This window comes from Arhodomonas sp. SL1, assembly GCF_052060015.1.
Lineage (GTDB): Bacteria > Pseudomonadota > Gammaproteobacteria > Nitrococcales > Nitrococcaceae > Arhodomonas.
The window spans coordinates 1-53,239 of the sequence record NZ_JBPODZ010000014.1 but is presented as its reverse complement, the minus strand read 5'-3'; the positions used below and the strand labels follow the sequence as shown (position 1 = coordinate 53,239).

The following is a 53,239-nucleotide window of genomic DNA, read 5'->3' as shown; positions in this document are numbered from 1 at the left end:
GGGTGAGGCCTCCTCTTGTATGAGCGATATTCAGGTTCTGGTATCAATTCATTCATAAACTTCACGAGTGCCTTGACCTCGCGCCGTTCCCGCTTGAGACTGATTGCGTCAATGAACTCATCCGTTCGGTTTCATTCATACCATTGATCGCTCCCGGCGCGGTGCGCGCTGGAGCCAAGGATACAGGGGGGAAACGCGTGACGCAGCCGAAGAACCCGAATGCCCGGCCCGCGGGGTTGAATCTCGAAGTGGTGCCGCCGGAGCTGCGCAGCGGCGAGCGCGGCGTCGCGGCGGCGCTGGAGAAGGCCGCGGCCATCCACGAGGCTGTGGGGCTCGATGGGATCAATATCCCGGAGATCCGCGAGGAGAGCGGCAAGAGCGACAAGGGCGAGCGGCGCAAGCCCTTCGAACCCCGGGTGGAGCCCCGGGTGCTGGCGCGGCGGATCCGCGACGAGCTCGGCCTGGAGAGCATGATCAACCGCGTGGTGGTGCATCTCGACCGGCAGGCCCAGGCGGATTGGTTCCGCGAGACCTGGGAGGAATACGGCGTGCGCCAGTTCGTGCTGGTGGGCGGCGAGAAGAGTGGGGTGGACTATCCCGGGCCGTCGGTGCCGGAGGCCAACGAGATGATCCGCGGGGCCATCAACGCGCCCGGGCTTCGGGTGGGCAATATCTGCATCCCCACCCGCCGGAACGAGGCGGATCGCATGCGTCGCAAGATGGCGACGGGGGTGGATTTCTTCACCACCCAGATCATCTACCATCCCGAGGAGTTCACCGATCTGGTGGACGCGCTGGTCGATAACGGCCTGCCGGAGGTACCGCCGGAGCTACTGCTCACCCTCTGTCCCGTGAAGGGGCCGCGGAACATCCGCTTCCTGCATTGGCTCGGCGTGAGTATCTCCCCGGATCTGGAGGAGTGGCTGCTCAGCGACGACGAGGGCGTTATGGAGCGTTCCCTGGAGCAGATCGGCTATGCCTGGGACGCCATCAGTGCCCACTGTGCCCGCCGGGCGCCGAAGCTCCCCGTGGGCGTGAGCCTGGCGCCCATCGGCAAGATCCCCCACGAGGCCACCATCCGCCTCGCGCGGAATCTCTCGGGCGCCTCCCTGACCCGCGCGACGGCGTAGGGCCGGGCACCGCACCGCCGGGGGTGGCGGATTGCGGCCTGACGGCCTCCATCCGCCCTACGGGTGCCTGCGCCTTCCGCCCGGGCCCCGGCGCTTTCTCCCGGGCCCTTCCCTCACTTCTCCCGCAATCGGTCCCGGGTGGTCAGCAGAAACAGCCGCCGGAACAGCTCCTCGATGGCCAGTTCCCGGGCCAGGGGGGGTCCGGATCGTTGACGCCGGAGGCCGCCTCCTCCCGCGGATATTCCCAGACCAGGCGCACCCGGTCGGTGTCGGCGTCGCGTAGCTCCAGGCGGGGGTTGTGCCCGTTGAGGTGGGCGTCGATGCGATAGCTCATGGGGCTCTCTCCTCGTTACGTACGTAAATAATAATCGTTCGTGTTAGTGTTTCAAGTCATTGTCCTAAAAAGACTGTGGGACGTGACCCAAGCGGTGCGACGCGTTACATTGAGCATGGTCGTTTCGCACTGCCGCATCGGTGGCAGTCCCTGGAGAGTCAACGAAACCAATCAGGGGTCGGAAACGACCGGGGGACGGGGCGGAGAGCAAGCAGAGGCCGGAGAACCGGCCCGCGAATACCCGCAAGACGCAAGGAGACTGCTATGTCCCAGAGCCATCATGACGAGAGCCGTCGTCGTTTCCTCCGTGCCGGGCTGCTCGGCGTCGCCGCCGCGCCGCTGGGCGCCGCGCTGGTGAGTCGTCAGGCCCAGGCCCAGGACGACATGCCCCAGCTGACCGAGGACGATCCCGCCGCCCAGGCGCTGAGCTACGTGCATGACGCCGCCGAGGCGGGGGGTGCGCGCACGGAAGGTGCCAACTGCGCCAACTGCCAGCTGTTCACCGACCGTGACGGTGCCGAGTGGGGGCCGTGCAGTGCTTTCCCGGGCAAGCTGGTCAACCGCAACGGTTGGTGCTCCGCCTGGGTGGAGGCCTCGTAAGGTCGGCTGCGCCGATGCCGGCATCCGCCCCCGGCGGGTGCCGGCGACTCCCGTGATCCCGCCTTTTTCTCGCCTGCACCTATAGACCGTGAACATGCAGTGTAGGAGCACTGTGCGCGCGAAGGTTCGCCTGCGGGGCAGGCTCCTACACCCCGGCGGTGGTCATGTCCCGTGTAGGAGCGCGCCCTGCGCGCGAAGGTTCGCCTGCAGGGCAGGCTCCTACATCCCCGGTGGTGGCCATCGCCCTCGTAGGAGCGCGCCCTGCGCGCGAATGTTCGCCTAGGGTGTGCGTCGGTGGTCAGTCCCCCGGTGGGACCACCTTCCCGGGATTGAGCCGATCCTCCGGGTCCAGCGCCCGCTTGATCCATCGCATGAGATCCTGCTCCACCGGTGACTTCAGCCGGGCCACCTCCGCCGGCTTGAGCTGGCCGACGCCGTGTTCCGCGGCAAAGGAGCCGTCCAACTCCGCGACGATGTCATGTACCAGGCGGTTGAACTCGTCCCAGCGCCCCAGGAATTCGTCGGCGTCCATACCGGGTGGTTGGCTGAGGTTGAAGTGGATGTTGCCGTCGCCCACATGGCCGAAGGGGCAGGGGCGCACGCCCGGCAGTCGTCGCTCCACCGCGGCGGTGGCGCGCGCCAAGAATTCGGGGATGGCGGGCAGCGGCACGGAGATGTCGTGCTTGATGCTCGCCCCTTCGTGCTTCTGGGCACCGGGGATGGCGTTGCGCAGGGCCCAGAGCCGTTCCCGGTCGGTGGCCTCGGCGGCGACGCGATAATCCCGGGCGATGCCCGCGCTCCGCGCCAGTGCCGCCTCCAGCAGCCCCGGCAGGTCATCGCGCCGGCGGGAGCTGGTAACGTCCAGCAGCACGTACCACGGCCATTGTTGCTCGAAGGGCTCCACGCAGCCGGCGCCGTGGCGCAGGGCGAATTCTACCGGTCTCCGGGCCATGATCTCGAAGGCGGAGAGGGCGTCCCCGGTCTCGGCGCGCAGCAGCGCCAGCAACTCGAGGGTGGTCTCCGGGCCATCGAGCCCCACCAGGGCGGTGGCATGGTGGCGCGGCCGGGGGAAGAGGCGCAGCACGGCGGCGGTGATGATGCCGAGCGTCCCCTCGGCACCGATGAAGAGGTCCTTGAGGTCGTAGCCGCTGTTGTCCTTGCGCAGGGCGCGCAGCCCGTCCCAGATCCGGCCATCGGCGAGCACCACCTCCACCCCGAGCACCAGGTCCCGGGCGTTGCCGTAGCGGAGCACGTTCATGCCGCCGGCGTTGGTGGCCAGATTGCCGCCGATGCGGCACTGCCCCTCCGCGGCGTAGCTCAGGGGGAACAGCCGGTCCGATTCCGCCGCCGCCCGCTGGACATCGGCCAGGATGCAGCCGGCCTCGGCCACCAGGGTGTGGCCCACGGGGTCGACGGCGCGGATGCGGTCCAGCCGTTCCAGTGACAGAATCACCTGACCGCCGCCGGCATCCGGCGCGGCGCCCCCGCAGTGGCCGGTGTTGCCGCCCTGGGGCACGATGCTGATCCCGGCCGCCGCGCACAGTCGCACGCTCTCCGCTACCTCCTCCGTGCTCGCGGGGCGGATGACGGCGCGGCAGCGGCCATGGAACAGGCCGCGCCGCTCCTCGAGGTAGGGCGCCAGCCGTGCCTCGTCGGTGATCACCGCCTCGGGGCCGAGGCGTTGCGCCAGCGCCGGGACCAGCGCGTCCGGTTCCATGGGTTCGTGGCCTCTCGTTGCCGGGGACATCTCGCGTCAATGATCCCATGCCGCCCGGCGCCGGGCCAGCAAACGGTGGACGAGCCAGAGGGTCGAGCCGGCGAGGGCGGCGGTGAGCCCGCCGAGCATCGCCGCCAGCGGGCCGAACAGGTCCGGGGCCTTCATCAGCGTGGTCATCAGCGACTCCTGGTAGTAGAAGAACCACTGGTGGCCGGGGGGAAAGGCCCAGTCATGGAAGCGGGCGAACCAGCCATCGGCGTCGAAGGCCGCGGCGGTGAACGCCAGGGCCAGCGTCGCGATTAGGCCCACGGAGGCCAGCAGGGTCCGGGGGCTGGGCGCCTGGCGCACGCGGGCGAGCCAAGCGATGGCGGCTGCGGCAATCACGGCACCGGCCAGGGCGGCGCGGCGGAGCACGCCCACCCATTCCGCCACCAACCGCAGGTGCTCGATCTCCGGGGTGCGGAGCAGGGGCACCGGTGCGTCGGCGCGGGCGGGGCGGTAGTCCAGCAGGGCGAGGCCGTCGCCACCGCGGTTGATGGCGGCGACGATCTCCGCGAACAGGGCCTGGTGCTCGGTGGCCGAGAGGGTGTGGAAGCCCTCGCGGTAGCGGTTCTGCGGGCCGTACTCGTTGATATGGGCGCCGATGTCGAGCCAGTGGTAGAGCAGCGGATAGGCGAAGTCCATCAGCGAGAGCAGCCCCCAGGCGGTGCCCAGGGCGGCGAGCAGCAGGGCCGGCGGCAGGGCGACGCCGGCGATGGCGGTGGCCGCGCGTTGGGGCGGGGACAGGGCGGATGCCATTGCGCTATCGTACCCGCGCCTTTTGCCGGGAGGGAATCGGACCATGGATGCAGCGTTCTGGTACGCGCGCTGGGAGCGCGGTGAGATCGGCTTCCACCAGCGCGATATCAACCGTTGGTTGCGCCGCTACTGGCCGGGGCTTGGCCTGCCCGACGGCAGTACGGTCTTTGTGCCCTTGTGCGGGGCCAGTCTCGATATGGCCTGGCTGGCGGCCCGCGGCCACCGGGTGGTGGGCATCGAGATCGCCCCCGGGGCCATCCAGCGCTTCTTCGCCGAGCAGGGCTGGCAGGTCCGCCGGCAGCCCGGCCGCATCCCGTTCTGGGAGAGCGGCCCGGTGCGCCTCTACGAGGGGGACTTCTTCGACCTGACCCCGGAGGACCTCCCCGGGGTGGCCGCCATCTACGACCGGGCCGCGCTGATCGCGTTGCCGCCGGAACAGCGCCCGGCCTATGCCCGGCATCTGGCGACCCTGCTGCCTGGCGGCAGCGACGGCCTGCTGATCACCATGGACTATGACCAGGCCGAGATGCGCGGCCCGCCGTTCTCCGTGCCCGAGCCGGAGGTGCGGGCGCTGTTCGCCGATGGTTTCGAGGTGGAACGGCTGATACGGGAGGACACGCTGGAGCGCCATGAGGGCTTCCGCCGTCGCGGGATGACGACGCTTCATGAGCTGGTCTTCCGGCTGCGCCGAAACGGATGACGGCGCCCTGCGCGCGGCCTAGGATGGGCCTATCGTGAACCCTCGCAGTAGGAGACAGGCAATGAACGGCCTCGCCCGCACCCTCACCCTCGCCGGCATCCTGGTGGCCGCCCCCGCCGGTGCCGACTCGCTGGAGCTCAACATCAGCGATGACAGCGCCCGCGCCGGTTTCCGCAGCACCGTGGACAGCGCCAGCGGCCTGGAGGTGGGCGCCGATTGGTTGCACCACCAGGACGACGGTAATGTCTTCGGGGCCGGCATGCTCATGGTCAACGACGCCGCCCCCGGCCGGGGTGCGCTGGACGTCGGCATCGGCGCCAAGCTCTTCCACGCGCGCCTGGACAGCGGCGATGCCGATGGCACCGCGCTGGGGCTGGGTGGGCGCTTTCACTGGACCAGCCCGGACTGGAATCGCCTCGCCTTTGCGGGCCATGGCTATTTTGCCCCGGATGTCACCGCCGGCGGCGACATCGACCGCTACACCGAGCTCGCCGTGCGCACGGAGTACGCCGTGCTGGAGAACGCCCACGCCTATCTCGGCTACCGCAACGTACGCATCGGCAACGAGCGGACGGACGACACCGAGACCTTCGACTCCGCCGTCCACCTCGGGCTGCGCCTGGAGTTCTAGGGCGTGACCGCGGGCCTTACTCGCCGCCGTCGCCCTCCGCCTCCTCGGGCTCCGGATCCGCGAGGCCGCCGCGGGCCCTGTCCTCGGCGGTGACGTTGCCGGCGAGGAGGTCCATGGCCTCGCGGGCTCGGGGGTCGCCGCCGTCCGCGGCGCGGCGGATCCACTGCATCGCCCGGCGGTCATCCTGGCCCACGCCCTGGCCGTAGTAGTACATATAGCCCACGGCGTACTGGGCACGGGCCTGGCCCGATTCCGCGGCCCGTTGCAGGGCGGGGAAGGCCTGCTGGTAGTCGCCCTCGAGCCAGGCGTTGCGCGCCTTGCCGTAGGTGCTGGTGGTCCCGGGTGCTGGGTTGCTGGCGCAGCCGGCCAGGGCAACGGCGAGGGTGGTGGACAGCAGTAGCCGGGTGTGGAGGGTGGCCATCAGCGTTTCCGGGCCAGGGTCAGGCCATCGGCCACCGGGACCAGGCACAGGTCGACGCGCTCGTCGTCGCGCAGCGAGTGGTTGAAGGCGCGTATGGCCTGGGTGGCCTCGTCCTGGGCATCGGGATCGACCACACGGCCGTGCCACAGGGTGTTGTCGACGGCGACTAACCCGCCGGGGCGCAACAGCGCCAGGCCCCGTTCGTAATAGTCGGGGTAGCCCTGTTTATCGGCATCGATGAACATCAGGTCGAAGCCGCCGGCGTCGCCCTCCTCGAGCAGGCCGTCCAGGGTGTCCCGCGCCTCGCCCAGGCGCAGCTCGATGCGCTCGCCAACGCCGGCCGCCTCCCAGTAGCGGCGCGCCATGTCCGTCCATTCGCGGTTGTTGTCGCAGGCAATCAGCCGGCCGTGCTCCGGCAATGCCAGCGCCATGGTCAGGGCGCTGTAGCCGGTGAAGGTGCCGACCTCGATGATCCGGCTCGCCCCAGTTAGCCGCACCAGCATAGCGAGCAGGGCGCCCTCCTCGGGGGCGATCTGCATGCCGGCGTAGGGCATGCCGGCGGTGTCCTCGCGAAGCGTGCGCTGTACCGCGTTCTCGCGCACGCCCTCGCTGATAAGGTAATCCAGCAGCCTGGGATCGATGCCTATGGTGCGATTGCTCATGGGCGGGGCGAATACTCCGGTTCTGTTGCGACGAGGCGAAGATGCCGGCTAACACACCAGAGGCCGGCGGCGGCGTCAAGCCGCTGCGGGTCATCCAGATCAGCGACACGCACCTGCTCGCCGCGGCCGGCGCCGTATTCAACGGCGTGAATACCGAAGAGACGGCCCGGGCGGTGCTCTCGGCGGCAGTGCGGGAGACGCCGGATCCGGACCTTGTTCTGGTCAGTGGGGACCTGGCGGAGGATGGGAGTCCGGCCGCCTATCGCCGGCTTCGTGAGCATCTCCGGGACGCCGGGGTCCCGGTGCTGGTGATCCCGGGCAACCACGATGATCCGGTGGCCATGGCCGCGGTGTTCGATGCCCCCCCGGTGTGCTGGCGGGAGAGCATCCGGGTGGGGGCCTGGCAAGTGGAGTCGCTGAGCTCCCACACGCCGGACGGTCCCCATGGCTGGCTGGGCGAGGACCGGCTGACGGCCCTGGAGTCTCGGCTGGCGGGGGGCACGGGCCCGGTGCTCGTCCAGGTCCATCACCCGCCGGTGGCGGTGGGTTCGCCCTGGCTTGATGCCATGGGGCTGGCCGATGGGGAGCGCCTGCTCCGGTGCCTGCGCGACAGCCAGCGTCGCGTGGTGGTGGTCTGGGGCCATGTGCATCAGGCCTTCGCCAGCTATAGTGGGCGGATAGGCCTGTTCGGTGCGCCCGCCACCTGCGTGCAGTTTATGCCGGGCAGCGAGCGATTCGCGCTGGACGCGCGGCCGCCGGGCTGGCGGTGGCTGACCCTGTACCCCGATGGTCGGCTCGACACCGGGGTCGGGCGACTGGGCGAGGGGGAGCAACGGTCGGGAGGGCATCCGGCCATAGGGGGACAGGGATGACGGAAGAGTCGGGGAACGCCGCGCAGGCCGAGGGGGAGCTGGTCCGTCGCCTGCGCGCGGAGCTCGCCGAGGCCCGGGCCCGGGCCGAGGAAGTGGCGGCCTACTACCGTGGCGAGCTGGAGACCATCCGACAGCGCGCCGAGGAGGACGTCATCCGCCGTCAGGCGGAGGCCGCGGGGCGGCGCAAGCGCGCCGAGGAAGAGGCCGCGCGGCTGGCGGCGGAGCTGGATGCCGTGCGTCGGGAGGCGGAGCAGGCCCAGCGCCGCTACGAGGACCTTCGTACCCAGATCGCCGAGGACCGCGAGGGCGAGGCCCCGGAGGCGACATCCGCCGAGCTGGAGCGCCTGGAGGGGGAGATCGAGGCCCTGCACACCGAGCTGGAGGCCGAGCGGGCGGCCCGTCGGGAGCAGCAACGCACCCATGACCAGGTCCTCGCCGATCAGCGCGCCACCGAGGAGCGCTGGCGTCAGCTGATGGCGCGGCTGCGTCACGGGCTCAAGGCATCGGAGCAGCGTCGTAAGGCCCTGGAGGCGACGGTAAAACGGCAGGCGGCCGCGGCGGAGGCCCGGCGCTGGGACGCCCCGGAGATGGAAGTCGATCCGGGGGCGGGCTGGGGGCAGGTCGCCCTGGGGGTTTCCGACGACCTCGCCGAGGAGTTCGCGGCGGTGGAGGGCGACCGCTCGTTGGATCCGGAGTGGCGCAAGAAGCTGGAGGAACGTTGTCGAGGCGAAGCTGCGGGGACGGACGACGAATCCGTCCCGGACGAGCCGGATTCGGAGACGACGCGCCAGGAGACGGAGGTCCTGCTGGAGGGGCTGCACGTAGACCAGCGCGTTGCCCGGCGCGAGCAAGCCGTCCGGCAAGCGAGTGAGGACGAAGCGGATGCCTCCGTGTTCGAGGCCCGCGAGCCGGGTAGCCCACCCCCGCCACCGGAGAAGATGCGGTCCGTAGCGGGGGATCGTCGCGGCGGGCTGCTCTACCGGCTCGGCTGGGTGGTGCTCGTGCTGCTGGCGGCGGCCCTGGTGGGCCTGGCCTTTCTCTGATTCAGATCTCGATCATCTCGAAGTCCTCTTTGCCCGCCCCGCATTCCGGGCAGGTGAAGTCCTCCGGGATGTCCTCCCAGCGCGTCCCCGCGGGGATGCCCGCGTCCGGCAGGCCCTGCTCCTCTTCGTAGATCCATCCGCAGACGACGCACATGAAGGCTCGGTATTCCATCGCTGTTGCTTCCCCGTGTCGTGGCGCTCCGGTGACGGCCGGTCAGGGTACCGCCTGCGCGGGGGCCGCGGAAGGGATCGCAGTGCGTCGAGTTGGGTTATACACTCGAATGGCTGAATGACAGCCAGGGGAAGCATCATCATGGGGCGTGCACCGGTGATCCGGGGAGTGTATGTGATCACCGACGCCTCGCTGCAGCCGGCGGACCGGCTCGTGGAGTCCGTGGGCGCCGCGCTGCGTGGCGGGGCCAGGGTGGTCCAATATCGGGATAAGGGGGACGACCGTGAGCGGCGCCTCGGCGAGGCGTCGGCCATCGCCCGGGAATGCCGGGATGCCGGCGTGCCGTTCGTGGTCAACGACGACCTCGAGCTGGCTGCCGAGGCCGGCGCCGACGGCGTCCATATCGGTAGGGACGACGGGGGCGTGGCGGAGGCGCGGCGGGTGCTCGGCGCCGGCGCGGTAGTCGGCGTGTCCTGCTACAACGAGTTCGACCGCGCCCTGGAGGCGGAGGCCGCGGGCGCGAGCTATGTGGCCTTCGGGAGCGTATTTCCCTCACGGGTCAAGCCGGACGCCCCGCGGGCGCCGTTGGAGCTCTTCCGCGAGGCGCGCCGCCGGCTCACCATCCCGGTGGTGGGCATCGGCGGCATCAATGCGGACAATGCCGCCGAGGTGATCGCCGCCGGCGCGGACGCCGTGGCGGTGATCAATGCCGTGTTCGACGCGGATGACGTGGCCGCCGCCACACGGCGTATGAGCACCCAAGTGGTTTCTGCCGATACCGTCAATCACAGCATGCATCGGGAATGGGGACTATGAGTCGATCCGCCGAGCTTTTCGCCGAGGCCCGCCAGCACCTGGTAGGCGGGGTCAATTCCGCGGTCCGCGCCTTCCGCTCGGTTGGCGGTGACCCGCCGTTCATGCGCCGCGGCGAGGGGGCGTGGATCGAGGACGAGGACGGCCGCCGCTACGTGGACTACGTCCTCTCCTACGGCCCACTCGCGGTGGGCCATGCCCACCCCGAGGTGGTGGATGCGGTACAGGCCGCCGCTGCCCGCGGGCTGAGCTTCGGTGCCCCCACGGTGGCGGAGACCGAGCTCGCCAAGCGGGTGAAGGCCCTGGTGCCCTCCATTGAGCGCATCCGCCTGGTCAACTCCGGCACCGAGGCGACCATGAGCGCCCTGCGCCTGGCCCGCGGTTATACGGGGCGCGAGAAGATCCTGAAATTCCGGGGCAACTACCACGGCCACGTGGATCCGCTGCTGGTGGAAGCGGGCTCCGGGGTGCTGACCCTGGGCATCCCCGGCTCCCCCGGCGTGCCCGAGGGCGTGGCGGCAGCGACGCTGACCGTGCCCTACAACGACATCGAGGCGGCCCGCGAGGTCTTCGCGCGGTACGGCGAGGACATCGCGGCGGTGATCGTGGAGCCGGTGGCGGGCAACATGAACTGTATCCCCCCGGTGCCGGGCTTCCTCGACGGCCTCCGCGGGCTCTGCGACGACGCCGGGGCGCTGCTCATCTTCGATGAGGTGATGACCGGTTTCCGCGTCGCCCCGGGCGGGGCCCAGGCCCACTACGCCGTGACCCCGGACCTCACCTGCCTGGGCAAGGTCATCGGCGGCGGGCTGCCGGTGGGCGCCGTGGGCGGGCGGGGCGAGGTCATGGCCCATCTCGCCCCCGAGGGCCCTGTCTACCAGGCGGGCACGCTCTCCGGCAATCCGGTGGCCATGGCCGCCGGCATCGCCACCCTGGATGTCCTCACCCGCGACGGTGCCTGGGAGGCGGCGGCGGACTATGCCCGGCGGCTCACCGAGGGGCTCACCGAGCGGGCCCGTGCCGCCGGCGTACCGTTCGCCACCAACCGGGTGGGGACCATGATGGGCCTGTTCTTCACGGACGCCGGCGCGGTGCAGGGCTTCGAGGACGTGGCCGCCTGTGACGCCGATGCCTTCCGGCGCTTCTTCCACGCCATGCTCGATGGCGGGGTGTACCTGGCGCCGTCGGCGTTCGAGGCCGCCTTTGTCTCCACCGCCCATGACGAGGTGGCACTGGCCCATACCCTGGACGTAGCGGAGCGCGCCTTTGCCGCACTCTAGGCCGGCGGGCGGGCACCGGCGGGCCTGATCATGGAGTGGCTGGATCCGCTGCTCGCCTGGCTCGCCGGCCGTGCCCACTGGGCCGGCCCGCTGCTCGGGGCGGTGGCCTTTGCCGAATCCCTGGCCCTGATCGGCTTCTTCGTGCCGGGCGCCGTCGCCATGTTCGTGGCGGGCGCCCTGGTGGGCACCGGCCATTTGGAGTTCTGGTCGCTGTATGCCTGGGCCGTGGCCGGGGCCATCCTCGGTGACACGGCAAGCTTCTGGCTCGGCACCCATTTCGGCGGGGCGTTGCGCCGCCGCTGGCCCTTCCGTCGCCATCCCCAGCTCCTCGAGCGGGGGATGCGCTTCTTCGCCGACCATGGCGGCAAGAGCGTGCTTCTTGGCCGTTTCATCGGACCGTTGCGTGGTATCACCCCGGCGGTGGCGGGGATGCTGGACATGCCGGCCTGGCGGTTTATGGCGGTGAACGTGTGTTCGGCCTTTGCCTGGGCCCCCGCCTATCTCCTCCCGGGTGTGGTCTTCGGCGCCTCGCTGGCAGTGGCCGGCAGCGTCGCCACACGGCTCGCGACCCTGGTGGTGGGGGCGCTGGTAGTGGGTTGGCTGCTGTGGCGCCTGCCCGGCTGGCTCCACCCGCTGATGCGCCGGCGCGTCAGCCGCATGGTGGGGCGCTCCCAACGGGCCCGGCCCTTTCGGGGGCTCCGCCATCCCGCCGGCGCGCTGTGGCTGGCGGCCGCGCTGGCCCTGGTGGCGGTGGTGGCCTCGGTGTGGATCTGGCCGGTGCCGGCGCCCTGGGAGCGCGTGGTGGTGGAGATAGCCGATACCTACCGCACCGACGCGTCCCGCCGGCTGCTCTGGTTGACCACCCAGCTCGGCGGCACGCTGGCCGTCCTACTCGCCGCCGTGGCGGCGGCAGCAGCGCTTGCCACAGGGCGGCGCTGGCGTACCGCCGCCGTCTACCTGGCGGGGATCGCGGGCACCGTGGGTATTGGCTATGCGATGAAGTACGGGTTCGCGGTGCCGCGGCCCAACGCACTCACCGGGGACGGCTTCGGCTATGCCTTCCCCAGTGGCCACAGCTTCGGTATCACCGTGCTGGTGCTCGCCACCGCGGTGCTGGTGGCGCCCCCGGGCTGGCGACCACGTCACTGGCTCTATCTCGGGATGGGCCTTGCCGCCTGGCTGGTCGCCCTGACCCGCATCGGCCTGGGCGTGCATTGGCCGCGGGACGTCCTCGCCGGGGTTGCCCTGGGGGCCGTGGGCGCCGCGATCCCTGCCCTGCTGGGCCCGGGCCGCTGTCCCTTCCCCCTGCGGCGACGCGTCCTGTTGGCCGCGATCCCCGCGCTGCTGCTCGGGGCGGCGTTGAACGCCGTCGCCCGCTTCCCGGAGGCCCTGGCGCGCTATCCGGTGGCCGAGGACCGCCCCGTGGTGGAGGATGCGGCCGTTTGTGCCCGGCCTGTCGGCGTACGTCCGCTGACCCGGGTATGGCAGGGGGATCGCGCCGACCTGCAGGCGGCCCTGCGTGAGAGCGGCTGGCAGGTGGTGCCGGCCTGGCGCCTGCAGTCCACCCTGCGCTGGCTGAGCCCGGATCCGGATCCCGCCCGCTTGCCGGTGCTGCCGCGCATCGGGGCCGGCCGCTGGCCGGTGGGGGCGTGGTTGCGGGTCACCGGCGAGGGCGAGCGGCGACTGGTCTATTTCTGGTGGGACGCCCGCGGTCGCAGCGCGCCCGTCTGGCGGGTCGGGGCCTTCCGCGAGCGCCTGTTGCCGAGCTGGCCGCTGGTGTTCGTAGCGGCCACCCCCGTGCCGCCGCCGGAGGGTCCCCTCCGCGCCGCCGGCCGCCTCTGTCCCCCGCCGCAAGGGTAAGGCGGATGGAGGCCGTCAGGCCGTAATCCGCCGGGATGGCGGGCTTCCCTTCCCGCCACCCACCCCGTCGCCGCTATCGGAATCCGTGTAGGAGCGCGTCGCGCGCGCGAACATTGGCCTGCCGGGCAGGCTCCTACAATCGGTGGTGGTGTCGGTAGGGCGGACGAAGTCCGCCAACCCCGCTCCCCAAGCGTCATTCACTCGATTGACCCCAGCGCGGGCCGAGGTGGTTGTCCACCCCGAGCTGGTCGAGCACGCGTGCGACCACGAAGTCCACCAGGGCGTCGATGTCCGCCGGGCGGTGGTAGAAGCCGGGGTTGGCCGGTAGCACTATCGCGCCCATGCGGCTGAGCCGCAGCATGTTCTCCAGGTGGATTTCGGACAGCGGCGTCTCCCGGGGCACCAGGATCAGCCGGCCGCGTTCCTTCAGGACAACGTCGGCGGCGCGCTCGATGAGCCCATCGCTGGTGCCGACGGCGATGCGTGCCAGGCTGCCCGTGGTGCAGGGGCAGACGACCATGCGGCGGGGGGCGCCGGAGCCGGAGGCCACCGGCGCGGTCCACTGTTTCGCACTGAACACGGTGAGGTGCTCGGCGCTGACGCCCAGGTGGGCCGCGAGCGCGGCGGCGGTCTCGGCGCTGCGGCCGGGCAGAGCCAGGTCTTCCTCCATCTTGAGTACCAGGCGCCCGGCCTCCGAGATGAGGAGGTACACCCGCTCCCCCGCCGCGAGCAGCGCCCGGACCAGGCGTAGCCCGTAGATGCCCCCGGAGGCCCCGGTGATGGCGACGGTGACCGCGTGGTCGATCATGGGCGGGTGTCCTCCAACGCCAGGGCTTGGAGCAGCCGCTCGTGGATGCCGCCGAAGCCGCCGTTGCTCATCACTACCACCGTGTCGCCGGGCAGCGCCGCCGCGGCCACCGCCGCGATCAGCTCGTCGATCGTGCCGGCGCAGTGGGCCCGCTCCCCCAGTGGCGCCAGTGTCCGGGCGACGTCCCAGCCCAGATCCGCAGGCATAAACACGAACGCCTGGTCCGCCGCGGCCAGGCTGTCCGCGAGGGTTTGCCGGTGCACGCCCAGGCGCATGGTGTTCGAGCGCGGCTCGAGCACGGCCAGGAGCCTCCCGGGGTGGTCGTGGCCCAGGGCCGCCAGGGTCGCCGCGATGGCGGTGGGGTGATGGGCGAAGTCGTCGATGACGCGCACCCCGCCGGCCTCGCCTCGAACCTCCAGCCGCCGGCGTACGCCGGTGAAACCGGCCAGGGCCTCCACGCCGAGGGCCAGTGGCACACCGGCGTAGCGGGCGGCGAGCAGGGCGGCGGCGGCGTTGCGGGCGTTGTGGGTGCCCGGTAGCGGGGCGTCGAAGCGGAGCGCTTCATCGCCGTCCAGTCGCCAGCCCTCGCCGTCGGTGGTCAGCTGCCAGTCGTTGCCGGCGCCGGCGCCCAGGCGTTCCGTAGCGCTCCAGCAGCCCATGGCCAGGGTCCCGGCAAGGGCTTCGTCGTCACCGTTGACCAGGATCCGACCGGATCCCGGCACGGTGCGGATCAGATGATGGAACTGGCGCTGGATGGCGGCCAGGTCCGGGAAGATGTCCGCGTGGTCGTACTCCAGGTTATTGAGCACCAGGGTCCGCGGCCGGAAATGGACGAACTTGCTGCGCTTGTCGAAGAAGGCGGTGTCGTATTCGTCGGCCTCGATGACGAAGAACGGGCCCCGGCCGAGGCGGGCGGAACGGCCGAAGTTGCCGGGCACGCCGCCGATGAGGAAGCCCGGTTCCAGGCCCGCGTATTCCAGGATCCAGGCCAGCAGGCTTGCCGTGGTGGTCTTGCCGTGGGTGCCGGCCACTGCCAGGACCCAGCGCCCGCGCAGCACCTGGCGGGCCAGCCACTCCGGCCCCGAGGTGTAGTCGCGGCCGGCATCCAGCACCGCCTCCACCGCCGGGTTGCCACGGGACAGGGCGTTGCCGATCACCACCTCGCCGGCCGCGGGCAGGCCGTCGGGGGCCCAGCCCTCGCGCAGGGCGATGCCGGCGTCGGCGAGCATGGTGCTCATGGGCGGGTATACGCCGGCGTCGGCACCGCTGACGCGAAAGCCGGATTCCCGGGCCAGCAGTGCGATGCCGCCCATGAAGGTGCCGCAGATGCCCAGTATGTCGATATCCGGCTCAGGCATGGAGCCACTCCAGGAGCAGGCCGGAACCGATCATCAGGGCCAGGGCCCAGGCGACCCCCAGGCTCATGCCGGTGTCCAGGGCGTGACGGAAGATGTGGCCGACGATGGCGACGTTCCAGACCACCAGCACCAGCAGCGCCAGCGAGGCGACCGGTGCCTGGCCGGGGACCAGGGTGAGAACCACCAGGGCGATGGCGGAGATCACGACGTCGGTGGCGAACAGCGCGCTAGCGGTCTGCACCAGGCGGTTGCCCAGGCCGTGGGCCTGCAGCAGCCCGTAGGCAAAGGCGAAGGTGACCACCAGGCCGACGATGACGTCCATGCCCGGGGTGCCCGTCGCCTCCGGCAGCGCGCGCATCGTGGGATAGCCGACCAGGGCGCTGGCGGCGATGGCCAGGCCGAGCAGGCTGGTGGAGGCCGGCAGGTCCTGCGGGCCGCGTCGCAGCAAGCAGATGTCGAGGACGATGCGGGCGATGTGTTGCAGCGGCGGCATTCGCTCTCCGTGATCCTGAGGGGCGGAGCCCTGACGCTGGGCATGGTAACCGCTTAGCGTGCCGCATTCATGCCCGCCGCCGGCTTGAGCGGTGCCGGGGCGGCGGGCAGAATCGGCGGCCATCAAGCGATGCGAGAGGGGAGAGAGTCATGGGCATGCTTCGACGCGCTATTTGGGCCACCGTCACCGCCGCGCTCGTCGCCACCCTGGTGGCACCAGCGGCCGCGCAGACACGGGTGACCTACAAGTCCGCCGCCGCCGGCACCGCCTATTACCAGATGGGGGTCGAGCTTTCGGAGGCGATCAAGGCCGGCACCGACGGCGACGTGGTGGTGACCCTGGAGGAGAGCCAGGGCTCGGTCCAGAACGTCATGGCGGTGATGCAGCGCAGCGGCAACTACGTGTTCACCACGCCGCCGGCGCTGGTGAACAAGGCCATGGCGGCGGAGGCACCCTTCGAGGGCCGGCCGACATCGGCCTTCGAGGGGATCCGTGGGCTTTTCCCCATCCCCGCGCTCACCATGCACTGGGTGGTGGCGGGAGATGGCGGCCTGCTTGGCCTGGAGGACCTAGCGGGCAAGCATATCCTTATCGGCCGCGGCAGCTTCGGTGCACGGGAGGCCCGGCGCTATCTGGAGCTGTTCGATCTCATCGATGACGTGCGCATCGCCGACGCCGACATCGGCAGCGGCCCGGATGCGCTGAAGAACGGCCAGATCGACGGGTTCGTTACCGCGAGCACCTTCCCCGCACCCAACGTCATCGAGACGGCGGCGAGCATGGACATCAGCCTCGTATCCCTCAGCGACGAGGAGATCGAGGCCACCGGCGCCGCCCATCAGACCATCCCCGGCGGTACCTATGCGGGCATCGATGCCGACGTGGAGACCACCTCGCTGCCGGTGATCGCCTATACCACCGCCGCCATGGATGAGCAGACCGCCTACACCATCACCCGCAGCTTCTGGGAGCGCCGTGAGGCCATGGCCGAGGAGTCCCCCTGGTGGGCGGGTGTCACCCCGGAGATGGTCGGCAATATCGCCGGCACGCTGCATCCGGGGGCGCTGCGCTACTATGACGAGGCGGGGATAGAGGTGCCGGAGCGGCTTCGCTGAGCGGCTGACGCGGCGCCTTGGATACCCCCGAAGCGCAGCCGCGCGGGTGGATGGCCCTGGGTGCGATCTCCGTGGCCTTCCACCTGGGGTTGATCTTCTACGGGCTGGCCCCGGCGCTCATCGCCCGGCCCATCCACATGGCCCTGGTGCTGCCGTGGATCCTGATCTACGCGGCGGCCGGCCCGTGGCAGCGCTGGAGCGGGTGGGTGCTTACCCTGGCGGGCGTGGCCGCCTGCCTCTATATCGCCGCCAATGAGCCGGCCCTTGCGGACCAGTACGGCTTTATCGAGGGGCCGTTCCAGATGGCGGTGGGGCTGTTCCTGCTGTTACTGGCCCTGGAGACCGCGCGCCGGGCCATCGGCTGGCCGTTGCCCGCGGTGGCCGCGGCGGCGCTGCTCTATGCCGCCTTCGGCGAACACATCCCCGGGGAATACGGTCATCCGGGCCAGCCCCTGGGCAGCGTGGTGGGGTCGTTGACCATCGCCGAGGGCGGGCTCTGGGGCTCGCTCACCGGTGTGAGCGTGGGCATCGTGGCGATCTTCGTGATCTTCGGTGCGGTGATCAACGCCGGCGAGGCGGGACAGGGCTTCATGAACCTGGCGAGTGCCGTCGCCGGGCGGCTGCGCGGCGGTGCGGCGAAGGTCTCGGTGATCTCCTCGGCGCTGCTCGGCTCCATCTCGGGTTCCGCGTCGGCCAACGTGGCCTCCACCGGCTCCATCACCATCCCGTCGATGATCCGGCTGGGCTACCCCCGCTCGCTCGCGGCCGCGGTGGAGGCAGTGGCCTCCTCCGGCGGCCAGATCATGCCGCCGCTGATGGGGGCGGGGGCGTTTGTCATGGTCGAGCTCACCGGCATCCCCTACGCCGAGATCATGGCAGCGGCGGTGCTGCCGGCGCTGCTTTTTTTCGCCACCGTGTGGTTCGGCATCAACGCCTTCGCCAGCCGCCACGACCTCCGGCCCCTGGCCGCCAGCGAACGCCCGGCGGGGCGGACGCTGCTGACCACCGCGCTGTTCTTCGTCCTGCCCTTCGGGGTGTTGCTGGAGCGGATCTTCAACGGCGGGGTCACGCCGCAGTATGCCGCGAGCATCGCCATCTTCACCGCCGCCGCGCTGCTGCTGTTCGACGCGCGCCTGCGTTTCTCGCTGCCGGCGTTCCTGCGCCGTTTCGGCGCGGCGCTGCTCATCGCCGGTCGCCAGGTTGCGGTGATCGGCTCGATCATCCTCTGCGCATCGCTGGTGATCGGCGTGCTGGGAATGACCGGGCTCGGGGTGAAGATCACCTCGGCCATCCTGGCCCTGTCCGGCGATACCCTGTGGCCGGCGCTGCTGCTCACTGCCCTGGCCTGCCTGGCCCTGGGCATGGAGGTGCCCACCACCGCCGCCTATGTGATCTGTGTCTCGGTGGCGGGGCCGGCGCTGACGGAGCTGGGGGTGGCGCCGTTGCTCGCCCACCTGTTCGTGTTCTGGTATGCGCTGCTGTCCACCATCACCCCGCCGGTCTGCGGCGGGGTGTTCATCGCCGCCGGTATGGCCGGGGAGAACTGGCTGCGGGTGGCGGTACGGGCCATGGCTCTGGGCCTGGGGCTGTACGTCATTCCCCTGGCCATGGTGGCCAGCCCCGAGGTGCTGGGCCTGGCCGAGGATCCCCTGGCCGCCGTTGCCGCATTCGCGCGGATCGCGCTCGCCCTGGTCGCGATCAGCCACGGGCTGATCGCCCGACGTGCGGTCGGGCTGCGGGTGCTGTTCGTCGGTGCCGGTCTGGCCCTGATCTTCCTCTGGCCGGCGGTGACGGGCGGCTGATTCCCGGGTCGTGTGGTCGCCGGGGGGCGGCCTTAGTAGAATCCGCCTGTCACGTCCCCGAACGGCGATAACGAGAAACGGAGCGAGTTGTCATGAGCGCCAGGAATGCCTTCTACGCCCAGTCGGGCGGTGTCACCGCGGTAATCAATGCCACCGCCTGTGGGGTGATCCAGACGGCCCGCGCCCATCCGGAGGCCATTGGCACGGTCTACGCCGGCCGTGCCGGCATCCTCGGCGCGTTGCACGAGGAGCTCATCGACACCGGCCGCGAGAGCGCGGAGACCATCGCCGCGCTGCGCCACACTCCGGCCGGCGCCTTCGGTTCCGCGCGCTACAAGCTCAAGGGCCTGGACGAGAGTCGCGCGGAGTACGAGCGGCTCATCGAGATCTTCAAGGCCCATGACATCGGGTATTTCTTCTACAACGGCGGCGGCGATTCCCAGGACACCGCCCATAAGGTCTCCCAGATCGGCGAGCGCCTGGGCCACCCGGTGACCTGCATCGGCATCCCCAAGACCGTGGACAACGACCTCCCCGGCACGGACAGCTGTCCCGGCTTCGGTTCCGTGGCCAAGTACATCGCCGTCTCCACCCGGGAGGCGGGCCTGGACGTGCGCTCCATGGCGGAGACCTCCACCAAGGTGTTCGTGCTCGAAACCATGGGCCGGCACGCCGGCTGGATCGCGGCGGCAGCGGGGCTCGCCCGCGAGCAGGACGGCGACCCGCCCCACGTCATCCTGCTCCCCGAGGTGGCCTTCGACCGCCCCCGTTTCCTCGCCCGGGTGCAGGAGAGCGTGGACCGCTACGGCTATTGCGTGGTGGTGGTCTCGGAGGGCGCGCGCAGCGCCGACGGCACCTTCCTCGCCGACCAGGGCAGCCGCGACGCCTTCGGCCACATCCAGCTCGGCGGTGTCGCCCCGGTGGTGGCGGATATGATCCGCTCCGAGCTCGGCTACAAGTACCACTACGCCGTGGCCGATTACCTCCAGCGTGCCGCCCGCCACATCGCCTCCGCCACCGACGTGGAGCAGGCCTACGCCCTCGGCCGGGCCGCGGTGGAGATGGCGTTGGCTGGGCGTAACGGCGTGATGCCCACCATACGGCGGCTGGCCGATGAGCCCTACCGCTGGGAGGTGGGTGAGGCGCAACTCGCCGAGGTCGCCAATGTGGAGGCCGATATGCCGCGGGAGTACATCAGCGAGGACGGCTTCGACATCACCGAGGCCTGCCGCCGCTACCTGCGCCCGCTGATCGCCGGCGAGGACTATCCCCCCTATCGCAACGGCCTGCCGGAGTATGCACGGCTTCGAGGCGAGCTGGTCGAAAAGAGGCTGCCGCCCTTCGGCGGCTGATCGTTGCGCTTGATCCGCCGGCCGCGGGCGTGGTGGCCTTGTCCCATGCTCGTGTTCCAATGGTTGGGCTACCATCGGGCGGCGCTGCTGCTGGCCTGTCTCACGGCCACCCTCATCGCCACGTCGCCGGCCTTTGCCGGCCCCGGGCCGTTGCAGGAGCGCCTGCGTCACCGCATCGAGGAGGTATCCGCGCCCGACGCGCTGGTGGTTGACGGCTATGCCGTGCCCGCCCGCGACGCGCTGAGCGCCTTCTACCGCGACCGCGCCTACCGGCCCGCCTGGGTGGTTACGCCGGAGGGTCTGGCCGAGGGCCGGCGGCTGCTCCGCGTCCTGACCGGCGCCCGCCGGGAGGGGCTGGTGCTCGCGGATTACCCACTGGCGCGCCTGCGGCGCCTGCTCGGCGAGGCCGAGAGCGGCGACGCCGCGCCGGGCGCCCTGGTGGACCTGGAGCTGCTGCTCACGGGCAGCTACCTCTTGTACGCGACGCACAGCCGTTCCGGCCGCCTTGATAGCGAGACCCTGGCGGTGCGTCGGGGGCCGGGTGCGGACGCCGAATCGGTCATCGCCGCCCTCGGGGAGGCATTGCGACGCGGGCGCGTCGCGGACAGCCTCCTGGGGATGGCGCCCGAGAGCGGCTACTATCGCCGCCTCCTGGGTGCGCTGGCCCGTTATCGGGCAATGCGGGACGCCGGTGGTTTCACGCCTGTGCCTGAGGGGCCGCTGCTCCGTCCCGGTGATGAGTCCCAGCGACTGCGCGCGCTGCGGGAGCGTCTGGCACAGACGGGGGACGGGCCTGTCGGGCCTGCCGGCTCCGAACCGGGGCGCTACGACGCTGCGCTGGTGGCAGCGGTGGAGCGCTTCCAGCGCCGCCATGGCCTGGAGGCGGACGGCATCATCGGGCCACGGACCCTACAGGCGCTGAATACCCCGGCGGACGCCCGGGTGCGGCAAATACGCATCAACCTGGAGCGGATGCGCTGGCTGAGCGGGGATCTCGGCGAGCGCTACGTGTTCGTGAATATCGCCGGCTTCGAGCTCGTCCTCGTGGAGGATGGGGAGGTGCGCAGCCGCCAGCGGGTCATCGTCGGCCGGGACTACCGGCAGACCCCCGTGTTCACCGGGCGTATGACCTATCTGGTCTTCAATCCCTCCTGGCAGGTGCCGCAGAGCCTCTCCGTGCGGGATATCCTGCCCGAGGTCCGCCGGGACCCGGAGTACCTCGAGCGCATGGGTTTTCAGGTGCTGCGGGGCTGGGGGGCGGACGAGGAGGTCATCGATCCGGATACGGTGGACTGGCAGGAAGTGCCGACCCGCGGCTTCCCGTACCGCTTCCGTCAGCGCCCCGGGCCGCAGAATGCCCTGGGACGGGTGAAGTTCATGTTTCCCAATCGTCACGCCGTGTATCTCCATGACACCCCGGCGCGCACGCTCTTCAATCATGCAGAACGCGCCTTCAGCTCCGGGTGCATCCGTGTGGAGCGGCCGCTGGAGTTGACGCGGCTTTTACTGGATGATGAGCGCTGGGACGCGGACGCCATCGAACGCACGCTCGATGAGGGCACTGAGCGTACCGTCCCGCTGGGGCGCGCCGTTCCCGTCCACCTGCAGTACCTGACCGCCTGGGTCGGCAGCGACGGCGTGGTCAATCTCCGGCCGGATATCTACGGCCGTGACGCCCGGCTGGTGGGGGCGCTGTTGGACACCCCCCTGCAGCCGGCGAACGAGGTTCCGAATCTGTGAGTATCCGCTACCTGAGCCGGCGGCCCGTGGCCGGCCACATCCGCCTTTTGCTTTGCCTTTCCCTGATCCTGCTGCCCGTCGTTGCCAGCGCCGCAACCGAGCGCCTGAGCTTCTCGCTGCGTGTCGCCGACGACATCAACCCCTATCCCGTCCTCGGTGTCTACTTGCAGCCAGGCGAGGCCGTCTCCCTCGCCGTGGCTGAGGGGCATGATGGGCGCTTCGCGGTGGAGGGTGACGGCGGCCGGCTGCGCGAGCGCGGCCACAACCGGTGGGCCTGGCAGGCGCCGCGCCAGCCGGGTCTTTACCCGCTGCGAGTCCACCGCCGTGACACCGGCGAGACCATGACGCTGAACGCCTTCGTGAAGATCCCCCGGGAGGCCGGCGAGAACGGCCGGCTGAACGGCTACCGGGTGGGGCGTTACCCCGACGAACCTCTCCGGGGTCTGGACATTTACCGGCCACCGCCGGGCTTCGTCGAGGTCACTGCAGAGAATGAGGACGTGCGGGTGTCCCCCCATTTCCGGCTGGGGCAGTTCGTTTCCAAGCAGGGCGGTGGGGATCCGCGCTACGTGGTCCTGCGACCGCGTCTGCTGCTTCTGCTGGAGGCCATCGTGGAGGAGCTGCACGCGCAAGGGCAGCCGGTGGAGACGCTTACCGTGATGAGCGGGTTCCGCACCCCCTGGTACAACGAGCGCATCGGGAATGTGGAGTACAGCCGCCACGTCTGGGGCGGGGCGGCGGACATCTTCATCGACGAGGTGCCACCCCATGGCCGCATGGACGACCTCAACGGCGACGGCGTCAGCGATGCCGACGATGCCCGCTGGCTGGCCGCGCTGGTGGAGCGCGTCCAGCGCCGCTCCCGGCCGCAGCGCTTCGTCGGCGGCATCGGCATCTACGGCCCGCGCTCGCACCGCGGGGCGTTCGTCCACGTGGATGTACGTGGCTTCGAGGCCCGCTGGGCCGCCGAGTAGGCCCGCGGCTCAGTAACCGCGCCGGATGTATTCCACCGCTGGCTCGAGCATCCGGCGCCAGGCCGCCTCCAGGTGCTCGTCCCACTGGGGATCGCATTCGGCGGCCGCGGCGATCATGCTCTCGATCCAGTATCCGTAGAGCTCCGGCGGGACCGGGTTGCGGCCCTCGCGGCTGTGGGTACGGCGGATGCGCTGGAGGTGGCGCTCGGCGCTGTCGCTGCCGCGGGCGTACTCGAAGGCGAAGCCGAGCCCCTGGCGCAGTAGGTTGTTCTGGATGGTGAAGTCGGTGTCCCGGAACATCGGCCGGATCGAGGGGTGGCTGTCGATGAAGTGCTCGTAGAACCGGTCGATGAAGCCGTCGGCGAGCAGGCAGCGTGCGTAGCTGTTGCGTACCGCGTCCTGGGGCATGGTCGATTTGTTCCTGAGTCTGGCTCGCGAAGCGGCGAAGGATACTCCCAGTACGGCCCGGCGCCAAGGAGACCTGAAGCCGGCGTCGATGTGCTTTATAATCGCCGCCCACTGCGCGGCGAGCGCATGGAGACACTTCACTGATCAGGAGCGAGTCATGTCCTACGAGAATGTGGCCCCCGGCAAGAACGTCCCCGAGGACATTAACGTCATCATCGAGATCCCGGCCCACGCCGATCCGGTGAAATACGAGGTGGACAAGGACAGCGGGGCGATGATCGTCGACCGCTTCATGGGCACGGCCATGCACTACCCGTGCAACTACGGCTACGTGCCGCATACCCTCTGCGGGGACGGCGATCCCGCGGACGTGCTGGTGATCACCCCCTTTCCGTTGATCACGGGCTCGGTGGTCCGGTGCCGCCCGGTGGGGGTGCTGAAGATGACCGACGAGTCCGGCGAGGACGCCAAGCTGCTGGCGGTGCCGATCTCGAAGCTCACCCCCATGTACGACAACGTCAACGAGCCCGGGGATGTCTCTCCGGTGATCCTCGACCAGATCTCCCACTTCTTCGAGCACTACAAGGACCTGGAGCCGGGCAAGTGGGTGCGCATCGACGGCTGGGAGGGCGCCGCCGCCGCCCGCGCGGAGATCAAGGACGCCGTGGCCCGCCACCAGCCCGGGGGCTGACCCCGATCGCACGTCGCCGTGCGTCGCTGCGGGATAGCGCGGAGCAGAACGTTCCCGCAGTGGGGCCCGGTTGTTATCTCCGATCACCAAGGCATTGCATGAGCAGCAACGAAGAGATCCTCAACAAGGTATACAACGCCCGGGACCACGAGGAGCTGATGTCCGCCTACCGGGATTGGGCCGGTGACTATGACCGCGACACGGTGGACAACTTCGGTTACGTCGGCCATTACAATTGTGCCGAGCAGCTACATCGCTTCCTCGGCGACACCTCGGCGCGGATCCTCGATGCCGGCAGCGGGACCGGCTTGGTGGCCGAGGTCCTCGCTGATTACGGCTACGGCCGCATGGACGCGCTGGACTACTCCGCCGAGATGCTCGCCGAGGCCCGGCGTAAGGGGCTCTACGAGCATTACTATCAGCGCGATCTCTCGCGGCCCCTGGATTTCGCCGATGATGCCTATGACGCAGTGGTCTGTGCCGGGACCTTCACCTATGGGCATGTTGGTGCGGACGCCTTCGGGGAACTGATCCGCGTCACCCGGCCGGGCGGGTTGGTAGTGTTCACCATCCGCGAGGGCGCCTACGAGGAGTACGGTTATCGGGCGCGGATGCTGGAGCTGGAGACCGCCGGCCGCTGGGAACTTCTGGAGATGCGGGACACCGACTACTACCGGGACAAGGCCCGGGCAAAGTTCTGCGTCTACCGCGTGACCTGAGCCGGGGGATTGGCCCGGCCGGTTCCAGGGCCTATAATCCGCCGATCGTTTTGCCCCCGCCGCGGCCGTGGGGCGTTGTCGCCGGAGGTGGCGAATGAGCGCAGTGATGACCGTCGAACGCCTCAGTGCCGAGCACCGTCGCTTTCGCGACGGCGGCGGGGTGAGCGCCAATAACCGCGCTGCGGGTTTCGTCCCCGCCTTCCTCGACCGGGCCACGGGGCGGATCCACCGTTCCTGCCTCGCCGACGGGCGCCCCGCTCCCTGCCACTGCCTCGACGGCCTGCCCGCCGATCTGGTCACCGCCCGCGACGACAAGGGTCGCGTACAGGCGGTGCGTGCCGGGGTGATCGCCGGGTTCCTTCGCGATGGCCGCTTCTATACCCGGGAACAGGCCGCCAACGCGGTCACCGAAGACTGACCAACCAACGGTGGGCCTCCATGGCCTGGATCCAAATCTCCTTCGAGGTGGCCCGCGAGCGCTTCGGCCTCGCCGAGGCCGTGCTGGAGGGCCATGGCGCCCTCTCCGTTACCTGCCGTGACCCCGGCGACGAGCCGGTCCTCGAGCCTGGCCCCGGGGAGCAGCCACTGTGGTCGCGGGTCATCGTCACGGGTCTCTTCGAGGCGGACGCGGATGTCAGGGCAGTGCGTGCGGCGGCCCGTGAGGCGCTGGGGGAGGGACCAACGGGCTGGTGTACGGAGGCTTTGGAGGACCGCGCCTGGGAACGGGCCTGGATGGATGATTACCGGCCGATGCGATTCGGGGAGCGGCTCTGGGTGGTGCCCAGCCACCAGGAGTCACCGGATCCGAATGCCCTCGCCCTGCGCCTGGATCCGGGGCTCGCCTTCGGCACGGGGACGCATCCCACGACGGCATTGTGCCTGGAATACCTGGCGGACCATCCCCCTGCCGGTGAGCGGGTCGTGGACTATGGCTGTGGTTCCGGGGTGCTCGCCATCGCGGCGCTGCTCCTCGGCGCCCGGGAAGCGCTGGGGGTGGACAATGACCCGCAGGCCCTGGTCGCCAGCCGCGAGAATGCCCGGCGCAACGGTGTGGCGGAGCGGCTCTCGCTCCAAGACGACGCCGCACCGGCGCCGGCACCGGCGGATCTGGTGGTGGCCAACATCCTCTCCGGTATCCTCATCGGGCTCGCCCCTCGGCTGATCGCCTGCTGCCGGCCGGGCGGACGGCTGGTGCTGGCCGGGGTGCTCGCGGAGCAGTCGCAGGCGGTCGTTGACGCCTTCGCACCGGTGGTGCGACTGGAGGTCTCGGAGCCACGGGACGGTTGGGTACGGTTGGTGGGTGTTCGGGACGTTTGATGGGGGGTGCGCCATCACGGACCCGTTGCCCGGGTTGTGGCACCGTCTTTCGGGTGGAGCCCGCGGCGGTGGACGCCGCCGGCGGTCGGTGCCGTTGCGGTGTCTGTGGCGAGGTCTTCGATGTGCGCGCCCATGCCGTGGAGAGGCAGCCCGCGCCGCCGCCGTGGCCAGCGCCGGCGGAGGGTGCGCGGGGGCGCTGGCCCTGGTGGCTGGCGCTTTGCGCGGTGGCGGTGGCGATGGTCGCGCTGGTCGGCTGGCAGTACCGAATGGTGCTGCTCACCGATGCGCGGGTCCATGGCTGGATGACGCAGGCCTGCGAGGTGCTAGGCTGTGAGATTGGGGTGCTGCGCTATCCGCAGGCGGTGCGGGTCGTGGAACGGGACCTGAGTGCCGTCTCGGGTGGGGCCCTGCGATTGACCGCGACGCTCGCCAACACGGCGGCGGTGCCGGTCCGCTGGCCGGAGATCGGGCTGCGCCTCACCGGCCTCGACGGCCGAATACTGGACGAGCACCGCCTGCCGCCACGGGCCTACCTGGCGGAGGGGGCGCCGGAGGCCATGCTGCCGGGGGGTAGCTGGGAGGTGGCGGTGCGGGTGCCGGACAGCGAGCCGCCGGCCCATGGCTTCGAGATCCGGTTTCGGTGAAAGGAACAGCGAACGAAGGGCAGGATGATGGAAGAAGCCAGTCAGGAAAGGGAAGACGCGACGGAAACCGTGGAATCGCGTCGTCGGGGTGTGGGGCCGATCCGCTCCTGTGTGCGGGAGGCCCTGGAGGGGTACTTTCGGCAGCTCGACGGTTACCCCAGCGCCGGGCTGTACAAGATGGTGCTCACCGAGATGGAGGTCCCCCTGCTCGAGGTGGTGATGCGCGAGTGTGGCGGCAACCAGACCCGGGCCTCTGAGGTCCTCGGCATCAACCGTGGGACCCTGCGCAAGAAACTCCAGTACTACGGCATCGAGGAGTAGCTGGTTCCGCTATACTGTGCGCCCCTTGAGGCAGCCAGCGAAGGAACCAGCCCGATGCCAGCAGCCGCAGCGTTGTCGCCGGTCCGCCGGGCGCTCATCAGCGTCTCCGACAAGACCGGCGTTGCCGAGCTCGCCCGCGCCCTGGCCGACCGGGGTGTGGAGATCCTCTCCACCGGCGGGACCGCCCGTCTGCTCGCCGAGGCCGGCGTGTCGGTGAAAGAGGTCTCCGAGCATACCGGCTTCCCGGAGATCATGGCCGGGCGGGTGAAGACCCTGCACCCGCGCATCCACGGCGGCCTGTTAGGACGGCGGGGCGTGGACGAGGCCGTGATGGCCGAGCAGGGGATCGAGCCCATCGATCTGCTGGTGGTCAACCTCTACCCCTTCGAGGAGACGGTGGCCGCCCCCGGCTGCAGCTTCGAGGCGGCCGTCGAGAATATTGACATCGGCGGGCCGGCCATGGTCCGTGCCGCCGCGAAGAACCACGACGGCGTCGCCGTGGTCACCGACGTCGCCGACTATCCCGCGGTGCTCACGGAGCTGGCGGAATACGACGGCATCACCGCCGAGACGCGCTTCCGCCTGGCGGCGCGGGCCTTTGAGCATACGGCGCGCTACGACGGCGCCGTCGCCGACTATCTCGGCCGGCTCACCGGCGGTGGGGCGGAACCCGCGGTGTTCCCGGACACCCTCAACCGCCAATTCCGCCTGGCGCAGACCATGCGCTACGGGGAGAACCCGCACCAGCGCGCCGCCTTCTATCGCGAGCCCGGGGACACGGATGCCTCACTGGCCAGCGCCGAGCAGCTCCAGGGCAAGGCGCTGTCGTTCAACAACATCGCCGATACCGACGCGGCGCTGGAGTGCGTCCGCGGCTTCCACGGCCCGGCCTGCGTGATCGTCAAGCACGCCAACCCCTGTGGCGTGGCCCTGGCGGAGGACACTCTCACCGCCTACGACCGCGCCTTCGCCACCGACCCGGTCTCCGCCTTCGGCGGCATCATCGCCTTCAATCGTGCATTGGACCGTGCTACCGCCGCGGCCATCGCCGAGCGGCAGTTCGTGGAGGTGGTGATCGCACCGGCGGTGGGCGAGGGCGCCGCTGAGGCCCTGGCCCGGAGGAAGAACGCCCGGTTGCTGGTCACCGGGCCGCTGGAGGAGACCCACGGCGTGACCCGCTGGGACTACCGCCGTGTCCGCGGCGGCCTGCTGGTCCAGGACGCGGACGACCGCCTGCTGCCCGAGGGGGAGGAGCCACGGCTGGTCACGCGGCGGGGTCCCGATCCCGACGAACGGGAGGACCTGCTCTTCGTCTGGGCGGTGGCCCGGCATGTGAAGTCCAACGCCATCGTCTACGGCCGCCACGGTCGTACCCTCGGCATCGGTGCCGGCCAGATGAGCCGGGTGGACAGCGCCCGCATCGGTGCGCGCAAGGCCGCCGAGGCGGGTCTGGACCTGAATGGCGCGGTGCTCGCCTCGGACGCCTTCTTCCCCTTCCGTGACGGCATCGATCAAGCCGCGGAGGCCGGGGTGCGTGCGATCATCCAGCCCGGCGGTTCGGTGCGCGACGAGGAGGTGATAGCCGCCGCCGACGAGCACGGCATCGCGATGCTGTTCACCGGGATGCGACACTTCCGCCACTGACGGCAAACGACCTTCAAGGAGCGCCGCAATGAACGTACTGGTGATCGGCGGGGGCGGCCGTGAGCACGCCCTCGCCTGGAAGCTCGCCCATTCGGAGCGGGTATCGGCGGTTTACGTCGCGCCGGGCAACGCGGGCACCCACGGCGAGCCCCGCGTGCACAATGTCGCCATCGGTGCCGAGGACATCCCCGCCCTGGTGGATTTCGCCCGCAACTATGAGGTTGGCCTGGCCGTGGTCGGCCCCGAGGTGCCCCTGGCCATGGGGGTGGTGGACGCCTTCCGGGCGGCGGGATTGCGCTGCCTGGGTCCGGACCGGGCGGCCGCCGAGCTGGAGGGCTCCAAGGCCTTCGCCAAGGCGTTCCTGGCCCGGCACGATATCCCCACGGCCCGCTACCGCGTCTTCGATGACCTGGACGAGGCCCGGGATTATATCCGTGACCACGGCGCGCCGGTGGTGGTGAAGGCCGATGGCCTCGCCGCAGGCAAGGGGGTGACCGTGGCGATGACGCTGGACGAGGCGCTGCAGGCCGCCGAGTCCATGCTGAGCGGTCAGGCCTTCGGCGGCGCCGGCGACCGTATCGTCGTGGAGGACTACCTCCAGGGGGAGGAGGCCAGCTTCATCGCCCTGGTGGACGGCGAGCACATCCTGCCGCTGGTGTCCAGCCAGGACCACAAGGCCCGCGATGACGGCGACATCGGCCCGAATACCGGCGGCATGGGTGCCTACAGCCCGGCCCCGGTAGTGGACGAGACGGTTCACCGGCGCATCATCGAGGAGATCATGCGGCCGACGGTGCAGGCCCTCGCGGAGGAGGGACGACCCTATCGCGGCTTCCTCTACGCCGGGCTGATGATCGATCCGGACGGGCGGCCACGGGTGCTGGAGTTCAACGTCCGCCTTGGGGACCCGGAGACCCAGCCCATCCTCATGCGCTTGCGCTCGGACCTGCTGGAGCTCTGCGAGGCCGCCCTGGATGGGCGCCTCGACGAGGTTACCGTGGAGTGGGACAGTCGGGCCTGCCTGGGCGTGGTGATGGCGGCCGGCGGTTATCCCGGGGCCTATGGCAAGGGTGACCCCATCCAGGCCCTCCCGGAGCGCGAACAGGAGGACGTCAAGGTCTTCCACGCCGGGACCGCGTTGAATGAGGCCGGCGAGGTGGTGACTATGGGCGGGCGCGTGCTCTGCGTCTGCGCCCTCGGCCGCGATGTGGCCTCTGCCCAGGCCCGGGCCTACGAGCAGGTGGAGCGGATCCATTGGGAAGGGGTCTACTACCGCCGTGACATCGGCCACCGCGCAGTGACCCGGGATGCTGGTAGGGGCTGATCAGCTGGTGGCCGGCGCCGGCTAGCCAATCCATCACTCTGCAACACGCGGGGCGTACACTCGGGGTCATGAAGACCCTGATCGAGTTGCAGCAACGCGAGATCGCCCTCTGCCTGGCCCTGGTCCGGCTACAGCGCATTCACGGCTCCCGGGGGCTGTTTGTGCTGGCCAGCCGGCTCGGCAATGGCGGCCTGTGGTATGGGCTGATGGCGGCGCTGCTGCTGGTCGAAGGCGTGCCGGCGGTGGCGCAGATGGCCGCCACGGGGCTGTTCGGCACGGCAATCTATGCCGTGATCAAGCGGGGCACCCGGCGCCTGCGACCCAGCGAGGCGGACACCCGATTGGTGCCCGCCACCCCGGCGCTGGACCGCTACAGCTTCCCCTCAGGCCACACCCTCCACGCGGTGTGCTTCACCGCCATCGCCTGCGCCCACTACCCGGCGCTGACCCCTTGGTTGCTCCCCGCCGTGGTGCTCATCGCCGCCTCACGGGTGGTGCTCGGCCTGCACTATCCCACCGACGTCATCGCCGGTGCCCTGCTCGGCGCTGTCCTGGCCCGACTTGGCTTGATGTTGCCCGTCGCCGTCCTGGCGGGATCCTGAAGGGCTGGGAAGCCCCTCTCTTACCTTAGCGCGCCACGACCTCGTGTTCGTGTCACCCCAAAACATCTGTGCTATACCGTTTCAGGGATCAGCGGCCGGATGGCCGTGACTTGACCGAAGTCAAGCAGGACACGAAATACTAGTTTTAGCCTGGTCCCACGGAATCTAGGGAGCAGCTTATGGCGGGAAGTTCACCGCCCGCCCGTTACGGGAGGAGAGGGATCCTGGCCCTGGCGCTGCTGGGCCTGGCGCTGACCGTGCTCGCCGGTGACAGCTGGCGCAGTCACGTAGCCGAGCTGCTCGCGGAGGCGGCGCGCACCGGTGAGCTCTCCGGCGAGCCCCCCGCGGCACCGGTATTCGACGCCGACGGCGAACGGCTCGGCTATGCGTTGCTCACCGATCACGTCACGCGCATCCCCGGCTACGGGGGGCGCCCCTTTCGCATCCTCGTGGTCCTCGACCGCACCGGTCACATCGCGGGTGCCCGCATCATCGAGCACACCGAGCCCATCCTGCAGGCGGGAGTGAGCGAGTCCGCCCTTGAGCGCTTCATCGCCCAGTATGAGGGCATTGGCGCCGGCACCGATGTGCGTGTGGGGGGGCGTGCCCCCGACAACGGCCTACGCCTGGACGGGATCAGCGGGGCGACGATCACGGCCATGTCCATGGGGGCGGCGATCACCGAGTCCGCCTATCAGGTGGCGGCCTCGCGCGGTCTGCCGTTGGCGGTGGGCAGGAAACAGGGATCCAATTGATTTCTTTCAACGCCGGCGAGGAGGAGGCGTGGAAGATTGACAACGCAGCAAGCAAAGCATCCAACCAAGGGGGTTGTACTGTCATGAAACCATTACAAACGAGAACCGGTCTCGGGGCGCTGGCCACCGCCGTCGCCTGCCTGGGTCTGGCTGCCGGGGCCGCCGTCGCCCAGGACAACGGTCAGGACAACGGCGAAGAAGGCATGGGCCATCCTGGCACCACCGAAGGGGAGTTCCGGTACATGGGCTCGCCCCATGGGGTCCCGGAAGGCACGGAGTTCGTCAGGCACGAGGACGCGCCGGACATGACCCAGTCCGAGTGGGAGCACGCCGAGCAGCTGTACTTCGAGCGCTGCGCCGGCTGCCACGGCGTATTGCGTAAGGGCGCCACCGGCAAGCCGCTGACCACCGACATCACCCAGGAGCGCGGCACCGCCTACCTGGAGACCTTCATCCGCTTCGGCTCCCCGGCGGGGATGCCGAACTGGGGCACCTCCGGGGAGCTCACCGACGAGGAGATCAACGTCATGGCGCGTTATCTCCAGCACCCGCCGCCGGAGCCGCCGGAGTATTCCATGGCGGACATGAAGGACACCTGGGAGGTGTTCGTGTCGCCGGAGGATCGTCCCACCGAGCAGATGAACGACCTCAACCTGGAGAACCTGTTCTCGGTGACCCTGCGTGACGCCGGTGAGATCGCGCTCATCGACGGCGACAGCCACGAGCTGGTGACCACCATTGAGACCGGTTATGCGGTGCATATCTCACGGATGTCCGCCTCCGGGCGCTACCTCTTCGTCATCGGTCGCGACGCCCTGATCACCCTGATCGACCTCTGGGCGGAGACGCCGCAGAAGGTCGCCGAGCTCAACACCGGCCTGGAGGCGCGCTCGGTGGAGACCTCCAAGTTCGAGGGCTGGGAGGACGAGTACGCCATCGCCGGCACCTACTGGCCGCCGCAGTTCGTGATCATGGACGGGGATACCCTGGAGCCGCGGAAGATCGTCTCCACCCGCGGGATGACGGTGGACACCCAGGAATATCACCCCGAGCCCCGCGTGGCGGCCATCGTGGCCTCCCACGAGCACCCGGAGTTCATCGTCAACGTCAAGGAGACGGGCAAGATCAAGCTGGTCAACTACACCGACCTGGACAACATGGACATCACCACCATCGATGCCGCCCGCTTCCTCCACGACGGCGGCTGGGACCGGAACAAGCGCTACTTCCTGACTGCCGCCAACGAGTCCAACAAGATCGCGGTGGTGGACTCCAGGGAGCGTGAGCTCGAGGCCCTGGTGGATGCCAAGGAGATCCCGCACCCCGGTCGCGGGGCGAATTTCGTGCATCCCGAGCACGGGCCGGTGTGGGCCACCAGCGCCTTGGGCAACGCCGATATCACCCTGATCGGGACCGATCCGGAAAACCACCCGGACAACGCCTGGAAGCCCGTGGACGTACTGGAGGGCCAGGGTGGTGGCTCGCTGTTCGTCAAGACCCATCCGGAGTCCAACCACCTCTACGTGGACACGGCGTTGAACCCTAATGAGCAGATCTCCCAGTCCGTGGCGGTGTTCGACACCAACAACCTGGACGAGGGCTACCAGGTCCTGCCCATCGCCGAGTGGGCGGACATCGACGAGGGCCCGCAGCGGGTGGTCCATCCCGAGTACAACAAGGCCGGCGACGAGGTCTGGTTCTCGGTGTGGAATGGCCAGGACCAGACGTCGGCCATCGTGGTCGTCGACGACAAGACCCTGGAGCTCAAGGAGGTCATCAAGGGGGACTGGCTGGTCACGCCTACCGGCAAGTTCAACGTGTACAACACCATGCATGATGTCTACTGAGTAGCCGGCGGGGCTTCGGCCCCGCCCCCGGAGGGCGTCGCGGCGTCCTCCGGGGGCGGGATCGCCCGCCGCGGACCAGGCAGGCTTCGGGACGGATAATGGATCGCAGGCGGAAGCGGATGGTGGGGAGTGCGGGCCGGCGCCTGTGGCGCTGGGTCCCCGCGACGCTGCTGATAGGGGCCGTGACCGCCATGGCGGGCGGGCCGGCGGACACCAGCACGTTGCATCGCATCGTGGTCCAGGACTGCGGCTCCTGCCACGGCCTGCGCCTGACCGGTGGCCTGGGCCCACCGGTAACCCCGACGGCACTCGCCGACTGGGAGGTGGAAGAACTGGTGGCGGTGATCGAGCGCGGCCGAGAGGGCACCGCCATGCCGCCGTTCGGGCCGTTGTTCACCGACGAGGAGCTGCGCTGGATCGCCGAGGGCCTGAAGAACGGCCGTTTTCTGGACAAGGGGGATTGAATGGGATACCGAGTGATCACCGCCATCGCCGTGGCCCTGCTGCTTGCCGGTGGCGCGGCACAGGCCGAGCTCCGGGGCACCGGCGATCTGGGGGTGGTGGTCCAGCGCGAGGCCGGGCGGCTGTCGCTGGTGGAGACCAGTAATCGCTCCGTGCTCGCCGAGATCGGCGGGCTGGGGGATCTCTCCCATGCCTCGGCGGTGTTCTCCCGGGACGAGCGCTACGCCTATGTCTTCGGCCGCGACGGCGGTCTCACCAAGGTGGACCTGCTCACGCGCGAGGTGGTGGCGCGCCGGCAGCAGGCGGGCAACAGCATCGGTGGGGCCATTTCCCAGGACGGCTCGCTGGTGGCCGTGTCCAACTATGAGCCCGGTGGCGTGCGCGTCTTCGATGCCGAAACCCTGGAGCCGGTGGCGGAGATCCCGGCGCGCTACGGCGACGGTGAGCGCTCCAAGGTGGTGGGCCTGGTGGATGCGCCCGGTAACCGTTTCGTGTTCAGCCTGTTCGAGGCCGGCGAGATCTGGATCGCTGATTTCAGTAACGGCGACGACCCGGAGATTACCCGGCTGCGGGATGTGGGCCGCAAGCCCTACGACGCGCTGATCACCCGTGATGGCCGCTACTATATCGCGGGGCTGTTCGGCGAGGACGGCCTTGCCCTGGTGGATCTCTGGCACCCGGAGGATGGCGCCCGGGAGATCCTGCCGGATTACGGCCGTGGCGAGGAGCGGTTGCCGGTCTACAAGATGCCCCACCTCGAGGGCTGGGCCCTGGCAGGGGACTACGCCTTGCTCCCCGCCGTGGGCCGCCACGAGGTCCTGGTGGTGGACCGAGACAACTGGGAGGAGGTGGGCCGCATCCCGGTATACGGCCAACCGGTGTTCATCATGGCAAGCCCCACCGGCCGAGAGGCCTGGGTGAACTTCGCCATGCCGGACAACGACACCCTCCAGATCCTCGACCTGGAGTCGCTGGCGGTGGCGCAGACCCTCAAGCCGGGCAAGGGGGTGCTGCACATGGAGTTCACGCCCCGCGGGGAGGCGGTATGGGTATCCCTGCGCGACGAGGACGAGGTAGTCGTCTACGACACCGCCACCCGGGAGCGAGTGACCACGCTGAGGGTGGATACACCCAGCGGTATCTTCTTCACCGACCGGGCCGGAAGGATCGGGCTGTGAGCACGAGGCCGGCCGCCGTCAGCGAGGGACTCGCCGCCGCGCAGGACCTCCCCGAGCGGTTGCTGCGGTGTTATCCCCGGGGTCTACCCCTGAATCCGCGTCCCTATCGGGAGATGGGCCGCGCCCTGGAGGTCACCGAGACCGATGTGTGCCAGGCGGCGGGGGCGTTGCTGGACGAGGGGCGGATCAGCCGCATCGGCGCGGTGTTCCGGCCGGGGGCCGTCGGGGCGAGCACCCTGGCCGCGATGGCGGTGCCGGCCCCGCGGCTGGAGACGGTGGCCGCGGCGGTGAATGCGCGGCCGGAGGTGAATCACAACTACCAGCGTGAGCACCGTTTCAATCTCTGGTTCGTGGTCACCGCTGCTGATCGGGAATCGGTGGCCGAGACCCTGGCGGATCTGGCGGCGGAGACAGGCATTACACCACTGTCGCTGCCCCTGGTCACCGAGTACCACATCGACCTATCGGTCCTCCTCGGCGGTGAGCCCGAGGGCGGGCGCCGCGTGGCGCCGCGGCCACCGGCGGAGCCCTTGGCCCTGGACGGGATCGGCCGGCGTATCCTCGACGCCCTGCAGCGGGGCCTGCGACCGGTCCCCCGCCCCTTTGCCGAGCTGGCAGCCTGCGCCGGTGTATCTGAGGCCACGGTGCTCACCCGGCTCAGCCGCTGGCATGAATCCGGGCGGATCGCCCGTCTTGGCCTCATCGCCCGCCACCGCCGGGCGGGCTATCGTCACAACGCCATGGTGGTCTGGGACGTGGCCGACGAGGCGGTGGACGACATCGGCCAGCGCTTCGCGGGCCAGCCGTTCGTTACCCTGTGCTATCGCCGCCCGCGCCGGCCGCCACTTTGGCCCTATAATCTCTTCTGCATGATTCACGGCCGTGACCGCTCCACCGTCCACCGGCAAGCGGCGGCGTTGGCGGAGGAAGCGGGCGGGACGGTGCGGGGTCATGCCCTGCTGTTCAGCAATCGCTGCTTCAAGCAGCGCGGCGCGCGTTACGCTGGGGGGAGCGCATGAGCACCGTGCCATCAACGGCCCACAGCGACGGGTTGGACGCGACGGATCGACGCATCATCAACGGCCTGCAGGGGGGGTTCCCGGTTTGCGAGCGGCCCTATGCCAAGGCCGCCGCTGACTTGGGCCTGACCGAGGACGAGCTGCTCGAGCGACTGCAACAGCTGGTGGCGGCGGGCTATCTCAGCCGCTTCGCGCCACTGTTCGACGTCGAGCGCCTCGGTGGTGCGGTAATGCTCGCCGCCATGGCCGTGCCCCCCCAGCGCCTCGAGACGGTGATCGCCCAGGTCAATGCCCACCCGGAGGTGGCGCATAATTATGAGCGCGACCACGGCTTCAATCTCTGGTTCGTGATTTCGGTGCTGGACGCGGAGCGCATAGAGGCGGTGGCCGCCGCCATCGAGGCGGAGACAGGGCTGACGGTCTATCGTATGCCCAAGGAGCGCGAGTTCTATCTGCGGCTGAGGGTGGAGGCATGAGCGCGACACCGAGCCACGCCCCGGACGCCCTGGACCGGCGCATCATCGCGGCCACCCAGGAGGGCCTGCCCCTGGTGCCGCGCCCGTATGCGGTCATTGCCGAGCGGGTGGGTACCAGCGAGTCGGAGGTGATGGCGCGGATACGGGCCCTGCTCGACACCGGCGGCATCCGGCGTCTCGGGGCGGTGCCCCAGCACTACGCGTTGGGGATGCGCTTCAATGCCATGACCGTATGGGACGTCCCTGACGAGCGAGTAGACGATTTGGGTCCGGCGGTGGGGGCGCTGGAGGCGGTGAGCCACTGCTACACCCGCCCGCGCCACCCCCCGGAGTGGTCGTACAACCTCTTCGCCATGGTCCATGGCCGGGATCAGGACACCGTGGAGGCGCGCATCGGCGAGGTCGCCGCGACCCTCGGTGGCGCCGTCCGGGCCTCGGCGGTGCTCTACAGCCGTCGCCTGCTCAAAAAGACCGGCCTCCGGCTGCCCGCCGGAGACGACGAATTCCCCCACCCGGAATCGGAGCGAGAGTAACCATGTTCCGCGTGACCCGCTATCTCCAGGCCCTGCGCGAGCCGGGCTCCGTACGCACCCCGGGCCAGCCCCCGGGGCCCGTGGTGATCTGGAACCTCATCCGCCGCTGCAACCTGGCATGCAAGCACTGCTACTCCACCTCCGCGAACATCGACTTCGCCGGCGAGCTCTCGGAGGCCGAGGTGGAGACGGTGATGGACGACCTTCACGGCTTCGGTGTTCCGGTGCTCATCCTCTCCGGCGGCGAGCCGTTGATGCGCCCGGACATCTTCCGTATCGCCCGCCGGGCCAAGGCCATGGGCTTCTACGTGGGCTTGTCCAGCAACGGCACCCTGATCGACGAGGAGAACCTCCCCGAGATCGCTGACGTCGGATTCGATTACGTCGGAATCAGTCTGGACGGGCTCGGCGAGACCCACGACCGCTTCCGCCGGCAGAAGGGGGCCTTCGACGAGTCCCTGCGGGCGCTGCGGCTGTGTCGCCAGGCCGGGATCAAGGTGGGCATGCGCTTTACCCTGGCCGCGGAGAACGCCGACGATTTCCCCGGGTTGCTGCGGCTGATGGACGAGGAGGGGATCGACAAGTTCTACCTCTCCCATCTCAACTACGCCGGCCGCGGCAACAAGAACCGCCGCGGTGACGCCGCCCACCAGCGCACCCGCTGGGCCCTGGATCTGCTGTTCCAGCGCTGCCTTGAGGACCTGGAGGCGGGCCGGCCGCGCGAGTACGTCACCGGCAACAACGACGCCGATGCCGTCTATCTCCTGCACTGGGCGGCGGAGCGCTTCCCGGAGGCATCGCTGGCGGAGCTGCGGCGGCTGCTGCGGGCCTGGGGCGGCAACTCCTCGGGGATCAACGTGGCCAACATCGACAACCTGGGCAACGTCCACCCGGATACCTTCTGGTGGCACTACAGCCTCGGTAACGTCCGCGACCGGCCGTTCTCGACGATCTGGAGCGACGAGAGCGAGCCGCTGCTCGCCGGGCTGCGCCGGCGGCCCCGGCCCTTGGAAGGGCGCTGCGGGGCCTGCGCGTACCGCGACATCTGTGGGGGCAACACCCGGGTGCGGGCCTGGCAGCTCACGGGCAACCTCTGGGCCGAGGACCCGGGCTGTTACCTGGACGACGAGGAGATCGGCATCGCGGAAGCGGGGAGGGAGCTGGCATGACCGACATGGCGGCGACGCTCAACCTGTCCGGGCGGCGGGTGCTGCTGGTCGGTGGCGGCGAGGCCGCCGCCCGCTACGGTGCCTGGCTGGATGACCATGGTGCCCGCCTTCGGGTGGTGGCGGAGGTCGCCCGGCCGGTTCTGCGAGAGGCCGCGGCCGGCCGGGATTGGCCCGTATTCGAGCGGGCCTTCGCCGAGAGCGACCTGGCGGGCTGCCATTTGGCGGTGGCGGCCTCGGACAGCACCGACCTTAACCGCCGGGTCGCCGAGGCCGCGGACCGCACCGGGGTGCTGGTCCAGGCGTTGGGTTGGCGGGAGGGCTCATCGCTGGCCTTGCCCATGGATCCGGATACGCCGCCGCCGCGGCTCGCCGGCCACCGCGGCGTGGGGCGGGCCTACCTGGTGGGGGCGGGGCCCGGCGATCCGAAGCTGCTCACCCTGCGCGCCCGGGAGGTGCTGGAGAACGCCGACGCGGTGCTCTACGACCGCCTGGTGGCCCCGGCCCTAATGGAGCTGGTGCCGGCCTCTGCGCGGCGGATCTACGTGGGCAAGGCGGCGAGCCGTCATGCCCTGCCCCAGGGCCGGATCAACGAGCTGCTGGTGGAGCTGGCCGGTGAGGGCCTGGATGTGGTCCGGCTGAAGGGCGGTGACCCCTTCGTATTCGGCCGCGGCGGCGAGGAGATCCACCAACTGAAGACCGCCGGTGTGCCCTTCGAGGTGGTTCCCGGCATCACCGCGGCCCTCGGCTGTTCCGCCTATGCCGGCATTCCCCTCACCCACCGGGACCATGCCCAGGTGGTGACCTTCGTCACCGGCCATCTGCGCGACGGCTCCCTGGACCTGCCCTGGGAGGCGCTGGTGCAGCCCTCCCAGACTGTGGTGGTCTACATGGGAATCGGCGGGCTGGATCGCCTGTGCGCGGAGCTCCGACGGCGGGGCCTGCCTGGCAGCCACCCGGCGGCGGTGATCCAGCGCGGCACCCTGGACGACCAGGCGGTGATCAGCGGGACCCTCGCGGATCTGCCCGAGCGTGCCCGGCGGGAGGGAGTACGCCCGCCGAGCCTGGTGATCATCGGCGAGGTGGTGCGGCTGCGTGAGCAGCTCGATTGGTTCTCCCGGGAGCTGGAGGCGATGCCGATGGCAGGCTACGCGGCATGCTGAATCCGCGCTGTCTGCTCGCCGTCGCCCTGCTCCTGTCCCCTGGGGCGGCCTTCCCTGCCGGCGCCGAGGTCCCCGACGGGGCGGCGTTGTACGAGAGTCACTGTGCGGCCTGCCACGGCGACGACCGCCTCGGCGGCCTCGGCCCCGCCCTGCTGCCCGGGAACCTGGGTCGCCTGGCCCCGGAGGATGCCGAGCAGGTGATCACCGAGGGGCGGGCGGCCACCCAGATGCCGGCCTACGGGGAGGTCCTCTCCGAGGCGGAGATCACGGCGCTGGTGGAGCACATCTATCAGGCCCCGGAGGAGCCGCCGCGGTGGGTGGAGGCGGATATCCGCGGCAGCCACCGCGGGCTGCGCGAGGGCGACGGGCCCGGGGCGCCGGTCTTCGACGCCGATCCCATGAACCTGTTCCTGGTGGTGGAGAAAGGGGATCACCACATCACCGTCCTCGACGGCGATCGCTTCGAGCCCATTCACCGCTTCCCGACCCGCTATGCCCTGCATGGCGGGGTGAAGTACTCCCCGGACGGGCGCTATGCCTATCTGATGTCCCGGGACGGCTGGGTCACCCAGTACGACATCCACGGCCTGGAGAAGGTCGCCGAGGTACGCGCCGGGATCAACAGCCGCAACATCGCGGTCTCCGCCGACGGGCGCTTCGTGGCCGTGGCCAACTATCTCCCCAACTCCCTGGTGATCCTGGACGCCGACGGCCTGCGCCCACTGGCGGTGATCCCGGTGGCCAACGACCACGGCGAGGGCTCCCGGGTGAGCGCGGTCTATACCGCGCCGCCGCGGCAGAGCTTCATCGCCGCGCTCAAGGACATCCGCGAGGTCTGGGAGATCCCCTACGCTGACGGCGCCGAGGCGCTGCCCGTCTACCGCGGCATCATGCATGACTACCGGGAGGAGTCCGGCGAGGCGCCGCCCATCGACCGGCGGCGCTTCCCCGTGCGGCGGATCAAGGTGGACAGCCTCCTGGACGACTTCTTCTTCGACCCGGAGTATCGCCACCTTGTCGGCGCCTCGCGCCAAGGGGGCGGGCAGGTGGTCAACCTCACCGTGGGGCGGGTGATCGCCACCCTCGACATCCCGGGCATGCCGCACCTGGGCTCGGGGATCAGCTTCCGCCACGGTGAGGGGCTGCGCATCGCCAGCCCCAACCTGCGGGAGGGCCGGATCAGCATCATCGACCCGGAGCGCTGGGCGGTGGTCGACGCCATCGACACCTTGGGTCCGGGGTTTTTCATGCGCAGCCACCCCGAGACCCGCTATCTCTGGGCCGACGTGTTCTTCGGGCCCAACAAGGACGTCCTCCACGTCATCGACAAGGAGACCCTGGAGATCGTGGAGACCCTGCGCCCGGCCCCTGGGGAGACCGCCGCCCATGTGGAGTTCACCCATGACGGCAGCCATGCCCTGGTCAGTATCTGGGAGGAGGACGGCGCACTGGTGGTCTACGATGCCGAGACCCTCGAGGAGGTGCGGCGCATCCCGATGAAGCGGCCCTCGGGCAAGTACAACGTGGGCAATAAGACCGCCTATATCCGTGGCACTAGCCACTGACCGCGGTCGCCTTCAGGAGGGGCGGGTCAGCAGGAAGGCGGTGACGCCGAGCAGTAGCAGGCTCACGGCCGCGCGTGCCGCCAGCGGCTCCACGGTGAGCCACATGATCCCCCAGCTCACCGCGATAAGCCCCACCGCGGTGCGCTTCGCCCCCGGGGCGATGGCCCGGCGCTCCTGCCAGTCGGCCAGTGGCGGGCCGAAGCGGGGGTGCTCGGCGATCCAGCGCGCCAACGCCGGCGAGCTTCGCGAGGCGGCGTAGGCCGCGAGCAGCAGGAACGGCGTGGTCGGCAACAGGGGCAGGGCGACACCGAGGCCGCCGAGGCCGATGCAAGCCAGTGCCAGCCCCTGCCAGGCATAACGTTTCATGGGGCTCCCATGATCTGGATCAAAAGAGGCATCCCGCATACGGATTATAATACCACCAAATCCCGCTCCTGCACCCACCCCGCAGGGCGACCGTGGAGGTTGCGATGTCCGAGACGCTGCAGATCGACCCGCAGATGCTGGCCCGCTACGATGTCAATGCGCCGCGCTATACGTCCTACCCCACGGCGCTGTCGTTCCATGAGGGCTGGAACGCGGCCACTCACGTAGCCCATGTGCGCGCCCATGCGGTGGCCGACGAGCCGGTCTCCATGTACGTGCATGTGCCGTTCTGCCATTCCGCCTGCTTCTACTGTGCCTGCAATCGGGTGATCACCGCCAACCGCCGGCACGCCGAGGAATACCTGCTGCGCCTGGAGCGGGAGATCCATGCCCAGGCCGCGCTGCACGGGCATCGGCCGCTGGCCCAGTTGCACTTCGGCGGCGGCACGCCCACCTACCTTGACGACGACCAGTTGGAGTGGCTGATGGGGGTCATCGACGATGCCTTCCCCTTCGAGCCCCCCGAGCGCCGCGAGTTCTCCATCGAGATCGATCCGCGCACGGTGGACCCGGTACGCATCGAGCGCCTGACAGGCATGGGCTTTGCGCGGGTCAGCCTCGGCATCCAGGACTTCGACGAGCAGGTCCAACGGGCGATCAACCGGATCCAGCCCGTCTCCATGGTCGACGAGGTGCTGGACGCGGTCCGGGCTCACGGCTTCGGCTCCACCAATTTCGATCTCATCTACGGCCTGCCCCATCAGGACCGGGCGCGCTTTGACCGGACCCTGGAGACGGTGATCCGCATGCGCCCGGAGCGGCTCGCCATCTACAACTATGCCCACCTCCCGGAGCGGTTCAAGATGCAGCGGCTCATCGACGCCGAGGCCCTGCCCGGGCCGGCGGAGAAGCTCGCCATCTTCAACGACGCCATCCGCCGGCTCACCGAGGCGGGCTACGTGCACATCGGTATGGACCATTTCGCCCTGCCCGAGGACGAGCTGGCCCGGGCGCTGGCCGACGACACCCTGCAACGCAACTTCCAGGGCTATGCCACGCGGGGCGGTCTGGATCTCATCGCCGTGGGCTCCACCGCGATCGGCCACTTCGCCGGTGCCTACAGCCAGAATCGGCACGACCTGCTCGGCTACAATGCCGCCGTCGACGCCGGCGATCTCCCGGTGTTCAAGGGCTATCGCCTCGATGCCGACGACGAGCTCCGCGCCGAGGTCATCGAGGCAGTGATGTGCCGTTCGCGGGTGGACTATCGGGCCATCGGCGCGCGTCACGGCATCGACTTCGCCGATTACTTCGCCGACGCCCTGGAGGCCCTGGAGATGGCTGAGGCGGACGGTCTGGTGCGCCGTGGGGCGGACGCGCTAACCGTCACCCCCATGGGGCGGCTGTTCCTGCGCCAGATTGCGCTGCCCTTCGACGCCCATCGCCAGGCGGCCGCCGGGGCGCAGGTGCGCTTCTCCCGTGCCCTGTAGCCGGCGGGCCCGACCCACGGCATGACGGGCCCGCCCGCCGGTGCTTGTCCACGGGGGCGGCAGGGATTACCGTCGCCCGGGAACAGCAAACAAAAACACCGGGGGAGGATCCCATGGAGGACATGCAGCGGCTCTACGCGGACGGCCAGGCCTGGCTGCTGACCAACGGGGCGGACTTCCTGCTCAACCTGGTCGGCGCCATCGTCATCTTCTACGTCGGCAAGTGGGCGGCGAAGGGGCTGAAGGGGCTCGCCTCGCGGTTGATGCGGCGGGCGAAGGTAGACGACACCCTGGTCAGCTTCGCCGCCAACATCATCTATGCGTTGATTCTCGCCTTCGTCATCATCGCCGCCCTTGGCCAACTCGGCCTCCAGACCGCCTCGCTCATTGCCATCCTCGGTGCCGCCGGCCTGGCCATCGGCCTGGCCCTGCAGGGCTCGCTGGCGAACTTCGCCGCAGGGGTGCTGATGATCCTGTTCCGCCCCTTCCGGGTCGGGGACTACGTGGAGGCCGCCGGCATCAGCGGCACCGTAGAGGAGATCGAGATCTTCCAGACCCGGCTCACCACCCCCGACAACAAGGTCATCATCGTCCCCAACGCCAGTATCACCGGCGGTGCCATCGTCAACTATTCCGCCAAGGACACCCGCCGGGTGGACATGGTCGTCGGCGTGCATTACGAGACCGATCTCGCCCGGGCCCGCCAACTGCTCATGGACATCCTCACCGCCGACGAGCGGGTGCTCAAAGAACCGGAGCCGGTGGTCGTGGTGGGCGACCTGGGCGCGAGCAGCGTGGACTTCTGGGTCCGGCCTTGGTGCCGGGCCTCGGATTACTGGCCACTGAAGTGGGACCTCATGGAGACCATTAAGGCCCGGCTGGAGTCGGAGGGTATCGCCATCGCCTTCCCGCAGCTGGATGTGCACGTCGTCCGCGAGGAACCCGCCCGCTCGTAGGAGCGAGCCACGCTCGCGAATGGGGCTCGCGAAGGCGGCTGTAGGAGCCGGCCTGGCCGGCGAACATCGCCTGCGAGGCAGGCTCCTACAGCTGCGGCGAACCGTTCCCGCCCCGTAGGAGCCGGCCCTGCCGGCGAACATCACCTGCCGGCCAATCCCGCAATCGCTACAGCTCCCCGCCCTTGAGGAACTGCAGGATGCTGGAGAAGTCCCGCTTGCCGTTGCCCTGGGCGGCATGGGTGGTGTAGAGGCTGCGCGCCAAAGCCCCCATGGGGGTGGCGGTGCCGGAGTTCACCGCCATGTGCATGGCGAGCCCCAGGTCCTTGGCCATCAACTCGGCCATGAACCCGGGTTGGTAGCCGTTGGAGGCCGGCGCCTTCTCCATCACCCCGGGGTAGGGGTTGTAGACCTGCAGGGCCCAGTTGTTGCCCGAGCTCTCCTTCATGATCTCCGAGAGCACCGCCGGATCCAGGCCATTGGCCTCGGCCATGTTCAGCGCCTCCGAGGTGCCGATCATGAGCACGCCGAGGAGCATGTTGTTGCACATCTTCCCCACCTGGCCGGCGCCGCCCGGTCCGGCGTGGAAGACGGCCTTTCCCATGTCGTCGAGCACCGGGCGGGCGCGTTCCACGGCCTCACTCTCGCCGCCGCAGATGAAGGTGAGGGTGCCGGCCTTCGCGCCGCCGACCCCCCCGGAGACCGGGGCGTCGACGAAGGGGACGCTGTGTTGCCGCGCTTGCTCCGCCACCGCCCGGGCCTCCTCGGGGGCGATGGTCGAGCAGTCCACCGCCAGGGTGGAGGAGTCGAGATGGGCGAGCAGGCCGTCGTCGCCCTCGTAGACCTGACGGACGTGATGGCCGGCCGGGAGCATGGTGATGACGATCTCCGCGCCCCGCGCTGCGGCCGCCGCCGAGTCCGCCGCCGCGGCGCCGGCCTGGGTGAGCGTGGCCACGGCCTCGGCGGATAGGTCGAAGACGGTCACCTCGTGGCCCGCCTGGACCAGGTTAGTGGCCATGGGCGCGCCCATGTTGCCGAGCCCGATGAAAGCGATCCGGGTCATGGCTCTCCTCCTCTGTGCTTTACGTTAACGTCAAGCAGTCTGAAACGTTTGCCGGCAAAAGAAAAGGCGCGCGGGCCGGTCCTCGCGGCGTGCCGAGTTCCTTACCGGAGCCGAACCGGCAGCGCCGCGAAACCGGCGGCGGGGTGCGCGGCGCGGACGGCCGGCCGGTCCGCGTCCGGGCGGATCCATTCGGTTGCCTCCAGCAGGGTCTCGACCGCGACCCGCAGCTCCATGCGCGCGAGCGCCGCACCGGGACAGACGTGGATGCCGGCCCCGTAGAGGAGGTTCCGTCCCTGGTCGCGTTCCAGGCACAGGGAGGTGGCGTCGGGAAAGGCCCGAGGGTCGCGGTTGGCGGCGATCCAGTGCAGGGACACCGGGGCGCCGGCGGGCAGATGCCGGCCGCCGATCTCCACCGCCCGGGTGGTGCGGCGGCGGTTGGTGGGCAACGGGCCATCCACCCGGAGGATCTCCTCAACGGCGGCGGGAATCCGCTCGGGCGTTGAGCGCAGGCTCTCCTGCAGGGCGGTGTCGGTGGCGATGTGATGGGCGAGGATACCCACGGCGGCGCTTAGCGTCCCCACCTCGCCCACCGTCCAGTTGCGTAGCAGACTCACCAGCTCCTCGCGCCGCAGCGGCCGCCCGTCGACCCGCTCCGCCAGCAATCGATCGGTGATATCGCCAGCCGGGGCCGCCGCCTGTTGCCGCTCGCGGATCATCGCGGTCACGTACGACTCGAACTCCCGGGCCAACTCCGCCAGGGTGGCACGATCCCGCACCCGCGTCGCTTGCTGGTTGCGGGCGGTCCATTCCCGCAGCGGCTCCGCCATCTGCTCCGGCCAGCCCAGGAAGGCGCATTGGGCGCGCGCGGCGAAGGGGCCGGCGACGGCGTCCATCCACTCCACGGTGCGACGCCCTTGCAGCCCGGCCAGGGTGCGCTCGGCGACCCGCCGGCAGTCCGGCTCGAACGCCGCCACCCGTCCCCGCGTGAAGTACGGCTCCACCAAGGCCCGGAAGGCCGTGTGTTCCGGTGGATCCATGCCGTTGGGGACCGACAGGTGTTGGGAGACCGCGTTGCTGAAGATGTCGGGCTCGTGGAGCGCCCGCTCCACCTCGGCATGCCGCAGCAGGGTCCAGCCCGTGCGCTCGTCGTAGGCCACCGGGCAACGCTCGCGCAGGGCGTCCCAGGCGGCCAGCGGGTCGTCCCGGGTCTCCGGGGTCGTCGGCTCCCGGTCCTCGGGCGTGAGATCGGGCATTGGAGGTATCCTTGTCTGCGTAATGGCGATTACCGGCAGGCTATCGCGTTTTCCCCACAGGCGGCATTTGACCCAGCTCAACCCCCTTGTTCCGGTGTCGCCCAGGGGGTGTTCCCGTCTACGGCGATCCCGGAAACCGCGTGAAGGCCGCGGCCCCGCCGGCAGGGATTACCATGGCGAAGAATATGAAATTAATGCATTTATATGTAGAAAAGATTGAGTTTGAGACATTTCCCATAGGCGCGCATCCTCCCGGGACCGACGACGACGACAACCGGAGGATCCATGGTTACCACCCACACCCTCGGCTTTCCCCGCTTCGGCCTGCGCCGCGAGCTCAAGCGCGCCCTGGAGAGCTACTGGCGCGGCGATACCGGCCGGGACGCCCTCGCGGAGACGGGCAGCGAGCTCCGGCAGCGCCACTGGCGGCAGCAGGCCGACGTCGGCCTCGACATGGTCCCCGTGGGTGATTTCTCCTGGTATGACGGCATGCTCGACCACTCGCTGATGTTCGGGGTCATCCCGGAGCGCTTCCGTACCGGCGATCACGACCGCGACATCGACACCTACTTCCGCATGGCCCGCGGGCGCGCCCCCACCGGCACCGACACCCACGCCTGTGAGATGACCAAGTGGTTCGATACCAACTACCACTACATCGTCCCGGAGCTCGCGGCGGGTCAGCGCTTCGAGCTGGATGCGGGCCCGCTGCTCGAGCAGGTGGCGGAGGCCGAGGCCGCCGGACATCGGCCCAAGCCCGTCCTCATCGGCCCGGTGACCTACCTGGCGTTATCCCGCAATGACGATCCGGAGCGCGGCAAGCTGGCGCTGCTCGAGCCGCTGGTGGCGGTCTACCGTGAGCTGCTGGGCCGGCTGGCGGAGGCCGGTGTCGAGTGGGTGCAGATCGACGAACCGGTGCTGGTCACCGATCTCGACGCGGAGTGGCGTGAGGCGTTGACACGCGCCCATCGCGGGCTCGCGGACACCGGCGTGCGCCGGCTGGTGACCAGCTACTTCGGCGGGCTCGGGGACAACCGCGACGCCGCCGTAGCGCTTTCCAAGGAGGGCCTGCACATCGACCTCGTGCGCGGCAATGACGATCCGGGCGCGCTGATCGCGGCCCTGCCCGACGATGAGATCCTCTCGCTGGGCGTGATCGACGGCCGCAACGTCTGGCGCACCGACCTCACCGCCGCGCTCGATGACCTGGAGACCGTCCACCGGCGCCTCGGTGAGCGCCTGTGGCTCGCCCCAAGCTGCTCGCTGCTCCACGTGCCGGTGGACGTTACCGCCGAGGAGAAACTCGACGATGAGCTCCGCAGCTGGCTCGCCTTCGCCGTTCAGAAGGTCGAGGAGGTCAGCACGCTGGGCGCGGCCCTCCGCCACGGCCGTGCGCACGTCGGCCACACCTTGGACGCGAGCAGACAGGCGCGCGAGGCGCGCGAGCGTTCCACGCGCATCCATCGCCGCGAGGTGCGCGAGCGCGCGGTGGGGATCGACGCGACCATGAGCCGACGCGCCCATGCCTATCCCGAGCGCGCGCCGGCGCAGCACGCCCGCCTGGGGCTGCCCCTGCTTCCCACCACCACCATCGGCTCGTTCCCCCAGACCGGGGGCATCCGCAAGGCCCGCCGCGAGCACCGTGCCGGTCGGCTGGAAGACGCCGCCTATGCCGAGCGCATGCGTGCCGAGATCGCCCACGCCGTGGGACAGCAGGAAGAAGTGGGCCTGGACATGCTCGTCCACGGCGAGGCCGAGCGCAACGACATGGTCGAGTACTTCGGCGAGCTGCTGGAGGGCTTTTGCTTCACCGAACACGGCTGGGTGCAGAGCTTCGGCTCCCGGGGCGTCAAACCGCCGGTGATCTTCGGCGACGTCCGACGCCCCGGGCCGATGACCGTGGAGTGGTCGCGCTACGCCCAGTCGCTCACCGAGCGACCGATGAAGGGTATGCTTACCGGCCCGGTGACCATCCTGCAGTGGTCGTTCGTGCGTGACGACCAGCCCCGCTGGAGAACCTGCGAGCAGATCGCGCTGGCACTGCGCGACGAGGTCACGGACCTGGAGTCCGCCGGCATCGCCGCCATCCAGGTCGACGAGCCCGCCTTCCGCGAGGGCCTGCCGCTGCGCCGGGCGGACTGGGCGGACTACCTGGACTGGGCGACCCGGGCGTTCCGGCTGGCCACCGGCGGGGTGCGCGATGAGACCCAGATCCACACCCACATGTGCTACTCCGAGTTCAACGACATCATCGAGGCCATTGCCGCGCTGGACGCGGATGTGATCACCATCGAGACGTCCCGCTCGGCGATGGCGTTGCTGGACGCCTTCGTCTCCTTCGAGTATCCCAACGAGATCGGCCCGGGGGTCTATGACATCCACTCGCCGCGGACACCGACGGTGGAGGAGATGGTCCTGCTGCTCGAGCGTGCCGCCGAGCTCAACCCAGTGGAGCGGTTGTGGGTGAACCCGGACTGCGGACTCAAGACCCGGAGCTGGGAAGAGGTAACCCCGGCGCTGCGTAACATGGTGGTGGCGGCACAGCAGGTGCGCGAGCGCCACGGCTGAATACACGGGGCAGGGCCGCCTGCCCCCGGCTCGCGGCTCAATCGCCGGTGGCGGGTGTCGCCCTGCTCGTCACCATCCAGACCGCTGGCGGCCACCGCAACCGGCCCCTGCACCGGGATCTTGGCGATGGCGCTAGGCTCTCGGTTCGGCCCGAAGGCAACCGCGCGCGCAGTCCGTACCTCAGTGATGACGACATCCTCTCGCATTCAGGCCTCCGGTGGTTGGCCGCATACCCGCAAGGATACCGCACCGGCCGGCACCGGTGACCCACACGCCACCGGTGCCATGGCGACCTCGCGCGGGCTCAGCCCTCGAGGCGGGCGTCCAGGGTGATCTCCGCGTTAAACAGCTTGGAGACCGGGCATCCCACCTTGGCAGCGTTGGCCGCCTCCTCGAACGTCCCCTGGTCGATACCGGGGATGCGTGCGCGGACATCGAGATGCACGGTGGTAATGGTGAAGCCATCGTCACTGGGCTCGATGGCGACCGTTGCCGTGGTGTCGATGCGCTCGGGTGTCACCCCGGATTCGCCGAGCACCAGGGACAGCGCCATGGAGTAGCAGCCGGCATGCGCCGCCGCCAGCAACTCCTCCGGGTTGGTGCCGGTGCCCTGCTCGAAGCGGGTCCCGAAGGAGTAGGCGGCGTTGGCCACAGTGCCCGTCTCCGTGGAGATGTTTCCCGATCCGTCCTTGAGGCCGCCCTGCCAGACGGCCGTTGCGTTGCGCTTCATGATGCCTCCGTGGGTTGTAGTTGGTGCGAGGATGTGCCTTTCAGGTACTGCTTCAGGTAGCAGTAGGATCCGGTCAGCCGCAGCCGAAACAAGCGTTCGCCGGCCGGCGCGGAGCGCCGGACCACCGCCCGCCGGTAGCCCGACATGGTGCGGGCCGCGAACTCGCGCGCCGCGGCACGCCCGCGAGTGGCCTCAAGGAAGCGCAGCCGATCGCGTTCCTGTTCCATGCTCTCGAGGACAATTCGGGTCGCGACCAGGTGGTGGTCGCGCCGCGGGTTACCGGGGTTGTCCGCGGGGTCAGCCACCGTGGCAGACCGGGCACTGGGCCCGAGTGTCCATCGCCGGGGGCCAGATGCCGCCGGCGCCGCGCACGATCCGCTGGTGCAGCGCCTGGTACTCCGGCTGCTCGCCGAGCGGTCGGGCGCGCCCGCAGCCCCACTGGCAGGAGGTGACCAGGGTGATCCAGTCGCTGGCCTGCAGGTGACGCAGCAGCGCCGGGAAGGCCTCGCGCTCCTCGCGGGCGATGAGCGCGCGGTACGCCCCCACGTAGCGGGCGCCGGCGCTCACCAGGCGCCGGCGCGGCACCACCACCCCGGCGAGGATCTGGCCGAAAAGCAGTATAGAATCTGTTTGTTTTAGCGCAATGCCCGGTTGGCCGCTTCGGTCGTGGTGTGGCAGCTGGAGCAGCGCCGCGAATGCCAGGGTGGCGGTCCCGGCGAGGACGAGATAGCCGGTGGCGACGGTGATCCCCGCGCTCCCGGCCCGCGGGGCCGGCCTCAGGTACAGCCACAAACCGCACAGGCCCACCAGGAGCGCTACCTGATAGGCGTGGCGGAGGTCATGACCGGCACCGGCCGCGTGCCAGAGCGTGACCCCGAGCGCGGCCAGGCCAAGGTCCTTGCCGATATCCCAGAACCAGCCGGCCCCCACCAAGGGTGTCGGCACGGCGGCGATGGCGAAGACGGCCGCCATCACGATGATGAGCCGCCCTGTGGTGGAGGCGCCCCCTGCAAGCCGGCTCCGCGATGATGGTTGGCGAGGTCGCACGGTGGCTCCGAGCAGCTGTGGTTGACAGTTATCCCAATTGATACTAGTAAATACAATACTGGTTTCATTGCCCATTCAGGAGCGACCATGTACGCGGAGGGATACCGGCTAGGCATTCCGCTCGGTGAGCTCCGAGCCACGGCGCTGGAGGTGGCTTGCCGCTGTGGTGGGGCACCGGCGTCCGCCCGGATGGAGTGTGCCCGGGCGGTGATCCGCAAGGATGTCTGCCCCTGCCTGCTGGAGGCGACCCCGGTGCTGGAGGCGTTGAGCCGGGAGTTCTGCGAGTGGGTCCGCGCCGGCAACCGGCCGGAAGACTTCCCCGGGGTAAATCCGCCTGGGGTAAGTCCGTGATCGTCCGCAGCTCGGCGGAGAAGCCACGCCGGCCGTGGCTGCGCCGGTTCCCGGTCCCGTCGGGCTTCGGGCAGGACGCCCGCTCGCGGGTCCGCCGGGGTCGGGAATGGCCAGCGCCGGCGGATGCGACGGATCCGCGGACCCTGCAAGTCTACCGCTTCGACCCGGAGCGCGACGCCCAGCCCCGGCTCGATACCTACACCGTCGATGCGGCGCGTTGCGGGCCGATGCTGCTGGATGCGCTGATCACCATCAAGAATGAGATCGACCCTACCCTGACCTTCCGGCGCTCCTGCCGCGAGGGGGTGTGCGGTTCCTGCGCGATGAACATCGACGGCACCAACTGGCTGGCCTGTACCCGCAGCCTCGACGAGCTCACCTCGCCTGCGCGGATCTACCCGCTCAACAACCTGCCGGTCATTAAGGACCTGGTCGGCGACCAGACCCATGCCTTCGCGCAGTACCAGACCATCCGGCCGTGGCTGCGCACCGACAGCCCGGCACCGTCCCGGGAGCGGCTGCAATCGCCCCAGGAGCGTGCGGCGCTGGATGGCTACTATGAATGCATCCTCTGCTTTTGCTGCACCTCCGGCTGCCCGAGCCACTGGTGGAACGGCTCGCGCTTCCTCGGCCCGGCGGTGCTGCTGCAGGCCTGGCGATGGCTCGCCGACAGTCGCGACGAGGCGCGCGGTGAGCGCCTGGACGAGCTGGAGGACCCGTTCCGGTTGTATCGCTGCCATACCATCCTGAACTGCACGCGCACCTGCCCCAAGGGCCTGAACCCGGGCAGGGCGATCGCCGAGATCAAGCGGATGCTGCTCGAGCGCCAGGGCTGAGCCATGACCGATCGTCGTCCCCTGTCGCCCCACGTGCAGGTCTACGCGCCGCAGCTGACCTCGGTGCTCTCCATCAGCCACCGACTGACCGGGGTGTTGCTGACAGCGGGTGCGGTGGTGCTGGTCCTGTGGCTGGCGGAGCTGGCCTGGGCGACGGAGCCGCGCCTGCACGGGTGGCTGGCGACAGCACCGGGGCGGGTGCTGCAGATGCTTTGGAGCCTGTGCCTGTTCTTCCATCTGGGCAACGGCATCCGTCACCTCTGCTGGGACTCGGTGCGCGGCTTCGAGCTGCGCCAGATCTACAGGAGCGGCTGGACCGTGGTCGGGCTGACACTAGTGGCCACGTTGGGTTACTGGATGGCCGCCCTGCTAGCCAGTGGAGGGGCAGGATAATGGCACGCTCGGCCCCGTATGGCGCGCTGCGGCGGGCCCGGCACTTGGGCTCGGCCCGTACCGGCGTCGCGCACTGGTGGTGGCAGCGCGTCTCCGCGGCGGCGCTGGTGCCCCTGTCGCTGTGGTTCGTGCTGGCGGTGCTCGCACCGGCCGGCGACGGGGTAGAAGCGGCCCGCCAGTGGCTGGGGAGACCGGCGGCGGCGATCCCAATGGTGTTGTTGCTCGGGACCCTGTTCTGGCACATCGCCCTCGGCCTTCGGGTGATCGTCGAGGACTATGTCCACGACCGACGCTGGCAGGTGCCGCTGCTGGCGGCGATCCCCCTTGCCTGCGGGGCCCTGGCCGTCGTTGGCATCCTGGCGGTGCTGACCCTCATCCTCGGGACGTGACTGACGGCCGGTTTGCTTGATCTGCGTCAATAAAGCAGTATACTCCGTACTGCTTTATAAGCGTCGCGGGTCGCCCTATCCCCCTACCGTCGCCTTTCTCATCACCGCGAGCTTCCTGATCTCCTTCGGGGGGATGTGCGCGTTGGTCTGGGCCATCGCCAACAACCAGTTCCGGATGGGCCAGGGTGCCGCGCGAACGATCTTCGCCCCGGGTGAGGAGGGCGAGGGGGAGGACCCGGCGTCCACCGGCGGCGAGGTGGCGGAGCGAGGTGGGGCGGATGAGCAGGCGCTGGCCGAGCGCGACCAGGCGGACCGTTCCACCCGGGTGCCCGTGCTCACCTTCCTGGCCTCCGCGGTCGTATGGCTGGTGGTCGGCTCGCTGTACGGGCTGATCGCCTCGCTGAAGATGCACTGGCCGGAACTGCTCGCCGACCTCCCCGCCCTGACCTTTGGCCGGATCCGGCCGATGCATCTCAACGCCGTGGCCTACGGCTGGGCGGCGATGGCGGGAATCGGTGCGGCGGTGTGGCTGCTGCCGCGGCTTTTCAAGACGTCGCTGGTGGGTGGCGCCTACGCCACCACCGGCGCAGTGATCTGGAATATCGCCATGGCCGCCGGGCTGATCGCCATCGGCGCCGGCTACTCCGACGGCATGGAGTGGCTGGAGATCCCCTGGCAGATCGATCTGCTCTTCGTCCTCGGCGGCGGGTTCTGTGCGGTGCCGCTGCTGCTGACCGTGCAGCGCCGGCGCGTCGAGCACCTCTACGTCACCAGCTGGTACCTGATGGCGGCGCTGGTGTGGTTCCCGCTGCTGTTCACCATCGCCAACCTGCCGGGGGCCTTTCCAGGGGTCTCCGGTGCCACCGTGAACTGGTGGTTCGCCCACAACGTCCTCGGCCTTTGGGTGACACCCATCGGCATAGGCATCGCCTATTACATGATCCCCAAGATCCTCGGCCGGCCGATCCTCTCCTATCGGCTCTCGCTGCTCGGGTTCTGGGCGCTGGCGCTGTTCTACAGCCAGGTGGGGTTGCACCACCTCATCGGCGGGCCGGTGCCCACCTGGGCGGTGACGTTGTCCATCGTCCAGAGCGTGATGATGGCGATCCCGGTGATCACGGTGGCGATCAACCATCACGGCACCATGTGGGGCCATTTCCACCGGCTCGCGGACTCGCCGACCCTGCGTTTTGTGTGGCTCGGGAGCCTCGGCTCCTGAGTTCGACAGTTAGGCCTATAAGTAGTTGATTGGGCGATTGCCGGGAAGCCGAATTTGCACTACAACGCCGCT

At 69.7% G+C, this 53,239-nt stretch carries 57 protein-coding genes; 41 read left to right on the top strand and 16 right to left on the bottom strand.

The window, feature by feature from the left end; all coding sequences use genetic code 11:
- The first annotated feature begins 197 nt into the window (after window positions 1-197).
- Window positions 198-1,130, top strand: a complete 933-nt coding sequence (locus ACQ754_RS14925) for a hypothetical protein (RefSeq protein WP_440997838.1) — start codon at window positions 198-200, stop codon at window positions 1,128-1,130.
- A 142-nt stretch (window positions 1,131-1,272) separates the two neighbouring features.
- Here the strand turns inward: ACQ754_RS14925 and ACQ754_RS14920 are convergent, their stop codons facing one another.
- The gene (locus ACQ754_RS14920) at window positions 1,273-1,464 is read right to left on the bottom strand and encodes a hypothetical protein (protein ID WP_440997837.1); all 192 of its coding nucleotides are present in this window, start codon (window positions 1,462-1,464) and stop codon (window positions 1,273-1,275) included.
- Window positions 1,465-1,728: 264 nt separating this feature from the next.
- Here ACQ754_RS14920 and ACQ754_RS14915 point away from each other — a divergent pair, with 264 nt between their 5' ends.
- Window positions 1,729-2,064, top strand: coding sequence for a high-potential iron-sulfur protein (locus ACQ754_RS14915; RefSeq protein ID WP_440997836.1), 336 nt, complete (start codon window positions 1,729-1,731; stop codon window positions 2,062-2,064).
- 298 nt (window positions 2,065-2,362) lie between these two features.
- On the opposite strand, the gene ACQ754_RS14910 is transcribed toward ACQ754_RS14915, so the two are convergent.
- Together ACQ754_RS14910 and ACQ754_RS14905 are read right to left on the bottom strand one after the other, a co-directional pair.
- Window positions 2,363-3,781 (bottom strand): FAD-binding oxidoreductase, encoded by a 1,419-nt coding sequence (locus tag ACQ754_RS14910; RefSeq protein ID WP_440997835.1) that lies wholly within the window; start codon window positions 3,779-3,781, stop codon window positions 2,363-2,365.
- Window positions 3,782-3,817: 36 nt separating this feature from the next.
- Window positions 3,818-4,579 carry a DUF1461 domain-containing protein gene (locus ACQ754_RS14905; protein WP_440997834.1) on the bottom strand — a complete coding sequence of 254 codons (762 nt, stop codon included), beginning with the start codon at window positions 4,577-4,579 and terminating at the stop codon, window positions 3,818-3,820.
- Between the two features lie 43 nt (window positions 4,580-4,622).
- On the opposite strand from ACQ754_RS14905, the gene ACQ754_RS14900 reads away from it, so the two are divergent.
- Together ACQ754_RS14900 and ACQ754_RS14895 are read left to right on the top strand one after the other, a co-directional pair.
- Window positions 4,623-5,279, top strand: coding sequence for a thiopurine S-methyltransferase (locus ACQ754_RS14900; protein WP_440997833.1), 657 nt, complete (start codon window positions 4,623-4,625; stop codon window positions 5,277-5,279).
- Between the two features lie 61 nt (window positions 5,280-5,340).
- On the top strand, window positions 5,341-5,910 hold the full coding sequence (locus ACQ754_RS14895; protein WP_440997832.1) for a YfaZ family outer membrane protein: 570 nt from the start codon (window positions 5,341-5,343) through the stop codon (window positions 5,908-5,910).
- A 16-nt stretch (window positions 5,911-5,926) separates the two neighbouring features.
- Here ACQ754_RS14895 and ACQ754_RS14890 read toward each other — a convergent pair whose 3' ends face one another.
- Both ACQ754_RS14890 and ACQ754_RS14885 read right to left on the bottom strand, forming a co-directional pair.
- The gene (locus tag ACQ754_RS14890) at window positions 5,927-6,331 is read right to left on the bottom strand and encodes a tetratricopeptide repeat protein (RefSeq protein ID WP_440997831.1); all 405 of its coding nucleotides are present in this window, start codon (window positions 6,329-6,331) and stop codon (window positions 5,927-5,929) included.
- Window positions 6,331-6,993: a class I SAM-dependent methyltransferase gene (locus tag ACQ754_RS14885; RefSeq protein ID WP_440997830.1), complete on the bottom strand. Its 663-nt coding sequence runs from the start codon at window positions 6,991-6,993 to the stop codon at window positions 6,331-6,333. The genes ACQ754_RS14890 and ACQ754_RS14885 overlap by 1 nt, the downstream gene beginning before the upstream one ends.
- A gap of 41 nt (window positions 6,994-7,034) precedes the next feature.
- Here ACQ754_RS14885 and ACQ754_RS14880 point away from each other — a divergent pair, with 41 nt between their 5' ends.
- Window positions 7,035-7,865 carry a phosphodiesterase gene (locus tag ACQ754_RS14880; RefSeq protein WP_440997829.1) on the top strand — a complete coding sequence of 277 codons (831 nt, stop codon included), beginning with the start codon at window positions 7,035-7,037 and terminating at the stop codon, window positions 7,863-7,865.
- Entirely contained in the window at window positions 7,862-8,908 is a 1,047-nt protein-coding gene (locus tag ACQ754_RS14875; RefSeq protein WP_440997828.1) for a hypothetical protein, read from the top strand. The genes ACQ754_RS14880 and ACQ754_RS14875 overlap by 4 nt, the downstream gene beginning before the upstream one ends.
- Window position 8,909: 1 nt before the next feature.
- On the opposite strand, the gene ACQ754_RS14870 is transcribed toward ACQ754_RS14875, so the two are convergent.
- A complete protein-coding gene (locus ACQ754_RS14870; protein ID WP_440997827.1) occupies window positions 8,910-9,080 on the bottom strand; it encodes a rubredoxin in 171 nt (56 codons plus the stop codon).
- Window positions 9,081-9,221: 141 nt separating this feature from the next.
- Here ACQ754_RS14870 and thiE point away from each other — a divergent pair, with 141 nt between their 5' ends.
- Genes thiE through ACQ754_RS14855 form a run of 3 tightly spaced genes read left to right on the top strand, consistent with a single transcriptional unit; the run spans window position 9,222 to window position 13,033 of the window.
- The gene (thiE, locus tag ACQ754_RS14865; protein WP_440997826.1) at window positions 9,222-9,896 is read left to right on the top strand and encodes a thiamine phosphate synthase; all 675 of its coding nucleotides are present in this window, start codon (window positions 9,222-9,224) and stop codon (window positions 9,894-9,896) included.
- On the top strand, window positions 9,893-11,173 hold the full coding sequence (hemL, locus tag ACQ754_RS14860) for a glutamate-1-semialdehyde 2,1-aminomutase (RefSeq protein ID WP_440997825.1): 1,281 nt from the start codon (window positions 9,893-9,895) through the stop codon (window positions 11,171-11,173). Before thiE ends, hemL begins: the two co-directional genes overlap by 4 nt.
- Before the next feature lie 30 nt (window positions 11,174-11,203).
- Window positions 11,204-13,033, top strand: a complete 1,830-nt coding sequence (locus tag ACQ754_RS14855) for a VTT domain-containing protein (protein WP_440997824.1) — start codon at window positions 11,204-11,206, stop codon at window positions 13,031-13,033.
- A 193-nt stretch (window positions 13,034-13,226) separates the two neighbouring features.
- Here ACQ754_RS14855 and ACQ754_RS14850 read toward each other — a convergent pair whose 3' ends face one another.
- From ACQ754_RS14850 to ACQ754_RS14840, 3 genes are read right to left on the bottom strand one after another with little or no spacing between them, the layout of a single operon-like run.
- Entirely contained in the window at window positions 13,227-13,841 is a 615-nt protein-coding gene (locus ACQ754_RS14850) for a UbiX family flavin prenyltransferase (RefSeq protein ID WP_440997823.1), read from the bottom strand.
- Entirely contained in the window at window positions 13,838-15,199 is a 1,362-nt protein-coding gene (gene mpl / locus ACQ754_RS14845) for a UDP-N-acetylmuramate:L-alanyl-gamma-D-glutamyl-meso-diaminopimelate ligase (RefSeq protein ID WP_440997822.1), read from the bottom strand. Before mpl ends, ACQ754_RS14850 begins: the two co-directional genes overlap by 4 nt.
- The gene (locus tag ACQ754_RS14840; RefSeq protein WP_440997821.1) at window positions 15,192-15,692 is read right to left on the bottom strand and encodes a hypothetical protein; all 501 of its coding nucleotides are present in this window, start codon (window positions 15,690-15,692) and stop codon (window positions 15,192-15,194) included. The genes mpl and ACQ754_RS14840 overlap by 8 nt, the downstream gene beginning before the upstream one ends.
- Window positions 15,693-15,841: 149 nt before the next feature.
- Between ACQ754_RS14840 and ACQ754_RS14835 the strand changes: the two genes are divergently transcribed.
- The 5 genes from ACQ754_RS14835 to ACQ754_RS14815 all read left to right on the top strand — a co-directional run bounded on the left by ACQ754_RS14835 (window position 15,842) and on the right by ACQ754_RS14815 (window position 22,675).
- A complete protein-coding gene (locus tag ACQ754_RS14835) occupies window positions 15,842-16,807 on the top strand; it encodes a TAXI family TRAP transporter solute-binding subunit (protein ID WP_440997820.1) in 966 nt (321 codons plus the stop codon).
- Window positions 16,808-16,857: 50 nt separating this feature from the next.
- Window positions 16,858-18,609, top strand: coding sequence for a TRAP transporter permease (locus ACQ754_RS14830; RefSeq protein WP_440997819.1), 1,752 nt, complete (start codon window positions 16,858-16,860; stop codon window positions 18,607-18,609).
- A gap of 92 nt (window positions 18,610-18,701) precedes the next feature.
- Window positions 18,702-19,961: a 6-phosphofructokinase gene (locus tag ACQ754_RS14825; protein WP_440997818.1), complete on the top strand. Its 1,260-nt coding sequence runs from the start codon at window positions 18,702-18,704 to the stop codon at window positions 19,959-19,961.
- 45 nt (window positions 19,962-20,006) lie between these two features.
- Window positions 20,007-21,701: a L,D-transpeptidase family protein gene (locus ACQ754_RS14820; protein WP_440997817.1), complete on the top strand. Its 1,695-nt coding sequence runs from the start codon at window positions 20,007-20,009 to the stop codon at window positions 21,699-21,701.
- On the top strand, window positions 21,698-22,675 hold the full coding sequence (locus ACQ754_RS14815; RefSeq protein ID WP_440997816.1) for a D-Ala-D-Ala carboxypeptidase family metallohydrolase: 978 nt from the start codon (window positions 21,698-21,700) through the stop codon (window positions 22,673-22,675). The genes ACQ754_RS14820 and ACQ754_RS14815 overlap by 4 nt, the downstream gene beginning before the upstream one ends.
- Window positions 22,676-22,684: 9 nt before the next feature.
- Here ACQ754_RS14815 and ACQ754_RS14810 read toward each other — a convergent pair whose 3' ends face one another.
- Window positions 22,685-23,083, bottom strand: coding sequence for a globin (locus ACQ754_RS14810; RefSeq protein ID WP_440997815.1), 399 nt, complete (start codon window positions 23,081-23,083; stop codon window positions 22,685-22,687).
- 157 nt (window positions 23,084-23,240) lie between these two features.
- On the opposite strand from ACQ754_RS14810, the gene ppa reads away from it, so the two are divergent.
- The 19 genes from ppa (at window position 23,241) to ACQ754_RS14715 (ending at window position 40,509) form a co-directional block, all read left to right on the top strand.
- Entirely contained in the window at window positions 23,241-23,774 is a 534-nt protein-coding gene (gene ppa / locus ACQ754_RS14805; RefSeq protein ID WP_440997814.1) for an inorganic diphosphatase, read from the top strand.
- Window positions 23,775-23,872: 98 nt separating this feature from the next.
- A complete protein-coding gene (locus ACQ754_RS14800) occupies window positions 23,873-24,493 on the top strand; it encodes a class I SAM-dependent DNA methyltransferase (protein ID WP_440997813.1) in 621 nt (206 codons plus the stop codon).
- A gap of 94 nt (window positions 24,494-24,587) precedes the next feature.
- Window positions 24,588-24,911 carry a hypothetical protein gene (locus tag ACQ754_RS14795; RefSeq protein WP_440997812.1) on the top strand — a complete coding sequence of 108 codons (324 nt, stop codon included), beginning with the start codon at window positions 24,588-24,590 and terminating at the stop codon, window positions 24,909-24,911.
- 20 nt (window positions 24,912-24,931) lie between these two features.
- On the top strand, window positions 24,932-25,810 hold the full coding sequence (prmA, locus tag ACQ754_RS14790; RefSeq protein WP_440997811.1) for a 50S ribosomal protein L11 methyltransferase: 879 nt from the start codon (window positions 24,932-24,934) through the stop codon (window positions 25,808-25,810).
- Complete coding sequence (locus ACQ754_RS14785) at window positions 25,810-26,454, top strand: zinc-ribbon and DUF3426 domain-containing protein (protein WP_440997810.1); 645 nt, start codon at window positions 25,810-25,812, stop codon at window positions 26,452-26,454. Before prmA ends, ACQ754_RS14785 begins: the two co-directional genes overlap by 1 nt.
- Before the next feature lie 24 nt (window positions 26,455-26,478).
- Complete coding sequence (fis, locus tag ACQ754_RS14780) at window positions 26,479-26,775, top strand: DNA-binding transcriptional regulator Fis (RefSeq protein WP_440997809.1); 297 nt, start codon at window positions 26,479-26,481, stop codon at window positions 26,773-26,775.
- A gap of 54 nt (window positions 26,776-26,829) precedes the next feature.
- Entirely contained in the window at window positions 26,830-28,419 is a 1,590-nt protein-coding gene (gene purH, locus ACQ754_RS14775) for a bifunctional phosphoribosylaminoimidazolecarboxamide formyltransferase/IMP cyclohydrolase (protein WP_440997808.1), read from the top strand.
- A gap of 28 nt (window positions 28,420-28,447) precedes the next feature.
- Complete coding sequence (gene purD, locus ACQ754_RS14770; protein ID WP_440997807.1) at window positions 28,448-29,743, top strand: phosphoribosylamine--glycine ligase; 1,296 nt, start codon at window positions 28,448-28,450, stop codon at window positions 29,741-29,743.
- Window positions 29,744-29,811: 68 nt separating this feature from the next.
- Window positions 29,812-30,345: a phosphatase PAP2 family protein gene (locus tag ACQ754_RS14765; RefSeq protein WP_440997806.1), complete on the top strand. Its 534-nt coding sequence runs from the start codon at window positions 29,812-29,814 to the stop codon at window positions 30,343-30,345.
- Between the two features lie 179 nt (window positions 30,346-30,524).
- A complete protein-coding gene (locus ACQ754_RS14760; RefSeq protein ID WP_440997805.1) occupies window positions 30,525-31,100 on the top strand; it encodes an FMN-binding protein in 576 nt (191 codons plus the stop codon).
- Between the two features lie 83 nt (window positions 31,101-31,183).
- Window positions 31,184-32,947 carry a cytochrome D1 domain-containing protein gene (locus ACQ754_RS14755; protein ID WP_440997804.1) on the top strand — a complete coding sequence of 588 codons (1,764 nt, stop codon included), beginning with the start codon at window positions 31,184-31,186 and terminating at the stop codon, window positions 32,945-32,947.
- A gap of 98 nt (window positions 32,948-33,045) precedes the next feature.
- Window positions 33,046-33,411, top strand: a complete 366-nt coding sequence (locus tag ACQ754_RS14750; RefSeq protein WP_440997803.1) for a c-type cytochrome — start codon at window positions 33,046-33,048, stop codon at window positions 33,409-33,411.
- A complete protein-coding gene (locus tag ACQ754_RS14745; RefSeq protein WP_440997802.1) occupies window positions 33,412-34,587 on the top strand; it encodes a cytochrome D1 domain-containing protein in 1,176 nt (391 codons plus the stop codon).
- Window positions 34,584-35,606, top strand: coding sequence for a siroheme decarboxylase subunit beta (gene ahbB, locus ACQ754_RS14740; protein ID WP_440997801.1), 1,023 nt, complete (start codon window positions 34,584-34,586; stop codon window positions 35,604-35,606). The genes ACQ754_RS14745 and ahbB (ACQ754_RS14740) overlap by 4 nt, the downstream gene beginning before the upstream one ends.
- Window positions 35,603-36,082: an AsnC family transcriptional regulator gene (locus ACQ754_RS14735; RefSeq protein WP_440997800.1), complete on the top strand. Its 480-nt coding sequence runs from the start codon at window positions 35,603-35,605 to the stop codon at window positions 36,080-36,082. Before ahbB (ACQ754_RS14740) ends, ACQ754_RS14735 begins: the two co-directional genes overlap by 4 nt.
- The gene (gene ahbB / locus ACQ754_RS14730) at window positions 36,079-36,615 is read left to right on the top strand and encodes a siroheme decarboxylase subunit beta (RefSeq protein WP_440997799.1); all 537 of its coding nucleotides are present in this window, start codon (window positions 36,079-36,081) and stop codon (window positions 36,613-36,615) included. The genes ACQ754_RS14735 and ahbB (ACQ754_RS14730) overlap by 4 nt, the downstream gene beginning before the upstream one ends.
- A 2-nt stretch (window positions 36,616-36,617) precedes the next feature.
- Entirely contained in the window at window positions 36,618-37,784 is a 1,167-nt protein-coding gene (nirJ, locus tag ACQ754_RS14725; protein WP_440997798.1) for a heme d1 biosynthesis radical SAM protein NirJ, read from the top strand.
- The gene (cobA, locus tag ACQ754_RS14720; RefSeq protein ID WP_440997797.1) at window positions 37,781-38,944 is read left to right on the top strand and encodes a uroporphyrinogen-III C-methyltransferase; all 1,164 of its coding nucleotides are present in this window, start codon (window positions 37,781-37,783) and stop codon (window positions 38,942-38,944) included. The genes nirJ and cobA overlap by 4 nt, the downstream gene beginning before the upstream one ends.
- The gene (locus tag ACQ754_RS14715; protein WP_440997796.1) at window positions 38,938-40,509 is read left to right on the top strand and encodes a cytochrome D1 domain-containing protein; all 1,572 of its coding nucleotides are present in this window, start codon (window positions 38,938-38,940) and stop codon (window positions 40,507-40,509) included. The genes cobA and ACQ754_RS14715 overlap by 7 nt, the downstream gene beginning before the upstream one ends.
- Before the next feature lie 12 nt (window positions 40,510-40,521).
- On the opposite strand, the gene ACQ754_RS14710 is transcribed toward ACQ754_RS14715, so the two are convergent.
- Window positions 40,522-40,875: a YbaN family protein gene (locus ACQ754_RS14710; protein ID WP_440997795.1), complete on the bottom strand. Its 354-nt coding sequence runs from the start codon at window positions 40,873-40,875 to the stop codon at window positions 40,522-40,524.
- 104 nt (window positions 40,876-40,979) lie between these two features.
- Between ACQ754_RS14710 and hemN the strand changes: the two genes are divergently transcribed.
- Both hemN and ACQ754_RS14700 read left to right on the top strand, forming a co-directional pair.
- Window positions 40,980-42,365 (top strand): oxygen-independent coproporphyrinogen III oxidase, encoded by a 1,386-nt coding sequence (hemN, locus tag ACQ754_RS14705; protein WP_440997794.1) that lies wholly within the window; start codon window positions 40,980-40,982, stop codon window positions 42,363-42,365.
- Window positions 42,366-42,478: 113 nt separating this feature from the next.
- A complete protein-coding gene (locus ACQ754_RS14700; RefSeq protein WP_440997793.1) occupies window positions 42,479-43,321 on the top strand; it encodes a mechanosensitive ion channel family protein in 843 nt (280 codons plus the stop codon).
- Between the two features lie 166 nt (window positions 43,322-43,487).
- On the opposite strand, the gene mmsB is transcribed toward ACQ754_RS14700, so the two are convergent.
- Both mmsB and ACQ754_RS14690 read right to left on the bottom strand, forming a co-directional pair.
- Entirely contained in the window at window positions 43,488-44,381 is an 894-nt protein-coding gene (mmsB, locus tag ACQ754_RS14695) for a 3-hydroxyisobutyrate dehydrogenase (RefSeq protein ID WP_440997792.1), read from the bottom strand.
- A 101-nt stretch (window positions 44,382-44,482) separates the two neighbouring features.
- Window positions 44,483-45,634, bottom strand: a complete 1,152-nt coding sequence (locus ACQ754_RS14690; protein ID WP_440997791.1) for a cytochrome P450 — start codon at window positions 45,632-45,634, stop codon at window positions 44,483-44,485.
- A 285-nt stretch (window positions 45,635-45,919) separates the two neighbouring features.
- On the opposite strand from ACQ754_RS14690, the gene metE reads away from it, so the two are divergent.
- Complete coding sequence (metE, locus tag ACQ754_RS14685; RefSeq protein ID WP_440997790.1) at window positions 45,920-48,202, top strand: 5-methyltetrahydropteroyltriglutamate--homocysteine S-methyltransferase; 2,283 nt, start codon at window positions 45,920-45,922, stop codon at window positions 48,200-48,202.
- A gap of 304 nt (window positions 48,203-48,506) precedes the next feature.
- Here metE and ACQ754_RS14680 read toward each other — a convergent pair whose 3' ends face one another.
- The 3 genes from ACQ754_RS14680 to ACQ754_RS14670 all read right to left on the bottom strand — a co-directional run bounded on the left by ACQ754_RS14680 (window position 48,507) and on the right by ACQ754_RS14670 (window position 49,979).
- On the bottom strand, window positions 48,507-48,932 hold the full coding sequence (locus tag ACQ754_RS14680) for an OsmC family protein (protein WP_440997789.1): 426 nt from the start codon (window positions 48,930-48,932) through the stop codon (window positions 48,507-48,509).
- A complete protein-coding gene (locus tag ACQ754_RS14675) occupies window positions 48,929-49,159 on the bottom strand; it encodes a hypothetical protein (RefSeq protein ID WP_440997788.1) in 231 nt (76 codons plus the stop codon). Before ACQ754_RS14675 ends, ACQ754_RS14680 begins: the two co-directional genes overlap by 4 nt.
- A 70-nt stretch (window positions 49,160-49,229) precedes the next feature.
- Window positions 49,230-49,979, bottom strand: coding sequence for a hypothetical protein (locus ACQ754_RS14670; protein ID WP_440997787.1), 750 nt, complete (start codon window positions 49,977-49,979; stop codon window positions 49,230-49,232).
- Between the two features lie 87 nt (window positions 49,980-50,066).
- On the opposite strand from ACQ754_RS14670, the gene ACQ754_RS14665 reads away from it, so the two are divergent.
- The 5 genes from ACQ754_RS14665 to ACQ754_RS14645 all read left to right on the top strand — a co-directional run bounded on the left by ACQ754_RS14665 (window position 50,067) and on the right by ACQ754_RS14645 (window position 53,167).
- Entirely contained in the window at window positions 50,067-50,330 is a 264-nt protein-coding gene (locus tag ACQ754_RS14665) for a hypothetical protein (protein WP_440997786.1), read from the top strand.
- A gap of 143 nt (window positions 50,331-50,473) precedes the next feature.
- Window positions 50,474-51,166, top strand: coding sequence for a succinate dehydrogenase iron-sulfur subunit (locus ACQ754_RS14660; protein WP_440997841.1), 693 nt, complete (start codon window positions 50,474-50,476; stop codon window positions 51,164-51,166).
- Window positions 51,167-51,169: 3 nt separating this feature from the next.
- Entirely contained in the window at window positions 51,170-51,559 is a 390-nt protein-coding gene (gene sdhC, locus ACQ754_RS14655; RefSeq protein ID WP_440997785.1) for a succinate dehydrogenase, cytochrome b556 subunit, read from the top strand.
- Window positions 51,559-51,948, top strand: coding sequence for a succinate dehydrogenase, hydrophobic membrane anchor protein (gene sdhD / locus ACQ754_RS14650; protein ID WP_440997784.1), 390 nt, complete (start codon window positions 51,559-51,561; stop codon window positions 51,946-51,948). Before sdhC ends, sdhD begins: the two co-directional genes overlap by 1 nt.
- 142 nt (window positions 51,949-52,090) lie before the next feature.
- Entirely contained in the window at window positions 52,091-53,167 is a 1,077-nt protein-coding gene (locus ACQ754_RS14645; RefSeq protein WP_440997783.1) for a cbb3-type cytochrome c oxidase subunit I, read from the top strand.
- Window positions 53,168-53,239 lie beyond the last annotated feature (72 nt).

What these genes read in the sequence shown, in the direction of transcription:
- ACQ754_RS14850 (WP_440997823.1), bottom strand. Translation starts at nt 13,841, where the DNA reads ATGATCGACCACGCGGTCACCGTCGCCATCACCGGGGCCTCCGGGGGC.
- ACQ754_RS14885 (WP_440997830.1), bottom strand. Translation starts at nt 6,993, where the DNA reads ATGAGCAATCGCACCATAGGCATCGATCCCAGGCTGCTGGATTACCTT.
- ACQ754_RS14890 (WP_440997831.1), bottom strand. Translation starts at nt 6,331, where the DNA reads ATGGCCACCCTCCACACCCGGCTACTGCTGTCCACCACCCTCGCCGTT.
- ppa (WP_440997814.1), top strand. Translation starts at nt 23,241, where the DNA reads ATGTCCTACGAGAATGTGGCCCCCGGCAAGAACGTCCCCGAGGACATT.
- ACQ754_RS14675 (WP_440997788.1), bottom strand. Translation starts at nt 49,159, where the DNA reads ATGGAACAGGAACGCGATCGGCTGCGCTTCCTTGAGGCCACTCGCGGG.
- nirJ (WP_440997798.1), top strand. Translation starts at nt 36,618, where the DNA reads ATGTTCCGCGTGACCCGCTATCTCCAGGCCCTGCGCGAGCCGGGCTCC.
- ACQ754_RS14745 (WP_440997802.1), top strand. Translation starts at nt 33,412, where the DNA reads ATGGGATACCGAGTGATCACCGCCATCGCCGTGGCCCTGCTGCTTGCC.
- ACQ754_RS14765 (WP_440997806.1), top strand. Translation starts at nt 29,812, where the DNA reads ATGAAGACCCTGATCGAGTTGCAGCAACGCGAGATCGCCCTCTGCCTG.
- ACQ754_RS14690 (WP_440997791.1), bottom strand. Translation starts at nt 45,634, where the DNA reads ATGCCCGATCTCACGCCCGAGGACCGGGAGCCGACGACCCCGGAGACC.
- purH (WP_440997808.1), top strand. Translation starts at nt 26,830, where the DNA reads ATGCCAGCAGCCGCAGCGTTGTCGCCGGTCCGCCGGGCGCTCATCAGC.
- ACQ754_RS14800 (WP_440997813.1), top strand. Translation starts at nt 23,873, where the DNA reads ATGAGCAGCAACGAAGAGATCCTCAACAAGGTATACAACGCCCGGGAC.
- ACQ754_RS14760 (WP_440997805.1), top strand. Translation starts at nt 30,525, where the DNA reads ATGGCGGGAAGTTCACCGCCCGCCCGTTACGGGAGGAGAGGGATCCTG.
- ACQ754_RS14735 (WP_440997800.1), top strand. Translation starts at nt 35,603, where the DNA reads ATGAGCACCGTGCCATCAACGGCCCACAGCGACGGGTTGGACGCGACG.
- mmsB (WP_440997792.1), bottom strand. Translation starts at nt 44,381, where the DNA reads ATGACCCGGATCGCTTTCATCGGGCTCGGCAACATGGGCGCGCCCATG.
- ACQ754_RS14665 (WP_440997786.1), top strand. Translation starts at nt 50,067, where the DNA reads ATGTACGCGGAGGGATACCGGCTAGGCATTCCGCTCGGTGAGCTCCGA.
- ACQ754_RS14900 (WP_440997833.1), top strand. Translation starts at nt 4,623, where the DNA reads ATGGATGCAGCGTTCTGGTACGCGCGCTGGGAGCGCGGTGAGATCGGC.
- sdhD (WP_440997784.1), top strand. Translation starts at nt 51,559, where the DNA reads ATGGCACGCTCGGCCCCGTATGGCGCGCTGCGGCGGGCCCGGCACTTG.
- ACQ754_RS14825 (WP_440997818.1), top strand. Translation starts at nt 18,702, where the DNA reads ATGAGCGCCAGGAATGCCTTCTACGCCCAGTCGGGCGGTGTCACCGCG.
- ACQ754_RS14895 (WP_440997832.1), top strand. Translation starts at nt 5,341, where the DNA reads ATGAACGGCCTCGCCCGCACCCTCACCCTCGCCGGCATCCTGGTGGCC.
- ACQ754_RS14875 (WP_440997828.1), top strand. Translation starts at nt 7,862, where the DNA reads ATGACGGAAGAGTCGGGGAACGCCGCGCAGGCCGAGGGGGAGCTGGTC.
- ACQ754_RS14820 (WP_440997817.1), top strand. Translation starts at nt 20,007, where the DNA reads ATGCTCGTGTTCCAATGGTTGGGCTACCATCGGGCGGCGCTGCTGCTG.
- mpl (WP_440997822.1), bottom strand. Translation starts at nt 15,199, where the DNA reads ATGCCTGAGCCGGATATCGACATACTGGGCATCTGCGGCACCTTCATG.
- sdhC (WP_440997785.1), top strand. Translation starts at nt 51,170, where the DNA reads ATGACCGATCGTCGTCCCCTGTCGCCCCACGTGCAGGTCTACGCGCCG.
- ACQ754_RS14910 (WP_440997835.1), bottom strand. Translation starts at nt 3,781, where the DNA reads ATGGAACCGGACGCGCTGGTCCCGGCGCTGGCGCAACGCCTCGGCCCC.
- ACQ754_RS14870 (WP_440997827.1), bottom strand. Translation starts at nt 9,080, where the DNA reads ATGGAATACCGAGCCTTCATGTGCGTCGTCTGCGGATGGATCTACGAA.
- ACQ754_RS14835 (WP_440997820.1), top strand. Translation starts at nt 15,842, where the DNA reads ATGGGCATGCTTCGACGCGCTATTTGGGCCACCGTCACCGCCGCGCTC.
- thiE (WP_440997826.1), top strand. Translation starts at nt 9,222, where the DNA reads ATGGGGCGTGCACCGGTGATCCGGGGAGTGTATGTGATCACCGACGCC.
- cobA (WP_440997797.1), top strand. Translation starts at nt 37,781, where the DNA reads ATGACCGACATGGCGGCGACGCTCAACCTGTCCGGGCGGCGGGTGCTG.
- ACQ754_RS14715 (WP_440997796.1), top strand. Translation starts at nt 38,938, where the DNA reads ATGCTGAATCCGCGCTGTCTGCTCGCCGTCGCCCTGCTCCTGTCCCCT.
- ACQ754_RS14880 (WP_440997829.1), top strand. Translation starts at nt 7,035, where the DNA reads ATGCCGGCTAACACACCAGAGGCCGGCGGCGGCGTCAAGCCGCTGCGG.
- ACQ754_RS14680 (WP_440997789.1), bottom strand. Translation starts at nt 48,932, where the DNA reads ATGAAGCGCAACGCAACGGCCGTCTGGCAGGGCGGCCTCAAGGACGGA.
- fis (WP_440997809.1), top strand. Translation starts at nt 26,479, where the DNA reads ATGATGGAAGAAGCCAGTCAGGAAAGGGAAGACGCGACGGAAACCGTG.
- ACQ754_RS14785 (WP_440997810.1), top strand. Translation starts at nt 25,810, where the DNA reads ATGGGGGGTGCGCCATCACGGACCCGTTGCCCGGGTTGTGGCACCGTC.
- ahbB (WP_440997799.1), top strand. Translation starts at nt 36,079, where the DNA reads ATGAGCGCGACACCGAGCCACGCCCCGGACGCCCTGGACCGGCGCATC.
- ACQ754_RS14840 (WP_440997821.1), bottom strand. Translation starts at nt 15,692, where the DNA reads ATGCCGCCGCTGCAACACATCGCCCGCATCGTCCTCGACATCTGCTTG.
- prmA (WP_440997811.1), top strand. Translation starts at nt 24,932, where the DNA reads ATGGCCTGGATCCAAATCTCCTTCGAGGTGGCCCGCGAGCGCTTCGGC.
- ACQ754_RS14700 (WP_440997793.1), top strand. Translation starts at nt 42,479, where the DNA reads ATGGAGGACATGCAGCGGCTCTACGCGGACGGCCAGGCCTGGCTGCTG.
- ACQ754_RS14795 (WP_440997812.1), top strand. Translation starts at nt 24,588, where the DNA reads ATGAGCGCAGTGATGACCGTCGAACGCCTCAGTGCCGAGCACCGTCGC.
- ACQ754_RS14755 (WP_440997804.1), top strand. Translation starts at nt 31,184, where the DNA reads ATGAAACCATTACAAACGAGAACCGGTCTCGGGGCGCTGGCCACCGCC.
- ACQ754_RS14830 (WP_440997819.1), top strand. Translation starts at nt 16,858, where the DNA reads ATGGCCCTGGGTGCGATCTCCGTGGCCTTCCACCTGGGGTTGATCTTC.
- hemL (WP_440997825.1), top strand. Translation starts at nt 9,893, where the DNA reads ATGAGTCGATCCGCCGAGCTTTTCGCCGAGGCCCGCCAGCACCTGGTA.
- ACQ754_RS14855 (WP_440997824.1), top strand. Translation starts at nt 11,204, where the DNA reads ATGGAGTGGCTGGATCCGCTGCTCGCCTGGCTCGCCGGCCGTGCCCAC.
- ACQ754_RS14750 (WP_440997803.1), top strand. Translation starts at nt 33,046, where the DNA reads ATGGATCGCAGGCGGAAGCGGATGGTGGGGAGTGCGGGCCGGCGCCTG.
- ACQ754_RS14905 (WP_440997834.1), bottom strand. Translation starts at nt 4,579, where the DNA reads ATGGCATCCGCCCTGTCCCCGCCCCAACGCGCGGCCACCGCCATCGCC.
- ACQ754_RS14810 (WP_440997815.1), bottom strand. Translation starts at nt 23,083, where the DNA reads ATGCCCCAGGACGCGGTACGCAACAGCTACGCACGCTGCCTGCTCGCC.
- purD (WP_440997807.1), top strand. Translation starts at nt 28,448, where the DNA reads ATGAACGTACTGGTGATCGGCGGGGGCGGCCGTGAGCACGCCCTCGCC.
- ACQ754_RS14710 (WP_440997795.1), bottom strand. Translation starts at nt 40,875, where the DNA reads ATGAAACGTTATGCCTGGCAGGGGCTGGCACTGGCTTGCATCGGCCTC.
- metE (WP_440997790.1), top strand. Translation starts at nt 45,920, where the DNA reads ATGGTTACCACCCACACCCTCGGCTTTCCCCGCTTCGGCCTGCGCCGC.
- ACQ754_RS14915 (WP_440997836.1), top strand. Translation starts at nt 1,729, where the DNA reads ATGTCCCAGAGCCATCATGACGAGAGCCGTCGTCGTTTCCTCCGTGCC.
- ACQ754_RS14920 (WP_440997837.1), bottom strand. Translation starts at nt 1,464, where the DNA reads ATGAGCTATCGCATCGACGCCCACCTCAACGGGCACAACCCCCGCCTG.
- hemN (WP_440997794.1), top strand. Translation starts at nt 40,980, where the DNA reads ATGTCCGAGACGCTGCAGATCGACCCGCAGATGCTGGCCCGCTACGAT.